This window comes from Nitrosospira sp. TNL200 (assembly GCF_055386305.1).
In genome coordinates this window covers 805,597-861,168 of record NZ_AP041003.1, presented here as the reverse complement: position 1 = coordinate 861,168, position 55,572 = coordinate 805,597, and the positions used below count along the sequence as shown (strand labels likewise).

Below are 55,572 nucleotides of genomic sequence, written 5' to 3'. Positions count from 1 at the left end.
AACATATTCCAAAGAAGAGAATGTTCTCAAGGTATCGCAGCCGCGTACGGACGTAAATATACAAGTGGATAAGTGGCCGATGCCGCCATTCATGGGCTTGACTTCATGGGCTGCTTTTACTGTCTCTGCCACGGATGGGCGGGTGGTGATGATGGGCGATACCGTGCTGTTCGAAGATGAAGTGAACCCGGTCATGAGCACTGCTTTTGAAGCGGGATTGGAAATCACCGCCTTGCATAACCATTTTTTCTATGACGAACCCAAGGTGTATTTCATGCACATCGGTGGCATGGGAAGCGCCGCGGAACTTGCAATAGGCGTCAGGAAGATTTATGACAAGATGGCTGAGATTCGCGCTGCACAGCCTATGCCCTCATCCCGGTTTCCCAAGGCTACCCCGCCGGAGAACAAGATTTCCGCTCAGCCTCTGGAACAAATCCTGAGCATGAAAGGAACCTCAAAGGATGGCATGTTCAAGGTCACGATTGGCCGTCCTGCCACCGTCCATGGCGTCTCGATCGGAAAGGAAATGGGTATAAATACATGGGCAGCGTTTGCGGGTACGGACAGCGGGGCAGTGGTCGATGGAGATTTCGCCATGCTTGCCGATGAAATGCAGGCTGTCTTGAGAACGATGCGGGCGGGCGGCATGAATATTGTGGCGATTCATCAACATATGGCGCATGACAACCCGCATTATTTTTTCATGCACTACTGGGGCAAGGGCGACGCGAAGGAGTTGGCAAAAACGATCAAAAAAGCATTGGATGCACAGAGGATGAACAATCCTCAGTGACACAATCGCAAGCTCAACCCCGGCGGGCGCCTTGCTCGCCAGCGGACTGCCGAGCACACATTTGATTGCTTGTTCAGCTTTGAAGATTGCGTTCCCACCCTGATTATCCTGCAGGAAAACCTGAGCAAATCCTGCTCAGCGCAACGTCTTCGGATAACGTGCCTGCAGCCGCGCTGCAATCACGCAAGGCATCCGAAAAACAAATATTGGCAGCACCCTTTATAGGGGTATACAATTTCGGCGTCATGAACATGCACCGCCATATCAATTCGATCATGCTCTTATTGCTCATCAGCATGATGACCAACGCCTTTGGCTGGGCGTTCAATGGCGAGGTATTTGCCCATGAGCTCGATCATGAGCATCATTTGCTTTCCCTGGATCCCACCGCCCATCTCGAAGCGCACCAGCGTGCCACCAGCAATGACGAGGGGCATATGGATGCCGCCACGCACCTTTGCCTCCATGCGGCGGGGCAGTATCAACCCTTTTTCTTCATTTCTCCTCCGCTCGTCCCGGCGGTGGTGGGTGCGGAATCGCCAATTGCATTTCTTTCTGTCATCGTCCCCGAGTCCATTCCGGATTCGCCTCTTCATCCCCCTAAAGCATCCTTGTGAATCGATCGGTGGGTTGCGCTGGAAGCATCTGGCAGCATCCGGATCGTCCTGTCCACCTGAGCTTCATCCAAGCTGCCTGAACTAGCGGGCTTCGTTCCTTGCGCCAACCTGCCGCGTTGTACTGACGTACAGCGCTATCCTTGCCTTGCTCTTTGCGCAATCGCAGCCGCCCGGCTGCAGATGGGATGACGCACCACCTTCGCGGAGGATTTTATGAGCTTTAGCGCATTGTTCACGGTATTGCGGCTTTCGGTGCCGATGGGATTACTTGCCCTCGCGCCCGGCTGCATGCCTTCGGCACTTGCGGAAAACAGTTTTTCGGGGGCGGTAACCGACACATATGGCAGCCACCCGGACTATTCAAGCCCGCCCCTGCTTCAGGAGCAGAAAGAGCTCACCTTGCGGGATGCAGCTCTCCTGGCGCTGCAACGCAATCCTGAACTAGCCGCCTTTGAAAAGGAAAAACGTGCGCTCAAGGGTGCGACCTTGCAGGCGGGTCTGCTGCCAAACCCCGAATTATCGATGAACGTTGAGAATATCGGAAATGTTCAACCGCTTACAGGCGATATTAACTCTCAGAAGTCGGTTGCGCAGGAAGTGGTCCAGCAAATGAGCACTATCCGTATCTATCAGTTGATCGAACTCGGCGGAAAACGTGCTGCGCGAGTCGCGGCGGCGTCTCTGGGCGAGGAACTGGCTGCCCGGGATTACGAAATCAGGCGCGTGGAGCTCATCGCCCGGGTGGCAAACGTTTTTACGGAGGTGCTTGCCGGACAGGAACAACTGCGCCTCGCCGAAGAAAGCCAGGACCTGGCGCAACGGGTAGTGAATTCCGTTGCAAAACGTGTCCAGGCAGGAAAAGTTCCTCCCATCGAGGAGACACGGGTCGGCGTGGCGCTTTCCACCACGAGGATTGCGCTGGTGCAGGCGCAACGCGAGCTGGAATCCGCGCGCAAGCGCCTGGCATTGCTATGGGGTAATGCTTCGCCCAAATTCGGCAGGGTATTGGGTGATCTTGAATCATCCGTTATCCTGCCGCGCTTCGAAGAACTGGTGGAACGCGCGCTCGCCAGCCCCATGGCGCTGCGCTCCATGAAGAACATAGAACAGCGTAAAGCGCTGCTGGATGTGGAGCAAACGAAGCGCATCCCTAACCTCACGGTTCAAGCGGGCGCCGTTCATCATGCTGCGCTCGGGGGCACTACCCCTGTCGCTGCCGTGATAGTGCCGCTGCCATTGTTCGACCGCAATCAGGGCAATATCCTGCAAGCCCGTCAGCGGGTAGACAAAGCCGTCGACGAGCAGGCAGCCACCGAGTTGCGGCTTAAAACAGAGCTTACCCAGGCTTACGAAGCGCTTTCGGCGGCGATGAATGAAATCTCCATGCTGCGCGATGAAATCCTGCCGGGCGCAACCAGCGCGTTTGAGGTCACTACCAGGGGTTACGAACTGGGACGGTTCGGATTTCTGGAAATGCTCGACACGCAACGCACCCTATTCCAGAACCGGGTCTTATACGTACGCGCCCTTGCCAACTACCAGCGCCTGGTCAATGAAATCGAGCGCCTGATCGCGGGACCGGTCGGCGGCGCCCCAGGCGCGACAGCATTTAATAACGGCAGCCCGGGTACGGTCTCGAGGAGCGATCATGAATAGGAAGCAAATCATCCCGATCGGCATCGTTATCGCTATCGGAGTCATATTGGGTGGATTGATCCTCGCGTGGGACAAGCCGGGGGAAACCCGTGAAAATCACGCGGAATCACAGGAATCGTCGCAGGCTCACCCGGATGAGCATGGCCTTCATGGTCATGAGAAAGAAGGGGCGGTCTCCGGGAAAAATACCGGGAATGAGCCCCGCAGGGGGCCGAAGGGAGGAAAACTTTTTACCGGGGATGGATTCGGGGTGGAAGTGACCATCTTCGAAAAAGGAGTGCCGCCAGAATTGCGTCTTTACCTTTACAAAGACGGCAGGCCGCTGCCTCCTTCGGCTGCCAGCGTAACCGTTACCCTGTCGCGGCTCGGCGCGCCGGCGCAAGTTTTTAATTTCGAGCCTCAGGCCGACTTCCTGCTTGGCGATCAGATCGTGGAAGAACCGCATTCATTCGATATGGCCATTGCGGCCGAGTATGGCGACAAGACTTACCGCTGGGGCCATAGCCAGGTCGAAGCGCGGGTCGCGATGCAGGACCAACTGATCGAGCGCGCAGGAATTGAACTGCGCACCGCGGGACCCGGCGTTATCAGGCCCACACTCAAGGTCCCAGGCGAAATCGTATTCGACGAGCATACCATCGTGCAAGTCGTGCCCCGCCTGCCAGGTATCGTCACCGCGGTGTATCGCCACCATGGTCAGCACGTAAAGAAAGGTGAGGTGCTTGCAGTCATCGAAAGCCAAGTGCTGGCTGACTTGCGCGCGCAATTCCTGACAGCGCGGAAACGGATAGTATTGGCGCGGATTACCTACGAGCGCGAGAAGCAATTATGGGAAGAGAAGATTTCGGCCAAACAGGATTATCTCGCGGCACAGCAAGCCCTGGCCGAAGCCGGGATCGCCTCGGATCTCGCGCTAGCCAAACTGCATACACTCGGCATACCATCCGAAGCGATCAACCAGAGGGCTAATCTTGCCCGATACGACATCCGGGCCCCTATTTCCGGACTCATCACTGCCAAAGCCATAGCCCAGGGCCAGACACTCAAGGAAGATGCGGCCATCTTCACCATAGCCGACGTATCGGAAGTGTGGGCGCAAATCACAGTTTACGCGAAAGACCTGGAAGTGGTCAGGACCGGGGAAACCGCCACCATCAGATCCACCGCAACCGGCGCCGAAGGTGAAGGCGTCATTTCCTATATCAGCGCGCTGATCGGCGTCCAGACCCGCACCGCCACCGCCCGGGTCGTGCTGGATAACAGGGAAGGCCATTGGCTTCCGGGCATGTTCGTCACGGCCGAGCTGATAACGGAAGAAATCGAAGTGCCAATCGCCGTCACCGCGGATGCCATCCAGACCCTGAACGACCACTCGGTGGTATTCGGCCGATACGGGGAACACTTCGAAGCGCGTCCGCTCAAATTGGGCCGCAGCGACGGACGGATGATCGAAGTGCTCGGTGGACTCGCGGCGGGGGAACAATATGCCGCAGGCAATAGTTTCGCCATCAAAGCCGAACTAGGTAAAGCCGGCGCTTCCCATGACCATTGAGCGGGACCGCCAGCCATCTTCAAACCATAGGAAAACTGGATAAACCATTGCGCCATGATTGAACGTATCCTACGTATATCCATACACCGAAGCGGTTTTGTCCTGGGTGCGGTGCTGGCTATGGCGGCGCTTGGCGTGTACAACTACCAGAAGCTGCCTATCGATGCCGTGCCGGACATTACCAATGTTCAGGTGCAGATCAACACCCAGGCGCCCGGCTACTCACCCGTCGAGGCGGAGCAACGCATCACTTTTCCCATAGAGACGGTCATGGCCGGACTCCCCCATCTCTACTATACCCGCTCCCTTTCGCGGTATGGACTGTCGCAGGTAACGATCATTTTCGATGATGATACCGACATTTATTTTGCGCGCGAACTGGTGAATCAGCGTATTCAGGAGGCCAGGGCCAACCTGCCCCCCGGAATCGTGCCCGTGATGGGCCCCATTTCCACTGGTCTGGGGGAAATTGTGATGTGGACTGTCGATGCGGACGAGGATGCGCTGAAACCGGACGGCACGGCGTATGCCACGACCGATTTGCGCGAAATCCAGGACTGGATCATCAGGCCGCAATTGCGCATGGTGAAAGGGGTCACCGAGGTCAATGCCATCGGCGGCTTCGTCAAGCAGTTTCACGTCGAACCCTATCCGGAAAAATTGCTCTCTTTCGGCCTGACACTGCAGGATGTCGTTCTTGCCCTGGAACGGAACAATCTCAATGTAGGCGCAGGCTATATCGAAAAAAGCGGAGAACAATACCTGGTGCGCGTTCCCGGCCAGGTGGCAACGCTGGATGAAATTGCCGACGTCATTCTGGGAAGCCGCCAGGGCGTGCCGATACGCATCCGGGACGTTGCCGATGTGATTATCGGCAAGGAACTGCGCAATGGGGCCGCAACCGAAAATGGCAAGGAAGTGGTGCTGGCCACCGCGCATATGCTCATTGGCGAGAATAGCCGCGTCGTCTCGCGCGCAATAATCCAGAAACTGGAGGATATCAACCGAAACCTGCCCCAGGGCGTAGTCGCGACGCCTGTTTACGATCGCACCGTCCTGGTGGACAGGTCCATACGAACGGTCTCCACCAACCTGCTCGAGGGCGCCATCCTGGTAATCGCGGTATTGTTCCTGTTCCTGGGAAATATGCGCGCGGCATTTATCGCCGCGCTCGTCATTCCGCTGTCGATGCTGTTCACTTTTACCGGGATGGTTGCAAACCATGTCAGTGCCAACCTGATGAGTCTAGGCGCGCTGGATTTCGGCATCATCGTGGATGGCGCCATCGTGATCATCGAAAACAGTGTCCGGCGATTGGCCCACGAACAGAAAAGGCTGGGCCGGACACTCACCGCCGCAGAACGCTTCCAGATGGTTTTCGACGCATCCCGGGAGGCGCGAAGGGTGCTCATCTACGGCGAACTCATCATCATGGTCGTCTACCTGCCGATCTTCGCACTTTCGGGAGTGGAAGGAAAAATGTTCCACCCCATGGCATTTACCGTCGTCATTGCCCTGCTGGGCGCAATGATACTCTCCGTCACCTTCGTTCCCGCGGCGATCGCCCTCTTTCTCTCCGGCAAGGTGGCGGAAAAGGAGAACATGGCGATGACATGGGCGAGGAAGGCCTATGCGCCCGCTTTCGATGCCGCCATGCGCAACCAGGCCCTGACGGTCACGCTCGCCATGGTGATCATGTCCCTGTCCGCCCTGCTGGCCACCCGGATGGGCAGCGAATTCGTGCCCAGCCTCAACGAGGGAGATATCGCGCTCCATGCCATTCGCATTGTCGGCACCAGCCTCACCACGTCCATCGAAATGCAGAACGAGGTGGAAAAAAAGATCAAGGCGTTTCCCGAGGTGGACAGGACCTTTTCCAAAATCGGCGTGGCGCAGATTGCAACCGACCCGATGCCCCCCAGTGTCTCGGATATCTTCGTCATCCTCAAGCCGGAATCGGAATGGCCGGGAACGCATCATACCAAGGCGGACCTGGTATCCGCGATGGAAAAGGCAGTGCGGCAGATACCGGGCAACAATTACGAGTTTACCCAGCCGATACAGATGCGCTTCAATGAGCTGCTTTCCGGCGTACGCGCGGATGTCGCGGTGAAAGTATTTGGCGACGACATGGACATCTTGCTCGCCGTGGGAGAGCAGATCGAAAAAGTGCTGGATATGGTACCAGGGGCGGCGGATGTGCGAACCGAGCAGATCAGCGGATTGCCCGTTTTGTCGGTTCGGATGGACCGCGCGAAAATGGCGCGGTATGGCCTGAACGCAATCGATGTCCAGGATGCCGTCACCATTGGGGTCGGAGGGAGAAGCACCGGCATCGTCTATGACGGCGATCGCCGCTTCGACCTGCAGGTACGCCTGCCGGAGCCCCTGCGCAGCGATATCGAGGTTCTCAAGCGCTTGCCGATCAAGCTGCCCGATTCCGCCGCGGGCGCGGCCTCCGGCTCTGCTGGCGCCTTCGGCTATATCATGCTGGGTGAAGTAGCCAACCTGGAAGTAGCCCAGGGCCCCAATCAGGTGAGCCGCGAAAATGGCAAGCGCAGGGTGGTGGTCACCGCCAACGTGCGCGGACGGGATCTCGGCTCCTTCGTGAGCGATGCGGAAACGCGAATCGCCGGAAAAGTGCAGATTCCTTCGGGATACTGGATAACGTGGGGAGGCCAATTCGAGCAGCTCATTTCGGCCGCCGAGCGTCTCCGCATCATCGTCCCCATCGCTTTCGGGCTGATTCTGGTGCTGCTCTACACCATGTTCGGAAATTTCCGGGATGGATTGCTCATGTTTACCGGTGTCCCGTTCGCCCTCAGCGGTGGGGTTTGGGCATTATGGCTGCGCGATATTCCCCTTTCCATTTCAGCAGGCGTAGGGTTCATCGCCCTGTCGGGTGTCGCGGTACTGAACGGTCTGGTCATGCTGGCCTTTATCCGCGATCTCCGGAAGAAGGGTCTTGCCCTCGACGACGCCATTCAAACCGGCACGCTCACACGGCTGCGGCCGGTGCTGATGACCGCACTCGTAGCGGCCATCGGCTTCATCCCCATGGCGCTCGCCACAAGCACCGGGGCAGAGGTGCAAAGGCCGCTGGCAACGGTAGTGATTGGAGGAATTCTATCGTCCACGGCTCTGACGCTGCTCGTCCTGCCGGTGCTGTACCGCCTGGCTCACGTCGGGGACGATTCCAGCAAAGAGACCGAGACCGGGCTTACCCGGTGATGGTCAGGATGAGATGCGCAGTTGCCTCACCGTCCTGCCGATCTTATGGCGCAGCAATGTGCGCAGCGTCGTTCCATCCGAGTATCCGACCCGGGCAGCAATCGCATCGACGCTCTCGCCACTCGTCCTCAGGAAATGTACGGCGCGTTCGATACGGATATCCTGGAAGTATGCGAGGGGGGTTTTCCCCATTATGCTCCGTATACGCCGGGAGAGCGTCCTCTCGCTTGTTCCCACAGCCTTGGCCGCGTCGCCGAGCGAAAAACCCTGCGCCAGGTTCAGGCGGGCCCATTGCTCAAACCGTTCTACCAATGGATCGACGTGAGCGAGATAGGCTGGAACAGAAAAAATAGATTGTGACGAGCGAGATTCCATCAGCAGGAAACGGGCTGCCAGGGCAGCAAGGGCCGGGCTGCTTTGCCGGATAAACCACAGGGCGAGGTCGATGTGCGCAAGCGCTGCCCCCGCGGTGACAAACCCTCCGGAATTGATCACTATGCGCGAGTCCTCAAGCGCAACCAGGGGAAAACGTTTCCGGAACAGCGGTGCAAGCCACCATGAAGTGGTAGCGCTTCGCCCGTCGAGAAGAGCGCTGTCGGCCAAAACAAACGTTCCGGTGCAGGCAGCGCCGAGCAGAACACCGCCATCAGCCCATAGGCGTAACAACTTCCCCGCATCGGCCACATCCGGGCGCTGAAGCGCTTCCTGCAGCGCATCGGGCGTTTTTGACCCAAGCGCAGGGATTATCACAACATCCGGATCTCCGCTGCGCGCTGCGGAAACGACGGGCACCGATAATCCCTGGCTGGTACGCACGACGCGGCGTACGCCGATAACGGTGACTTCGAAGCCCGCGGAAGAGAAATCCGCCGGGCCGGAACGCGCGAGGTCATTCGCCACGCTGAAGGTATCGAGCAGCGTGGACAGGCCGGTGTCGAAAAGACTCTCGAGAGCGAGCACGTGGATACGCATGGCGAGAATTATATCAAATTTGTCTGACTTGCCACTTCCCAAAACTTCGATCCATCTCTACAGTCGAGATCCGTAATCAATTCGTAGTCACATTGTCAACTTCACAGGAGAAATCATATGGTAAAAGTTGCGCTGTTCGTGCGGTTACAGGCAAAACCGGGAAGAGAAGCCGATGTGGAGAGTTTTCTCGAGAAAGGACTTGCTCTGGCCAACCAAGAAGCGACTACCCCGGTCTGGTTCGCCCTTCGGCTGGGACCTTCAACCTTTGGCATATTCGATGCGTTCGCTGATGAGTCTGGGAGATCCGCGCATCTTAGCGGTCCGATCGCTGCTGCATTGATGCAGAATGCCGCCGAATTGCTTGCCGAACCGCCACAGATCGAGCATGTGGATGTGATAGGCGCGAAACTTCCTCACTGAAACCAGGGAATCCGCTCAATTCCCGTCCCGTCAGGGTAATCGCCCTTCCCTGACATTGGGGAACATTGGGGAAAAGTGTGCCGCCATAATCTACGCACGGACAGGAACATGTCGGGCAGGCGGCACGCCAGCGATAAGGCGGGGCCATGGCAGGGGTGATCACCCTCCACTCCGTACACTCCGCGACCAGGTTATTCTTCCAGCCGTCCCTTCCCCAACTCCATTCCCGCATAATCCGGCACAAGCAAAGATCCTGCTTGCCAGAGCAGCGGAAGGTGTACGCCCGTAATGGAAACTTTATGCCTTTGCACCACTTTGGGTTAAAATGCCCGACTGATCATTACGCGTTGCGTCATGAAAAAACCTCGGGTCCCTCATCGCACCAAATCTCCCCGCCTTGTAAAGGAACTCTGCCGTCTGGCAGCGGGGCTTGCAGCCTCCGGTAGCCGGATTGAAGACACTTTCTGGGAGAATCGCCTGACAACGAAAATACATTCCCAGTTGCGCAGCGGCGATGACCAGAATCTCGAAGCGGCTCTCGACCAGCTCTACGATACCGATACGGCAGCTTATGGTGAATTCATTTATGCCATAGAAGCCGCGATCGAATGCAGCATATTGAGTCAGGAGGATCGTCACTACGACGTGCTGATGTTCGCGGCCCCGGTACTGAGCTGGTCGCGCTTTTCGATCCCTTCCGGAGCGGTGACCGAAGAGGTTCTCGCCAATGTTCGTGTACCGCTTCAGACGCACGTGCTGGCGGAGGAAGCCCGGTTTGTGCTGGCGGATTGCCTGTTCAGCCCCGATCAGCTTCCGCGCGGCTATCACTTTACCCATGAGCTGGCCAGCAGGCTGTGGACCGCTGCCGTGGCAGGGGAACGCGACGTCCATATCAATCCCGGGCAGCTTGCCGAAACGAGCCGCTTTTTGTCGGACACGCGCTTTCTTCTCGGAGCGATAGCCGTACCTCAGGGCAAGCCGATGTTCCGCTGGCAGGAAGCAGGCAATCCTTCCGGCGATAAGGGAGGAAACAAGCTGATGGGATTGGAGGCTTCCAGGGCAGATATATTGCGCGAATGGCAAACTCACGGCGCGGAAGCGCTCCGGCCGCTGTTTCAGGGTTGCGCGTTCGAACTGCTCATCCCGGACGGTTTTTTTTCCGCATGGCGGATGACCGATCGCCTTGCCCGATCCTATTCCATGCATGCAACCGTTGATTTCCTGCAATCCACCTTGAATATCACCCCGGACCGGCTGCGTGCGGTCATCGCGCCTTTTTATGACCAATGGCTGGAAGAATACCGCGTCAGCTTCATGCTCAAGGACCAGGACAACGTGCTCTACGGCATAGTCTGGTCACTGGTGGGCGATGAGGATGAAAGCAGCGATACCGTATCGCAGATCGAAACCACGTTGCGCGAGTGTGGCGTCGAGCTTACCACGCTGCTGGATAACCGCTTCCTTCTGGAATATTGCGAAGAGTGCGGCGCACCGCTGTTTCCGAATCCCGATGGCGAAGTGGTGCACGCGGAATTCCCCGAAGAAGGGGAAATGGTGCCGATACACCTGCACTGAGCTGCACCGGGCAAGCCCGGCCTGGAAGGCCGCCCTGTTCGTAAATTGCGCCCCGTTCCCTGTATGGCGGGGTTCGGTCAAGCCGGTTCACGTCTGTATGCAGCCATTCATGCTCTGGTCCGGGGTGGATGGCAACGGGCAATATCGGCAGCGATTCCGGTTGCCTGATGCCTGTCATTCAGTCAACATCGATGTCCTGTATATTAAGGAAGCGCTGAACAAATCCTCGCTGAGCGCGTTGCTGGTAAAATCGGGATGATCACAAGGCGTGCGACGCAGGTTGTAGCGGGGACTACGATGCCAGGGAGCGAAACGCAGTGGCTCCCCAGAGCGTGGCCCGAGGGGCCCCGCGAAAGTGGGGATCGGGCAGCGGAGGGGATGCTTCGACCGCACCACAGTTTTGTTGGGGTACAGGCATTCCGCTACGGGGTCGCATCTTCCTTTCGAACACTGCTCCGCCCTGCGCGGTCGCACCATTCGCGTCGTCGCCTTTCGCGCATCCCATCCCGCAAAGCCGCCGTCGCCAACGAGGGTTTATTCAGCGCTTCCTTAACAAGAAATAATAGCCATAATTGATCCTAGTAACCGGTCTGACAACATGCGACATTCATGAAGTTTCTTTTTGACCTTTTCCCCGTTATCCTGTTTTTCATCACTTTCAAGATCTATGGCATTTTCGCGGCTACTGCTGTGGCCATTGCCGCCACCTTTGGTCAGATCGGATGGGTATGGTACCGTCATCGCAAGGTGGACAAGATGCTGTGGGTGAGCCTTGTCATCATTGTCATTTTTGGCAGCGCCACGCTCATCCTCCAGGATGAAACATTCATCAAATGGAAGCCATCGGTACTGTATTGGCTTTTCGCCGCGGCCCTTCTCATAGCCCATGCGGTTTTCAAGAAAAATCTGATCCGCGCCATGATGCAGGAACAGATCGTGCTGCCCGAGCAGATATGGGGGCGCGTCAATGCCAGCTGGGCAATGTTTTTTGCTCTGATGGGGGCAGCCAATCTCTACGTGGCTTTCAATTATTCGACCGAGACATGGGTCAACTTCAAGCTGTTCGGTTTCATGGGGCTGATGCTGACATTTGTGGTGATTCAGGGGCTGATGCTTGCGAAATACATGGAAGATAAAGAGGACAAGGAAACATGATGCTCTATGCCATTAACGGAGAAGACGTTCCCGATAGCCTGGAAAAACGCAAGGTGGCGCGTTCCGCGCATCTGGAGCGCATCGATGCCCTGCAAAAGGAAGGACGCCTTGTTCTGGCCGGACCTTATCCAGCCATCGATAGCCCGGATCCGGGTCCTGCCGGGTTTTCCGGAAGCTTGATCGTGGCCGAATTCGAATCGCTCGAGGCGGCGCGAAGCTGGGCCGAGGCCGATCCGTATGTTGCCAGCGGCGCCTATGCCAAAGTCACGGTCAAGCCCTTCAAGAAGACATTGCCGCCCTAAGGAAGCGCTGAACAAATCTCCGCTGGCGCGGCGGTGGCTTTGCGGGATGGGATGCGCGAAAGGCGACGATGCGAATGGTGCGACCGCGCAGGGCGGAGCAGTGCCTTCCGAAAGGAAGATGCGACCGCGTAGCGGGATGCCTGCGCCCCAACAAAACTGTGGTGCGGTCGAAGCATCCCCGCCGCTGCCCGATCCCCGCTTTCGCGGGGCCCCTCGGGCGACGCTCCGGGGCGCTCCTTCGCTAGGAGCCTGACAAGGCAGACCGCTCGCAAAACCCCGCCCCATAAGGGTTACGGTAAAATCGGGTGCTCACTGCGTTGCGCTCCTTGGCATCGTAGTCCAAGCTACGACCTGCGTCGCGCGTCTGCCTTATGATCATCCCGATTTTACCAGCAACGCGCTCAGCGAGGATTTGTTCAGCGCTTCCCTAACCAAAGTAAACGCAAAATAAACCCGAAATAAATGCAAGGCATGGATACAGCCGGATTGATCCGGCAGAAGCTTCGCGAGCTTGAACCGGAGCAGATCGAAATCGCGGATGAAAGCGCCAGGCATGCGGGCCATGAAGGAGCCAAAGCGGGGGGCGGCCATTATTTCCTGACCATCGTCTCGCGCAAATTTTCGGGAAAATCCCCTTTGGCCCGGCACAGGCTCGTCTATTCGATTCTGGATGATATGATGCATAAGCGTATTCACGCGCTAAGCATAAAGGCGTATACTCCGGAAGAATTTAATTCGACATACTGACAAGGATATTTTATGCTTTTCATAAAAACACCTCGGCTGGCGGTGCTCGCTGCCTCTTGCCTGATTATCGCATCGCCTGCCCAGGCCCAGTCCCCAGCAAGCATGGCAAAGGTGAATGGCGTTTCAATTCCCCAGTCCAGGTTGGAATTTATCGTGAAGGCACGCGAGTCCCAAGGACAGGCGGATAGCCCGGAAACGAGAAAAGCCTTGCGTGAAGATCTCATAGCGGAGGAGATAATAGCGCAGGAAGCAACGAAAAAAGGATTGGACAAGGATCCCGATTTCATTACCCAGCTTGATATCGCGCGGCTCTCCGCCTTGGTCAGGGCATATCAGATAGACTTTGTGAAAACTCATCCTGTCAGCGATGAAGAATTGAAAAAGGAATATGAAGCGCTCAAAACCCAGATGGGCGACAAGGAATACAAGGCGCACCATATCCTGGTAGCGACGGAGGCGGAGGCCAAGGATATCATCGCCCGCATCAAGAAGGGCGGAAAGTTCGACAAGATTGCGCAGGAGAAATCCCTGGATTCGGGAAGCAAGAGCAAGGGAGGAGAACTTGAGTGGAGCCCTCCGGCCAGCTATGTCCAGCCTTTTGCTGAAGCGTTGACGAAGCTGCATAAAGGACAACTCACCGATCAGCCGGTCAAGACACCGTTCGGCTGGCATGTCATTCGACTCGACGATGTTCGCCCGCTCAAGATTCCGCCTTTTGAAGAAATCAAGCAGAATCTGGCCCAGCGTGTCCTGCAGCGTCAATTTGCCGCGTATGTCAATGACCTGCGCACCAAGGCAAGAGTAGAATAATACAGTCTCTCATAACGTCACTTTTTGCACTTTCGTTCCGGTGGAGGATCGGCGCCGCACCTGGCTGTTGCACCGATCCTCCAGCTCAGTACCATACAGGCCGGTATAGGCCTTATGCTCCCTTTGCGAATAATTCAGGTAACGATGGGCATTCGCGGAGCCAAGGCGCACAATAATTCATAGGCTACCGTTCCAGCGGCTCGCGCCACCTCATCCACAGGCATTTCCTTACCCCAGAGCGTCACCGGCATGCCGACCCTCGCGTTGCCGATTTCATTCAAATCGACATGCAGCATATCCATGGAAACTCGCCCGATGAGTCGCGTGCGCTTGCCGTCGACCAGGACTGGCGTCCCGGAGGGTGCGTGGCGGGGATATCCATCAGCATATCCTCCTGCAACAATACCTACCCGCATGGGCCGCTCAGCGCGGAAAATATGACCATAACCCACTCCTTCCCCTGCTTTCAGCGTCTGTATGGCGATGATTTTGCTGGTCACGGTCATCGCGGGGCATAAATCGAGCTGGGCGGCGGTCGCGTCATAAAGTGGTGAGGCGCCATAAAGCATGAGGCCAGGACGAACCCAATCCGCGTGAGTTTCAGGATAACGCAGGGTTGCAGCCGAGTTGGCCAGGGATCGTGGCAGATGCCACCCTTCAGCCAGCTTATTGAATGCAGTGAGCTGAATGCCGGTGCTCTCATCGGCGCCTGCCTCGTCGGCTCGCGCAAAATGCGTCATGAGGCAGATCTGGCCTATACCGGGATTTTCTTGAAGCGCTTTCAACGCGCCGGGAAACTGTTCGGACGTAAAGCCCAGCCGGTTCATGCCCGTATTCAGCTTCAGAAATACATCCATTTTATGCCGTGGCCTGTATTCGGCCAGCATTGCGAGCTGCTCGTGGTGGTGAATGACGGTGGTCAGGCGATGTGTTTCGATCCATCGCAGCTCGTCCATGGAAAAAAAACCCTCCAATAGTAAAATCACCTGTTGAAAGCCGGCTTCGCGCAGGCGTACCGCCGCATCCAGTTCGAGCAGAGCAAACCCATCCGCTTTCCGCAGCGCCTGGGCCACACGCAGTACGCCATGACCGTATCCATCGGCCTTGATCACCGCCAATGCCCGGGACCGGGGCGCATGGCGGCGAACCACGCTTAGATTATGTTCGAGTGCGGAAAGGTCGATGTGTGCCTGGATGGGACGCGACATAAAGGGAAGCAGCAAAAGAAGGAGTCAGATGGGGAACATTGAATTCAGGAGGTTTGGATTGGTAGCATCGATGGTTTCATGGTATAAAACTTCCTCTTTAAAATTCGGCATTTGAATGAATTATTTCACGTCGCGGGATAAGCAAACTTTTGGGAGGGCAATAGGTTGAAGCGCGGATTCTACACCATCATGGCGGCTCAGTTTTTCTCTTCGCTGGCGGACAATGCGCTGCTGGTCGTCGCCATTGCGCTTTTGCTGGATCTGCATGCTCCCGCCTATCTCACCCCGATGCTTAAATTCGTGTTCGTATTGTTCTACGTCATCCTTGCGCCTTTCGTCGGCGCCTTTGCGGACAGCATGGCAAAAGGGCGGGTGATGTTTGTCAGCAATACAATCAAGATCATCGGCTGCGGTCTTCTCTTCCTCGCTTCCCATCAGTATTTCGCGCTGGCGGCCTATGCGATCGTGGGGCTGGGGGCAGCCGCTTATTCACCAGCAAAATACGGTATCCTCACTGAATTGCTGCCTCCAGAAAAACTGGTCATCGCGAATGGCTGGATAGAAGGCCTGACCGTTGCATCCATCGTGCTCGGCACGGTACTGGGCGGTCTGCTGATCACGCCCGCGGTTTCCGCGGTATTTCTCGGGCTTGATTTCCCTTTTTTCGATACCGGCGTGGACACCATACCGGAAGCGGGCATTCTTTTCATAGCGGTTTTCTATGCCACGGCCGCGATCTTCAACCTGTACATCCCCGACACCGGCGTGGATCACCGTATCCTGAAGAAGAATCCGGTATTCCTGGTGCATGAGTTCAAGCACTGCATGAAACTCCTGTGGACGGACAAGCTGGGCCAGATTTCACTGGCGGTCACCACGCTGTTCTGGGGAGCGGGCGCGACCCTGCAATTTATCGTGCTGAAGTGGGCTGATGCGGCGCTCGGATACCCCCTGAACAAAGCAGCCCAACTGCAGGGCGTGGTAGCCGTTGGCATCGCGATTGGCGCGGTGATAGCCGCTCGCATGGTTTCATTGCGGCAATCCGTCAAGGTGATTCCACTGGGCATCGCCATGGGTATCGTGGTGATGGCCATGATACTCGCGCGCGACCTCTGGATCGCGATTGTGCTTCTCACGGTGATCGGCGGGCTAGCCGGTTTTTTTGTGGTCCCGATGAACGCGCTGCTGCAGCACCGCGGCCACATCCTCATGGGTGCGGGTCATTCCATCGCCGTGCAGAACTTCAACGAGAACCTGAGCATACTCACCATGCTCGGGATGTATGCCATTCTGGTGAGTTTCGAGGTACATGTGTACACCGTTATCGTCTTGTTTGGCCTGTTCGTCGCCGTGATCATGGCGCTGATACGCCAGTGGCATCTGCGCAACCAGAGCATTGAAGATTCGCTCCACCTGATCGGCGCGCATAAAGGACATTGACGCTGACACTAACGCCATTGCACAGGGCGAAAGACATCAAAGGATGACAGGACTATCGCTCAGTTCATTTGCCCTGTTTTCAGACGATACCGGAAAATATTCCCGCAACAGATTGCCTACCGCATGGATTCCGGCCATGATGCCCGCTTCAAACTCTCCCTCGCGAAATGCGGCCTCCATCTCACGGCAGATCGTCTCCCATTTCTCGTCGCCCACCCGCCTGTGCACGCCCCGATCGGCAATGATTTCCACATCACGGTCCGCGAGGAGCAAATAGATCAGGACACCGTTATTGTGCTCGGTGTCCCATACGCGCAGTTGCGAAAAAACTTCCAGCCCCCGCTCTCGCGCAGACTGGTCCCGAAGGAGAGGCAGGGTATTCAACGAGGCCTCCACCGCAAAGCGGATCTCGCCTTCATGGCCGGCTTCAGCTTGCTGGATGGCCTGTTTTATCGCGTCGAGGGAGCCATCGGTAAATATCCGGCTTACAGCAAGGCGGCCGGTAAAAAGATGCCGCGATAAGCGCGCGAAATCCATTACCATCTCCCCGACGCACCGCCGCCGCCAAAACCGCCACCCCCACCGCCGAATCCTCCCCCGCCTCCACCGAATCCTCCCCCGCCGCCCATTCCCCCGGGCCCAGGCCAACCACCTCTTCCGGTATAGATGCCTGGTCCCACGCGTCCAAACAGGCTCAGGAAAAAGGTGGCCGCCGCGAGCATCACCCCAAGAATGACCGAAGAAAACAGGAGCCAGCCGACCAGCCCCGCCCCCGCGCTCATCACACTTGCGCCGGCAACACGGCCAAGCAGGGATTGCAAAAGCTTCCCGAACACCAGGAATGCGATGAAAAGCGGAAAAATGAGATCCGGCGACATGCCCCTGCCCCCCGAGGCGCCGCCACCGTGCGCCGAGACTGGCGGCAATGACTCGCCCTGGATCACTCCCATAATGCTTGCTATGCCGGCCTCGATTCCTCCCGCGAAATCCTCCTGCCTGAACCGGGGAACAATGACCTGATCGACTATCCGCTTCGCCGTGGCATCGGGCAATATCCCCTCGAGGCCGTAACCGACTTCTATCCGCACCGCTCTATCGCGCTTGGCAACGAGCAGCAGGACTCCATCATCGACGCCTTTTCTTCCCAGCTTCCATGTATCGGTAACGCGAATCGAATATTGCTCTATGGTTTCCGGTTGAGTCGTAGGGACGATCAGGACGGCGATCTGGCTGCCCTTCCTGGCTTCAAAGCCGCCAAGTTCCTGTTCGAGCCGGGCGTTGTCGGCCGCGGACAGTGTGCTGGTCAGATCGGTGACATGGGATCGAAGCGGTGGAACAGCCACTTCCGCAGGGTACGCAATCGAGATCGAAGCGCTAAAAAGCAAAGCTGCCAGGGCGGCAACTGGAATGGTCTTTTTCCCGCTGTTCATCGTGAAATGAGTGAAGCGGCAACTACTTCTTCGCTGCTGGCGCGCCGAAATCCACTTTGGGCGCGACGGATATTTCCTTCTCGTTTTCGACCGTAAAACTGGGTTTCACCTTATAACCCATGACCATGGCGGTGAGGTTGCTTGGAAACGACCGTACCACGACATTGTACTCCTGGACAGCCTTGATATAGCGGTTGCGTGCCACGGTTATCCGATTCTCGGTGCCTTCTAGCTGTGCCTGCAACTCCCGGAAATTGGCATCCGACTTGAGTTGCGGGTAGTTTTCCGCCACGACCAGCAAGCGCGACAGCGCGCTGGACAGCTCCCCCTGCGCGCTCTGGAACTTGGCAAAGGCATCGGGATCGTTGATGAGCTCGGACGTAGCCTGGACGCTCCCCACCCTGGACCGCGCATTGGTCACGCCCAGCAACACGTCCTTCTCCTGCGCGGCAAATCCCTTGACCACATTCACCAGATTAGGAACGAGATCCGCGCGACGCTGATACTGATTCACGACCTCGCCCCAACTCGCCTTGATTTGCTCATCCGTGGACTGGAGCGTGTTGTAGCCGCAGCCGCTCAACGTGATAGCAAGTAGCAGAACCAGGGGCAGTGTCAGTTTACGCATGGCGTCTTCCTCGAAAGAACTGTTGAGGATTAGATGGGGATTCATTCACCAATTGCAAGGGAATTCCGAGAACCGAACCGGCTGACTAATCCCCTGGGGGTTCCATGACTCTGCGCGCAAAACACAGGTCCTCCCATGCCTTCGCCTTGGCGGGCAGCGTGCGCAGAAGATAGGCGGGGTGGTAAGTTACGATGACGGGAATGCCGCAATACCGGTGCAGCCTGCCGCGGAGGCTGCCCACTCCCGCCTCGGTACCCAGCAGGTTCTCCGCAGCCACTTTTCCCAATGCGATGATCAGCCTGGGCCTGATCAGTTCGATTTGCCGCGCCAGATATGGCTCGCATTGATGCGCTTCCTCGAGAGTCGGGTTTCTGTTGCCGGGGGGACGGCATTTCACGACATTTGCGATATATACATTCAGGCCGCGCTTCAGGCTGATTGCCGCCAGCATATTGTCCAGCAGTTTTCCCGCCTGCCCGACAAACGGTTCGCCCGCCGCATCCTCTTGTTCCCCCGGCCCCTCCCCTATGCAGAGCCAGTCGGCATTCCTGTCGCCTACCCCGAACACCGTGCGCCTGCGCGACTTGCATAAGGAACAAGCAATGCAGCCTTCCACGCTCCGCTCCAGATCATCCCAATGCATCCGCAGAATGCGCGAGCGTCTGTCATCTGGCAGACCACCCGGATTACCGGGGCTGCCTGAGCCACTGCCGGCGGCAAGAGCGTTCCCGGATGCCTCATCAAGCTCCACAGGCACAATCCGGACCGGTTCTGGCTCCGTTATCCTGGCATGCCACAGCGGCGACAACCCCAGTTCCCTGAGTATAGCGTTGCGCCTGCCCTGCTTCGAGTTATCTGCGGGTGTCAAAACACCAGTTCCATGACTAAAGAGTCTTCGCGCCCCCCCATTGCCGGATAATAGTCCTTGCGCCTGGCAATCTGCTTGAAACCAATCCGCTCATACAGCCGCGCCGCGACATGATTGGATTCGCGTACATCGAGGAACATCGACCGCGCGTGCTGCTCCCTGGCAACATGGATAAAATGCCGCAACAGCCTTTCACCCCAGCCTTTCCGCTGCGCCGCGGCGGCTATGCTGAGTGTGAGCAAATGGGCCTCTTCCGGACCAATGATCATCACGCCGTAGCCGAACAGGCGGCCATCCTGCTCCAGCACGAGGCAATGATAGCCGGAGTCGACCGAATCGCTGAAATTGCCGCGGGTCCATGGAAACAAAAAAACTTCCCGCTCGATGGCAACCACTTCGTCCAGGTCGGCGTGGCCCATGCGCCTGATTCGCGGCAACTCCTGCAATTGCGCGCTCATCTTTCATTCTCCTTCAACGCCACCTTGTTACGGATATAAATGGGCGCCGCTTCCGCTGGATCCATCCCCGCCCCATTCATGAAGCGTGGCACTCCAAGCCACGCGATTGCGCTTGCCTGGGGTCTGACACCGTGGATGACCTGGCTGACGCAGCCATTGTAGCGAAGGCGCAGCGCTTTTTCATGTACGGCAAAACCGCTGCCGCAGCCAGCCCAGCCCACCCCGGATAACAGGGGCGCATGGTGCGGGGAACACAGTACAGGCTGGCTTTCCGTCAACCATTGGCCGCCTGACTTTACATAGGCTGCGTGGTAGATCTCGCCCATTCGCGCGTCGATAGCCGCAACGACCCGGCCGCCGCCTGTTTCCTCGGCCATGGCCTCGAGGGTGCAAATGCCCGCTACCGGAAGGTCCGCGCCGAATGCCAGGCCCTGGGCCACGCCGCAGGCGATACGCAAACCGGTGAAAGAGCCTGGCCCGGCGCCGAATGCTATCCCCTGCAACTGTGCCAGCTTCACTCCGGCCTCCTGCAGGACCCGCTGGATCATCGGCAGCAGCAGTTCGGAATGACGCTGCTTTGCAAGGACTTCGTAGCTCAGCATCCGGTCATCCAGTAAAAGCGCAACCGAGCAATGCTCGGTGGAAGTATCGAAAGCGAGAATCCTCAAGGCTGTCGGAATAGGTAGCGAAAAAAAGATGGAAGGATACCGGCTACTTGAGCTACTGCTGCTCACCATCAGCTAAAAATAACACTATTGCTGAGAACTATTGATCAATTTGGAGTACCATCTTTAATGTAGGTGTCACATTATCATCATCTCAGGGAGGAGTCATGAGCATCACGTGGATTCTTGTAGCAAACGCAAGCGCGGCCTACCTGTATGTAAACTATGGACCAAAAAAGGGACTACAAAAACTCAAGGAATTCAAGCACTACGCCAGCAGGGAAAAAGTACAGGAACTTGTTTCCGACCGCCCCGGCCATAATAGAGGCCTTGGCAATGGCCGAGGCTCCTACATTCCTGCCACGGATCCAAAACAGCACCAAGCCCACAATTTTGCGCTGCAATTAGCCAGGGAACTGGAAAACGGCCGGGTAGCCAACAGCTATCAGCGCCTCATCCTGGTTGCTTCCGCTCCTTTCATCGGACTGATCAACAGCAGCCTGGGCGTCCACGTGAGAAATCTTGTCAGCGATACCTTCGAAAAGGATTACACCAAAGCGAGTGAAAAGAATCTTTCACGACACCTCGAAAGCTGCATTTTCCTCTGACAAGGTCGCCAATTTCAAGAAACCGGGAACTCCTGGAAACACCGCCGCATGAAAGTCCGGCCTATTCAGGGGTTCCAAGCAGCCAGCGGCCAACAGGACTATAGACAACGCCCTCTCTTGTCTGTTCCGACCTGACCAGCAGCCACTCCCGCACTTCCCAGACGACCGGTTCTATCTGCCGGTGCAGCGCCGGACAGACCGCATCACGCATCAATGTGATATGCGGTTTGTATGCCCGCGCTTCCATTGAATATCCGATGGCCTCGATCGCCTTCCCCAGTTGGCCCACCAGCTCTTTCAGCGCCGGAGGAATCTCATGCAGCGCGGCATAAGCAATGCGATTGCGCTTCCAATAGCCTGTCTCCTGGATGACCAGTTCAAAAGATGGCCTGCCTGTCCTCGCGATTCCTTCCGCTGCGTGGCACAACGCCTCGAGCCCGTCATGATCGACGTTTCCCACGAATACCAGGGTGAGATGAATGTTCTCCGCCTTCATTCTCCTGCCGGTACAACCGGAATTCCGCTGCAAACCGCTTGCCATTTCCAGCAACTGTTTCCTGACAGCGGCATCGGGCCATATCGCAAAAAAAACCCGGATGGTATCCTCCCCTGCATATCCAGCTTGCCCAAGGGCCTCCGTCGCCATATCTGAAGATCAGAATAGCCGTTCCCCCACCACCCGCCAGACTGGAGTCATGAACCGGATGTAATCAGGCATATTGCCTCCGCTTCGATACCTTCCCCTCTTCCCACGGGGCCAAGATGTTCCGCAGTCTTGGCCTTGACGTTGACATCAGCTGTCTTTATCCCGAGGTCCTGTGCGATATTGGCAACCATGGCGGGAATATAGGCAGCGAGTTTAGGCGCCTGCGCTATGACGGTTGCATCAACATTGACCACCTCGTAGCCATTTTTCCTGAGCAAGCCGCAAACGTTCTTCAGCAACACCCGGCTATCGATATTCTGGTAGCGGGAGTCTGTATCCGAGAAATGTCTTCCGATATCCCCCAGTGCTGCTGCGCCCAGGAGCGCATCGCATAGTGCATGCAGCAAAACATCGGCATCGGAATGCCCGAGCAGACCCTTTTCGTAGGGTATGGTCACGCCCCCGATGATGAGGTCGCGCCCCTCGATCAAGGGGTGCACATCAAAACCTTGCCCGATTCTCATTTTGATCATTTCTTCCTTCTTTCTCCCTGATCCTCGATCCTGCAAGCCGTTTCCGTGGACGAAATAGCCATTTTATGAAAGAAGCCCCAACTCCTTGTGCGTCTTTCCATGAAATTCCCGCGCAAGCATGGGCAGCGGCAACAGGCAGCGGGGCAAGCGCAAGCGATCAATCAGTATGGATTCCTCAACATCAGCTCCGCCAGCGCCAAGTCCTGAGGATAAGTAATCTTGAGATTGCGCGCATCGCCCAGAACCAGCTTGGGTTGATAACCCAGGGCCTCGATGGCTCCGGCATCATCGGTCATGGTCGCCCCCCCCGCCATGCTCAATGCCTCCACCAGAAGCTTGCAGCGAAACATTTGGGGGGTCTGGGCCTGCCACAAATTCTCGCGGGATTCGGTGCATGTCACACGCCCCGACCCGTTGTTTCGCTTTAACGTATCCGCGACAGGAATCGCGAGCAATCCTCCCACCTCGTCGTCGCACAATTCATCCAGCAGCCTGTCGAGTTGCGCCTGGGTCAGGCAAGGCCTTGCCGCATCGTGCACCAATACCCAGTCCTCATCGCCCACCAGGGCCTCATCGCGCGCAGCTTTCAAGCCATTGAGCACACTCTGTGCGCGCGTCGCACCACCGCATGGAAGGCATGCCAGCTTATCCGAAAACCCGGACCAGTCATGCCTCTGCCATTCCGGGTCGTGCGGAGCCAGCACGACAAAAACGCCGGAAAGCCGCGGCGAGTTGCAAAGGGTGTGAAGCGTATGAAAAATCATCGGCTTGCCGGCCAGCGGGAGATATTGCTTGGGGAGCTGGTCTTGCATGCGTGAGCCGGAGCCAGCAGCGGGGATCAGCGCATAAAAATTCGGCATGGCTCAGCAGTCATCCGGGAGGGCAGTCCGTTGAGCCTGAAATAACATCCCAGGCATTCCGAATCCAGGCCGCAAATGCGGGCAGTATGCAAATGGAAATCTACAAATTGCAGAAAGCCAGCTCAAAATCCACATCGTCTTCATATATCCTGGTTTTCTGCCTGAATCCGGAAATGACAAACCGGATGTTCAACGCATATTTGTTGGCGCTGATCTCCGGGACGCATGGCAAACCTTCATCCAGCTTCAGGCGCAGCATATGTGCCGCACGTCCCGGTCCCATTTTCTGGAACATACCGCCAGCAGCCTTGTAGCGACGAGGCTTACCGCTCTTTCTAAGGAGATCCAAAACGATGGCGAACGTTTCCTGCAACGGCAAAAGGGGCGCAAACCATTCTTCGAGATCACCCCGCCGAAGGGCAGGATCAGTGTGCAACCAGTAATGGTAGGACGGCAAATCGAATTCGCAGACTCCTCCAGGTATGCCGGCCCGCTGCCTTATGCTCATCAGCCATTCGTTCTCCCGCATATGCTCCCCGATTTTGCCCGCCATATTCAGCATATTCAGGGATGCTGTCTGTATATTACTCAGCACCTGATTCAATGTGCCTTCGGAAATATCGGGGCTTCTGCGCATCGTTTCCAGTGCATGCTTTTGGCGTTCCAGTTCCTGCAACAAATCGGATTTCATATCCGCGCGACTCGTTACATCGAGAATTTCAAACAGCGTGGTGAGGGCGGTGTGATGCTTGAATGCTTCCTCTCCTGCCGCAAAAAAAGACACTTTCTCGAAAAGATCCTCCAGCCGCAGCATGGTACGAATGCGCTCGTTCAAGGGATGTTCATAATAAATCACGATAGAAACTCGAGGCGAGACCGAAATAGGACAGGATAATGTGATATTGCCTTATGACGAAGATTTTAACAAACTAAATTACTCTCGAGGCAAACGGGCCGGAATAGATTTAAGGAAACGCTGAATAAATCTCCGCTGGCACGACGGTGGCTTTGCGGGTGGAATGCGCGAAAGGCGACGACGCGAATGGTGCGACCGCGCAGGGCGGAGCAGTGTCTTCCGAAAGGAAGATGCGACCCCGTAGCGGAATGCCTGTACCCCAACAAAACTGTGGTGCGGTCGAAGCATCCCCTCCGCTGCCCGATCCCCGCTCCGCAGGGCCCCTCGGGCGACGCTCTGGGGAGCCATGGCGTTGCGCTCCCTGGCATCGTAGTCCAAGCTACGACCTGCGTCGCGCGCCTTATGATCATCCCGATTTTACCAGCAACGCGCTCAGCGAGGATTTGTTCAACGCTTCCTTAATCCTGCAGCGCCAAGGCGAGATATTTTTCATGCAGGCAACGGACTTGCTCCTGCAGGCGGTTCATATCCCCATCGTTCCTGATGATGTCATCCGCGTGCCTCAGCCGTTCGCCACGGGAAAGCTGCACGCGCATGATGGCGCGCACCATTCGCTCGTCCAGGCCGGTACGATCGATAGCACGGGCTATCTGATCCTGCTCGTCGCAGTCAACCACCAGCACGCGCCGGATCAGCTCGCGGTAGCCATTTGTTTCAAGCAGCAAGGGCACGACCAGCATGCCGTAAGGCGCGGCAAAGTATCTGATCCTCCGCGCCGCTTCGCTTCGTACAAGAGGATGAAGAATAGCTTCGAGTTTTTTTCGGGCGGCGCCGTCAGAAAATGCCAGTGCCCGCATTTCGCTTCTCCGCAGCGCGCCATCGCTGGCAACGAACTCATCCCCGAAAATTTGCCGGATGGCAGTCATTGCCGCGCCGTGCTGGCCGGTAAGTTCGCGAGCAATGACATCGGCATCAATGATTTCAGCACCCAGCTGGGCAAAAAATTGTGCGACCGTTGTTTTGCCGCTCGCAATTCCCCCCGTCAGGCCTATGATGAGCGGCATTATCCAAGCATCCCAAAATAGGCACGATTGATCAGGTCTCCCCCAAAAAAAGCGACGAAGCTCCCGCCGGCCAGATAGGGGCCAAAGGGAACGGGAGTATCCCGTTCCTGTTTTTCAAGCAAAACCAGAATGATTCCAGCCATGGCGCCAGTCAACGAGGAAAACAGGATCACCAGCGGAAGCATTTCCCAACCAAGCCACGCACCGATCGCAGCCAGCAGCTTGAAATCCCCCCGGCCCAGTCCCTCTTTGCCAGAGATGAGCTTGTAACACCAATAAATCGCCCATAGCAGGAGATACCCCGCAACGGCTCCGATAACTGCGGAACGGATATCGGTAAAAACATTGTTCAGATTGACCAGCAAGCCAGCCCACAATAATGGCAACGTGATGCGGTCGGGAAGCAACTGAACATCGATATCGATGAACACCAGCGCTACCATGGCCCAGGCGAAAAACAATCCCGCGAAACCGGCAATGCCATATCCGAAATGCCATGCCACAAGTGCGCTGAGCATGCCCGACAGCAGCTCGATGGCGGGGTAACGCGGTGAAACGGCAGCGCGGCAATGCGAACACTTTCCCCGCAGCATGATATAGCTCGCTACCGGAATATTTTCCCATGCCGCAAGCGTGTGGCCGCAATGCGGACAGCGAGACCGGGGCGCAACGAGATTGTGTGGCGGTAACGCGGCAACGGCTTCATTTTCCAGCTTGGCGCGTTGCTGATCCCATTCCGCCTGGAGCATTTTCGGAAGACGGTGGATGACGACGTTCAAAAAACTGCCTACGGCGAGGCCGATGACCGTGCAAAAGAAAATAAAAAACGACGGGGAAGTTTGTAGCAGATCAATCAATGTCATCGATCGGATACCACCGCTGCAATATCTATTGCGGATCGACTGGGCCAAGCATGGGAAAGATCCGCACTACCTTGACCACCCGGTCCTGGGTCTGAACGATTTCCATGGGATAACCCGCGATCTTCAGGCTTGTGCCCGCTTCAGGGATATCCTGAAAATGTTCGAGCACCAGGCCATTGAGAGTTTTTGGTCCTCCAAGGGGAAGTTCGAGGCCAAGCTTGCGATTGAGGTCACGCAGGAGAGCGCTGCCCTCCACCATGACGCTTCCATCGCCCTGCTTCAGGAAGTTGCTCGACTGTGATGGCGAATGTGTGGTGAATTCTCCGATAATCTCTTCAATGATGTCCTCCAAGGCCACCAGCCCCATCCATTCGCCATACTCATCCACGATAAGCCCGACCCGCTCCCGGTTCTCCTGGAAAAGCTGCAATTGAGAAAACAATGGAGTGCCGGATGGAATGAAGTAAGGCTCGCGCATGATTTTCTCGAGTGTCGCCGTGGTGATTTCTCCACTTCTCATCTGGTTGAGCACCTTGCGCACGTGAATCACCCCTACCACATTGTCGAGCGTGCCCCTGTATACCGGCAACCGCGTATGATAGCAGGTGAGCAACTGATTCTGGATGCTGTCGTCATCAGCATCGAGGTCAATGGCCTCGATCCGGTTGCGGGGAACCATGACGTCATCCACCGTGATGGTTTCGAGATCGAATAAATTGAGCAGCACGCTTTGATGCTTTTTCCGGATGAAATGCCCCGCTTCCAGCACCAGGGTTTTGAGCTCTTCCAGACTCATTTTCTTGGTTGCCTCGTCGGCGCGCGGATTAAGGCGCAGGATGGCGAGCAAGGCCTGAACAAACAGATTGACGAACCATACAACGGGATAAAAGATCTTCAGCAACGGGGTCAATACATAACTCGACGCCAAAGCAATCCGCTCCGGATAAGCGGCAGCTATGACTTTCGGAGTTATCTCGCTGAATATCAGGATGGCAAAGGTCACGCTTATCGTTCCGATCAGGAGGGCCACGTCATTATGGCCGAAAAAAAGGGAAACGATTACCGCGACCAGCGTTGCCGCGGCGGCGTTCAAAAGGTTGTTTCCCAGCAGGATCACGCCCAGAAGCCTGTCCGTGTTCAATAGCAATTGAGTAGTCAGGTGGGCGCCACGGCTTCCCTGCTTCACAAGATGCTTCAGGCGATAACGATTGATCGCCATCATGCTCGTTTCGGAAAGGGAAAAAAATGCGGATAAGATCAACAGAACAGCCAGTGCCAGTAGCAGCACATACAGCGGCATGTCTTCCAAGAAAATACCCTTATGTAAATGTAAATAATGTGAACAGGCAAATGAGAAAAATTCGAAATCCGCGAGGCTACGCGGCCAGCGGGACGGTATAAGCCGCCCGGATCAAGCGGTAGAGTATCCGGCCTTGCTCTCGCGATGGACACCTTCGGTCATTTCACAGCGAAATGCTGGTGGCCCATCCTGATTCTTGCATAGCAGGTTTCAGCGCTGCAGTATCACTTCCAGCACAAATTTGCTGCCCAGATAAGCCAGCAAAAGGATGATAAATCCGGTGAGCGTCCAGCGGATGGCAATGCGCCCACGCCACCCGTAGAACTGCCGGCCGGCCAGCAACCCGGCGAAGACACACCATGAAACAATGCCAAATAGCGTCTTGTGGGTGAATTTCAGCGGCTGGCCGAACACCTCTTCTGAAAAAACTATCCCGCTGATGAGCGTCAGGGTCAGGAGTATGAATCCCACCCAGATGACGCGGAACAATAATTTTTCCATCGCCAGAAGCGGCGGAAGATTGGTCAGGACTGAAGGCATGGCCGGATGGTGCAGGCGACGCTCAACCACCGCCATCAACAAGGCGTGAAGCGCGGCAATGGTAAGGAGGCTGTACGCCAGCATGGCAATCGATATATGGGCTTTGAAGGCGGGAAATTCCGTGTTGGCCAGCGGGCGCAACGAAGGGAACACCAGCGGAAGCAGTACCGCCACGGCGGCCACGGGCGCAACCAGCGTCTGCAGGCTTTCCAGCCGGTAGAAGAAACCGGACAACCAGTAAATCGTGGCCGTGAGCCATACGATCGAGGAAACCGCGCTACCTACCCCGAAATTCAATCCTACACCGGAAAACACGGATTGATAAAGCGTATAGCCATGCAATACCAACGGCGCAAGAATGGCGTAACGCTCCCAGCCTGCAGTCGTGGTATCAGTACGCGGGAATCGCGTGGATGCCTTCCATCTGGTACGCCAGAAATGCCAACCAATCAGTCCGTACAGCAAAGAGGCAACGAGATAGGCTAGAATACCGGTCATTGAGGATTGCTGATAAAGCGGAATGTCTGGTTAGTCTACACCAATTTTTCTTGAGAGGCATTTTGCATGTTTGACAACCTTACCAGCCGGCTTTCAGGAGTAATCAAGACCCTCAGGGGCGAAGCCCGCCTGACCGAAACCAACATACAGGAAGCTTTGCGCGAGGTTCGCATGGCTCTGCTGGAAGCCGACGTCGCCCTGCCCGTGGTGAAGGAATTCATCGCCCGGGTCAAAGAAAAGGCTGTCGGCAAGGAGGTGGTGGGCAGCCTTACGCCGGGACAGGCGCTGGTTGGTGTGGTGCACCAGGAACTCATCGCACTTTTAGGTGGCAAAAAAACCGACCTCAATCTGGCAACCACTCCGCCCGCCGTGATACTTATGGCCGGCCTGCAGGGAGCGGGCAAGACCACCAGCAGCGGAAAGCTGGCCAAGTGGCTGATGGAGCAAAAAAAGAAGAAGGTGTTGCTGGTTTCCTGCGATATCTATCGTCCCGCTGCCATAAAACAGCTTGAAATGCTGGCCAAGCAAACCGGTGCCGGCTTTTTTCCGGCCATGCCGGGCCAGCAGCCAAAAGACATCGCGCTGGATGCCCTGAATTTCGCTCGACGGCATTTCCACGACGTCATGATCGTGGATACTGCCGGACGGCTGGCTATCGATGAGCCGATGATGGCGGAAATCGGTGAGCTGGAAGCGCTGTTGAAGCCTATCGAAACCCTGTTCGTAGTGGATGCCATGCAAGGGCAGGACGCCGTCAATACGGCCAGGGCATTTGCCGAAGCTCTGCCGCTGACGGGCGTGATCCTGACCAAGCTGGATGGAGATGCCCGCGGCGGCGCTGCCTTGTCGGTCCTCCATGTTACCGGCAAGCCGATCAAGTTTGCCGGGATGGGGGAAAAATTGAACGGCCTCGACGCCTTCCACCCCGATCGCATGGCCTCGCGTATTCTCGGCATGGGCGATGTGCTTGGTCTGATCGAAGAAGCCCAGCGCGGCGTGGACCAGCGTGAGGCCGAAAAGCTGGCAAAAAAGATGAAATCGGGCAAGAGCTTCGATCTGAACGATTTCAGGATGCAGTTTCAGCAGATGAAAAACATGGGGGGAATGAGTGCAATGCTGGACAAGCTCCCTGCTCAGTTGAGCCAGGCCGCCCAGAACGTGAAAATCGACGACAAGACCATTGGGCGCACCGAAGCGATCATCAACTCGATGACTCCCCAGGAAAGGAGCCGTCCGGATCTGCTGAAAGCCTCCCGAAAACGCCGGGTTGCTGCAGGGGCGGGGGTCACGGTGCAGGAAGTAAACCGCTTGCTGGCACAATTCGAGCAAGCGCAAAAAATGATGAAAATGATGAGTAAAGGGGGCGGAATGGCAAAAATGCTGCGCAGTATGAAGGGAATGTTGCCGGGAATGAGGTGAGTGCGCCATTCTCCGCAGACAGCAAGCTATTCTGCCGCAGGTAGCTTTTTCAATCCTGTAACCCGGCTTCCCGCTTGCACCTTCCGCTTTTTGAACCACCCCAGATTTACCTCGAGCGCGTATTTGGCGGCGCCGGCGGACCGATGGGGTGTCACAGTATTAGGCATCATATCGGAAATGTTGAGGATAATCCCATCCTCATCGAGGAATGCCACGCTTAGCGGAATGCTTGTATTCATCATCCACATGCTATGGCGTTCCGGCTCCGTGAATACGAACAGCATTCCATGATCTTCAGCCAGCGATCGACGATGCATCAGCCCGCTTTCGCGCGTGGCGTAGGTGTGCGCAACCTCGACGACAATACGGTTGCCGTCGACCTCGAGCTGGCGAACAGGCATATCCGCCCTGACGGGCGCAGATAGAAAAAAAACCAAAGCTATTATACAAAAACGCATTCTATGGCCGGGTGATGGAAGGAAAAGTTAAATAAAAAAACGGGCTTTTAAAATTAGCCGGCAAAGCGAAAAAAATCGTGGCGGGCCGCTTCACTGTTTACCGGTACTGCCGAAGCCATTTTCCCCTCTGTGGCTCAGGGTAAAATCCTGCACCACATTGAAATTGACCTGGACTACAGGCACAACCACCATTTGCGCAATGCGCTCCAGCGGATTCAACATAAACGGGGTATCGCCCCGATTCCAGCACGATACGAATATCTGCCCCTGATAATCGGAATCGATCAATCCAACCAGATTGCCCATCACAATGCCATGCTTATGGCCCAGCCCGGAACGCGGCAGCACCATCGCCGCAAGCCCAGGGTCGCCAAGATGTATCGCAATCCCGGTCGGTATGAGATCGGCCTTGCCCGGTAGGATGGTCATCGGCTCCGTAATGCAGGCGCGCAGATCGAGCCCAGCGGAACCCGGTGTGGCATAGGCCGGCAACTGGTTTTCCAGCCGTACGTCGAGAATCCTGATATCAACAATGGCCATGGGCCGCATCAATGCTCCTTCTTGATACAAGCACAGCAGTATGTCTGATCAAACGCCGCGCCTGCTCGATTTTAGACGCTTTCCCAAGGGAGTGCCTGCCATCGTCATCGTACAAGGTCAATTCGCTGTCATCGGCGCCGATAGCATCCTGGGCAAGATTCGCGGCGAGTAGCGGAAGCTTCTTCCTGTTCCGCTTTGCTTTTGCATTCCGGTCGAGATCCTCGGTTTCGGCGGCGAAGCCCACGCAGAAAGGCGGACGGGGCAGGCCAGCTACGTATTCCAGTATGTCCGGATTGGCGACAAGCTCCAGCGTCATTCCTTCGCCATTTTTTTTCAGTTTCTGCCTTTTGACGCTGACAGGCCGGTAGTCCGCCACCGCAGCCACACTGACAAAAATATCAGTATTTCCCAACTCATGCTCCACGGCTGCCAGCATATCGCGCGCGCTGGTTACTTTTACAAGCCGCGCTCCTACGGGCGATTCCAGTGAAACGGGGCCAGAAACCAGAACCACTTCAGCTCCCATTTCCAGCGCCGCTCGCGCAACAGCGTAGCCCATCTTCCCGGAACTCGAATTGGTGATTCCGCGAACCGCATCGATGGCCTCGTACGTAGGCCCGGCTGTAATGAGCATCCGTTTGCCTTGCAGTAGCCGCGGCTGAAAAAAGGCGCGAACCGCCTCCAGGAGTTCCTGTGGTTCGAGCATGCGGCCCATTCCCGTTTCGCCGCATGCCTGTGCACCGCTGGAAGGCCCAAGTATTGTCACTCCATCCCCCCTTAGCTGAGCGAGATTGCGTTGGGTAGCAGGATGCTCCCACATTTGCCGGTTCATGGCCGGCGCAATCAGCAAGGGGCAATCGCGTGCGAGACAGAGGGTTGAAAGCAGATCATTTGCAAGGCCATTCGCAAGCTTGGCAATGAAGTCAGCAGTGGCAGGAGCTACGAGGATCACTTCCGCGTTGCGGGAAAGCTCGATGTGAGCCATGCTATTGCTAAAATGGGGATCCCACGGATCAGTGAAAACGGGATTGCCCGTTAAAGCCTGCAGTGTCGCCGTACCCACGAAGTGCAGGCTGGATTCCGTCATTACCGTTTGAACGTTTACTCCATCGTTCATCAAAAGGCGCGCCAACTCCGCTGCCTTATACGCGGCTACGCCGCCAGTCAGCCCCAGCAATAGGCGCCTTGCCCGGGATAAGGACTTGTCACTCGTCATGATATGAAACGTTGCACACAGAAGCAGAAGTTTAACCTAAAATTCCATTCAACCTAAGTCCGGCGGTTGGGCAGGGTGGAATGTGCCGTTTTGGGGTGCAGGACAAGGCGCAACGACGCGCAATGGCCCATTCCATTCCAGGGAATTGCAACGCAGCCATGTGCCACAAAAATTGTGCAATTCGCCCCGTAGTGAACTCACCATGCAGGTGAACGTCGAGTACCGCGGGGAATCTTTGTGGATCATGGGTTTTAAACTATTAATCAGGCCCTTAAATAAGCTGGTTATGGTAATATTAAGGGATGGAAAAGATCGATGCACGGAAGTTGACAGTATCTGGTCGGGAAGTATTGAGGAGGATGGTTGTCCGGTTGCGCAAGCAGTCTGGAATGCCTGTGAAGGAATTGGCCGAGATAGCTGGCGTTCATTACCGGACGGTGGAAGACTGGCTTTTGCGAGCACGCCGAGAAGGCGAAGCCAGTTTTGGGGAGAAGGTGCGCGGGCGGCCTGTTGGGGCCTGCCGCAAACTGAAGATGGCCGATGAGGTCTGGTTACGCGAGCAGATCATTGGGCAGACGCCGCTGCAAATGCAATTGCCTTTTGCGCTGTGGACCCGACCTGCGATCAAGACGCTGATTCAGGAGAGATTTGGAGTGCAGATGCAGGACAGATTGGTGGGGAAATACCTGAAACGCTGGGGATTCACGCCGCAGCGCCCAGTCAAACGTGCCCTGGAGCAAGACCCGGCCAAGGTCGATATCTGGTTGAAACAGACCTATCCCAATCTCCTGGCGCGTGCCAGGGCACAAGGCGCGATCGTCCTCTGGGGCGATGAGACGGCGGTGAAGGAAGACGCCAACTGGGTTCGTGGTTACGCGCCACGAGGCCAGACGCCTGTTTTGAAGACACCGGCTCGCTGGCAGAAGCTCTCCATGATTTCGGCCATTTCGGCGCGTGGCGAAATGGCCTTCAGAATCATGGAAGGCACGATCAATACCGAGCGTTTCATTGAGTTTCTGGAGGCGTTGATTCAGGATGCCGCGAACAAGCACAAGATCTTCCTTGTCGTCGACAACTTGCGCGTACATCATGCCAGCAAAGTCAGGGAATGGCTTTGCGGGAAGGAAGCGCAGATCGAACTGGTCTTTCTGCCGCCTTACGCTCCGGAGTCGAACCCGGATGAATATCTCAACCGCGATTTCAAGACTGCGCTGCGCACCGGCCCGATCAGCCGCAACACCGATGAACTACTGGAGAAGGCCCTGTCTTTCATGAAGCGCATCGAAAGCTTGCCAAACCACGTCATGGCTTACTTCAGACATCCTGCCGCTGCTTATGCAGCCCATGGTATTTAAGGGCCGGGTTGATAAAAAAAGAGCGGTCGACTACCGGATTTAGGTTCAATTGCTGGGTGTGATAGTGACCAGTCCGATTCCTCATCTCGCCCATCTCGTCCATCTCGTCCGTAATGCCGGTGCGATCTTATAGCCATGGGAATCTCAGACTGGCCCGAATCCGAGCGCCCGCGCGAAAAGCTGCTAAAGAACGGGCCTCAAAATCTGTCCGATTCCGAGCTTCTGGCCATATTCCTCCGCACGGGCATATCAGGAAAGAGTGCGGTCGATCTGGCGCGAGAGCTGCTACAGCGTTTTGGAGGCCTCACCGGCATGCTTGCAGCGGATCTACGTGCCTTTTGCCAGGTTCCCGGGATGGGACCCGCCAAATACGCCCAGTTGCAGGCTGTATTGGAATTAGCCCGGCGGGCGCTGGAGGAAAAACTGAAAAATGGCGATATCCTGAATTCGCCAGAATCCGTCCGTGAGTACCTGCGCCTCAGCCTGCAAGGAAAACAGCATGAGGTATTCGTTGGTATTTTTCTCGACGCGCAAAACCGGATAATTGCGGCTGAAGAACTATTCAAGGGAACGTTGACCCAGGCCAGCGTATACCCGCGTGAAATAGTAAAAAGAGCGCTGCATCATAACGCGGCAGCCATGATCTTCGCGCATAACCATCCTTCCGGCCTGGCGGAGCCGAGCCAGGCGGATAAAGTCCTGACAGGATCGCTGAAACAGTCTCTTGCGCTGGTGGATGTCAAAGTCCTGGACCATTTCGTCGTTGGCGGCGATTCGGCTATGTCTTTCGCGGAAAGAGGAATGATCTAATCTAACGCAACTTGAGGAAAATATCCGGAATTGGGATATAATACGCGTTTTTTGGAATCCGGACGGTTCATCATGGCAAGAGTATGCGAAGTCACCGGCAAGAAACCTATGACAGGTCACCATGTTTCCCACGCAAACAACAAAACGGGGCGACGCTTCCTGCCTAATCTGCAGCGTCGCCGCTTCTGGGTGGAAAGCGAGCGCCGCTGGGTCAGCCTGCGCTTGTCAAATGTCGCTCTGCGGACCATAGACAAGAACGGCATAGATGCGGTTCTGGCCGAGATGCGCGCTCGCGGCAATGCTATTTGAGATCGATCACGGATAAGATAATCTGGACTTTGGAAGCAGGAGGCAATCGTGCGGGAAAAAATAAAGCTTGAATCTTCGGCCGGCACCGGTCATTTTTATACAACCACGAAAAACAAGCGAACAACTCCAGAAAAACTGGAGATTCTGAAATTCGATCCCGTGGTGCGCAAACACGTCAAATATAAAGAGACCAAGCTCAAGTAGCTGTTTTGCTTTTTTAAAACACCATTCCAATAAAAAACCCGCTATCAAGCGGGTTTTTTATTGGAATGGTCGGTCGCTTCTTTAAGCGTAACAGCGCAAGCGACGGGAAAAGTTCTGAAGGACTTCTATGCCGCTTTCCTCTGCGCGATGGCACCAGTCCTCCAATTGCCCGACCAGCTCATCCTTCGAGGTAGTGGACCTTTGCCATACGGTCATCAACTCCTCGCGCATCTTGTATACCTTGTCCAGGGTCGTTGTCTTGCTCAATACGAGATTCAGCTTGGCGCGTTCATCCTCTTGCAACGTCCTGGAATCGGCGAGAACCCAGCGCTTTACAGTGGATCTGTCCACTCCTACATGCGTCGCCGCTTCCCTCAAATGGTCGAATTCCTTGGCAAGCGTATGTTTCAGGGATTGTGCGTATTTTGCCAGTACCTCATAGCGGTGCGAGATGACGGCTTGGAGGGTATCCACATCGCACTTCGTCTTGCCGGTATCGAGACGTAATCTGGGCGCCACTTTTTTGACGTGGGCCAGCCCCATCCATTGGAGAATGCATATATACATCCAGCCGATATCGAATTCGTACCATTTATTGGATAGCCGGGCGGAAGTAGCGTAAGCATGATGATTATTATGCAATTCCTCTCCGCCGATGAGTATGCCCCAGGGAACGATATTGCGGCTCGCATCTTCAGCCTGAAAATTGCGATAACCCCAATAATGTCCGACTCCATTGACGATGCCCGCCGCCATGATCGGCGCCCATGCCATCTGTATCGCCCATATCGTAAGGCCTATCGGACCGAAAAGAACAACGTTGATGATCAGCATGAGCGCAATGCCCTTGGCGCTATACTTTGAGTAGACATTGCGTTCGAGCCAGTCATCCGGCGTCCCGTGGCCATACCGCTCCAGGGTTTCCAGGTTCTTGGCTTCTTTCCTGTAGAGTTCGGATCCTTCTTTAAGCACCTTATTTACGCCCAGCACCTGCGGGCTATGAGGATCGTCGACTGTCTCGCATTTCGCGTGGTGCTTACGGTGAATCGCTGTCCACTCCTTGGTGACCATTCCCGTGGTCATCCACAGCCAGAAGCGAAAAAAATGGCTGGGCAACGGATGGAGCTCAAGTGACCGGTGGGCCTGGTGGCGGTGCAGATAGATGGTGATGCTCGCAATGGTGATATGGGTAAGGCCGAGGATAACCAGTATGTAGCCCCACCACGGCAAATCGATAAGACCTAGGGTCATTTGGCTCCGATCCTTTGGGATGATTTTAGGGGGAAAAAGAGATACCGCAATTTAAAGGGAAATATTCCGATAGTCAAGAATTTGTCACGTAAATATGATGCATTCGCAAGCGTGCCTTCCAGGAGCGGAAAGAACCGGTGAAACCCATATGGAAGAGTGCGGAAAAACCCATGCTCAAGCATGGGATTACAAGCACTCGTTAATGGAATGATGGGAATCACCAAGCCTGGTCTATCCACGCTAGCTCATCGGATTCCTGAAAGACGAACAAGTTCCTCTTCAGTATCTTCATTATTTCTACTTCCCACCGCTGCCAGGTATTGGGCAAATAACTCGGCTGGATGGCCACCGGTAAATCCTGCCGCCTCCATAACCAGCAGGGCCGGCATGCCGTTTCAAAATAGATTGTGACAGCTTTCCTCAAAAAGTTTCGCATGGATTACCGCTATAATGAAAAAAACATTATCCCCGCTATGAACACTCACCTCGAACCCTGGCGGAAAGCGACCCGTAATGGATTCGTTTCGGGCACGGCAGCAAGCATTGCCTCGACCATTTCGCTTCTGGTTCTCGGCAGGATTGAATTGGGTGAAGCCGCGGCTCCCATCAACGGCCCCAGCCAATGGATCTGGGGAAGGCGTGCGCCTTTCGAGAATCACTTCAGTTTCCGATACACCGTTGCCGGTTATGCAATACATCACGCCGCATCGGTGTTCTGGGCAATTTTGTATGAAAGGCTCCGCCAGAATCCGCCACAGGAGATATGGGAGACAAGAGAGAATAAGTCCGTCCTGGCGCCGGCGGCGGCCATCACGACCATAGCCTATGTGGTCGACTTCAATCTGATACCCAAGCGGCTTACGCCCGGATTCGAAAAACGCCTGTCGAAACGAGGTCTCCTTATCGTTTACGGAAGTTTTGCGCTTGGGCTCGCCAGCGGAGCTTTGATTGGCCGCCGCCCTCCCTTCTAGCCTTCCCCTCTGGTCCACATCCGCTGTAATCCAATGCATTAGTACCGAACGTGTGGAACCGCACGGAATTCGCCCGCATATTCATCAATCATATTTATCGAGGTACTGCGTAAGGCCGGCAATTTTACATGCCATTTCTACCCGCATGGGTGGTCACCGAAGGCGGTGACTCATCTGGCGTTTCGGTGATCCCTGAAGTACGGCAGTGTCGGGCGATACTATCAGCGCAGACATGAGGACAAGCGATGAAAGACAGTGTTGAGGCCGTACCGGGCAACCCCGCGGCAAGTTTGTTACATGCGACGGTCGGCGAAGCGCTGAGGCAATTAACCTCAGCCCGACCCGTTTCCGACGAAGCAATTCACGAGGCGCGCAAAAACCTGAAAAAAGCGCGGGCAGCACTTCGTCTGTTGCGGGATGGAATGGGTGATACCGCCTATCGCAGGGAAAACGCAAAGCTTCGAGATGCGGGCCGCTGCGGGATGCGAAATCGCTGATGGAAGCCCTAGATTCTCTTCAGAAGCAGTACGCCGGCAAATTGACGGATGACACCCTCGCTCCGCTCCACAAAATATTGCATGCCAATCTGGCGAGGGCAAGACGTCATTTCCATCCCGGTCCTGCACGGGAATCGGCCGAATTGAATAATTGCGTCAAGCTGATCCAAAATTCCCTTGCTACTGCGAAACGGCTGAAGCTTCAATCGATCGAACCGGCACACATCGGCCCAGGGTTGCGGCAGATTTACCGGAAGGGGCGCAAGGCGCGCGCTGAAGCCATGTCTGACCCAACGACGGAAAAATTGCATGAGTGGCGCAAACAGGTCAAATACCTGTTCAATGCATCAGATGTGCTATCCTCCAAAGAGAGTAATGGCAATGGTATAAAAAAAATGCTCAAGCGGGCCGATCGCCTGGCGGATCTGCTGGGAGGCGATCACGAACTCGCCATGCTGGCCCATGAAATCGATCGAGAAGATCGGGCTTCGGCTTCAGCAGATGCCGCCATGACAAAAACCCTGCATCAGTTTATCGATCGCAGACGGGCAAAACTGCAAAAGCGTGCGTTCAAGTCAGAAACGAAACTTTATGACCAGAAGCCCAGGCAATTTGCCAAGCGAGTATGCGCTCGCATTTGCACGGCGTCTTGCTGATGCCGCGCGCCCCTTCGCGTTGCGGCATTTTCGAACTTCTCCGCACATCTTTTTCAAGGCTGATAATACGCCCGTAACCGTCGCCGATCAGGAAATCGAGGCGATGCTTCGCCGCAGCATACAGGAAGCATATCCCGGTCATGGCATTATCGGTGAGGAATATGGCGACAGCATGCCGGACACCGATTACACATGGGTTCTCGATCCTATCGATGGAACCAGGAGTTTTATCGTCGGGAACCCCCTCTTCGGCATGCTTATCGGTTTGCTCGAACATCGGCGTCCATTCATCGGGCTGATTGATTGTCCTGCAGTGAGAGAACGATGGTGGGGAGATGGGAAGCATGCAATTTACTACGATGGTCTGAAAGAGCATGCTGCCAGGGTCAGTCGCCATCGTTCCGTGGAACATGCACGTCTCTACCTCCCCCACTACATTTCACAGGCAGGTCATCCACGCTTCGAGGAAAAGGATTCGGCGGAACGGCAAGCCATTGCGGAATTGAGCAGTCGCGCGCTGGTTTCGCAGCCGGTCTGCGACTGTTATGCTTATGGCTTGCTGGCTTCTGGACACTGCGATCTCGTAATAGAGACCGGATTGGAGCCTTCCGATTATTTTCCTCTCATCCCGGTGGTGAAAGGAGCGGGAGGACAAATCAGCGACTGGGAAGGAAATCCCCTCGACCGTGATTCGGATGGCCGCATCGTTGCTGCGGCCAGCGAGGAACTGGCGAAGGCGGCCATTGAAATATTGAGCCCATGCTTGAAACTGCCGCGCGGTCTGGTGGCTTGATGACTCTCCCGGCTCACGTGCATCTGTTGCATGCACTTCCGGAAATGACAGGTTGCATCCGATTGGTGCGATTGCGCACGGAAAATGCGGATACCCCGGAGTAAATTGAATTGAATCATCCCTGAAGATCAGAAACAGGAGCACGCCATGAAACGTTCTCTAGCTGCAATCCTGCCGCTGCTTGCCGTTGCCATGATTTGGACCCTCCCCGGAGCAGGAACCGCTTATGCCCAAACCCAATCCGTTCCCCTGGTGGGCGGTCAAACTCCCTCCTCTGTTCCCGGCGGACCGATCATTGGTCAACCCCCCGCGGCTCAAGCAATCATTCCTCCCGGTTATTCCCCTCCGAGCGCGAGTATCAGGCCAACACAACAACCCGGTTATCCTTCTGGAGGCGTAAAGACCGGGAATGAGCTCATAAAGGAAAAACTGGATCGAACCAACAGGGAAGCCGCCGACCTGGATCGCGACGGGAGAATCAGTCCGGAAGAGGCATCAAGGCTGCCGCTGGGCACGTCTCTTCAGTAGGAGATTTGTTCACGCCGTCCCAGCCCGATCCGCTTGCTCAACCACCCCTTCGGCGCGGTGGCTCATGTCATTTTCGCGCACATTCCCGATTATGCTTCACATATATAGCAGCAGGAATGCGCGTGATACTGACCCGGCATGCCATGTGAGATAGCTGTTTTATTACAAAAAGGAGAGTGATTCATGAAATCGAATACATCGAACGACACGGATGCGAAGGCGGCGGCGGAGAACCTGGCCAGGCAGGCGGAGACTTCAGCGCGCAATGTGGGAGAGGCGGCAAGATCGGCCGGGCGGCGGGTGGGGTCGGTGGCCAGCGAGGAGCTTTCCAACCTGCGGGCCGACCTGGACGATCTGATTTTGCGCATCCCCAGCCTGTCGGATATCGATCTGGAGGAGGCCAAGGCAAAGCTGATGGACAAGATCGCCGCCACCAGGGAGGCGGCCCGGGATATGGCCGATGATGCCCGCCAGCAGTTCGACGAGGGGGTGGAGTGCTCCCGGCACTATGTCCAGGAACATCCCTTGCAGTCGGTGGGCTATGGCGCGGCCATCGGCTTTCTGGTCGGCCTGCTGATCACCCGGCGTTAATCCGGGCTATCGTCCGCCCCGATGTTCAGGACCGTGGAGAAAGCCAGGCTGCTTGGCGCGCTCGCCCTGGAGCGGGTGGACGAATACCTGGAGCTGGTGAAGATCTCGGCGGAGATCCAGGGGCGGTATCTGCGGCGGCGCCTGGTCCATTTGCTGGTGGTGGCATTGTTTGCGGTGCTGGCTCTCATCTTCCTGGGAGCCGCTCTCATCGCCACTTTCTGGGATACGCCCTATCGGTTGATGGCGGCCTGGGGGGTGGCCGCAGGCTATGCCCTGGTTGCTTTCCTGGCGTTCATGTCCGCTCCGGCGCAACCGGCTGAGGCTTCGACCCTCGATACGGTGCGCAATGAGTTGCAGGAGGATATCAAGCTGATGAAGGATGTGGTATGAGCACGCCCCTGGAAGAGGAAAAACGTGCGCTGCTCGCGCGCATGCAGGCAAGCCGCGAAGTCTATCGCTCGCGCTTTCCACCCCAGACGCAGCCAGAACAGTCCCATGACCCGGCCCCTTCCCCTCTCCACAGTGAACAACTCTTCCCCAGAAGCCATACCTTCAGGTTCGTGCAGCGCATCATCCATCGCATCGGGGGATGGCAACCATGACGATCGGAATGAGTTATCCGCGATGAAACAATCCGCCAATCCGGGCCAGGATATGGTAACGGGGAAGATGCGGTGCCGCTACTGAAGGAGAAACCCGATGCTTGCCCTTACCTGTCATGGAGGCCATGACGTCCGCGTCGATACGGTACCCGACCCGATATTCCAGGAGCCGGATGATGTCATCCTGAAAGTCACTGCTACCGCAATATGCGGCTCTGACCTGCATTTGTATCGAGGCAAGCTGCCCGGACTTGAAGATGGCGACATCCTCGGACATGAATTCATGGGCATCGTGGCGGATGCAGGACCGGAAGTCATACGGTTTCGAAAAAATACGCGAAAGGCGCTCGCCTGTTGAATCTGCCCATGACACTAGCCGTACGCCGATCTATCCTCCCCTATTCCCATGTTCCCCATGGTTCGATCAAAAATCTTTTCCACCCTCAAACTTTAGGAGCACGTGATGAGTAATGCCATTCTTTATACCATGCCGGGTACCTGTGCCCTGGCACCCAACATTGCCGTTGCCTGGCTGAATGCCCCTGTGACGATCAAAACGATGGAGCGGGGAGATCACAAAAAAGATCCGTATCTCTCCATCAATCCAAAAGGCAAGGTGCCAGCCCTGCAATTCGACGATGGCGACGTATTGACCGAAGTCGCGGCGATTCTGGCATATCTCGGCGCCAAGTACGGCAAGGAGGGCTATGCGCTCGACCAGAAGCTGGGGCGCAAGGAGGCTGAAGCGCTGAGTTATATGACTTCGGAAGTGCACGCAGCCTATGGCCCGCACTTTGCAGTGCAGGCATTCGCGGATAGTGATTCAGCCCAAAAAGAAATCAAGGTCAAAACGTATGAGAAGCTGGCGAAACATTACGAACGCCTGGAGAGCAATCTGGCAGCCGCCGGTGACTGGTACTTGAAGGATCGAAGTTTTGCCGATGCCTTTCTCTATGTACTCACGCGATGGATCGAACTGACGCCACTATCCATCGACAATTATCCGAATCTGAAGAAACATCGGGCGCGAATGGAAGCCGACGAAAGCGTCAAGCTCGCTTTGCAACGCCAGAACATGGAGCCACTGTCATCGCCGGGAAAATGAACCGGTATCCCGGCGCAGCTCCTGCATCCTGATCGCGCGGAGCCCAGGTAGGGTCGCGGAAAGATGTGGCGGCTTGCCCGGCAGCGCAGAGGACTTGAATGACCTCTCCTGCAATATCTTCAGTTTGATGCCGGATGTTCCTTGTCCCTCCGGGCTGCAACGGGTAAAGGCATCCGGCCACCACGTCCATCGCATCCACTGGCTATATCCATGCAGTCCGGCGATATCCCGTCACTCATTGCAGACGCGGTTCGCTCTTTGCGCGATCCACGGGTATGGGAATATACCCTGGTGAATTCCGCTCCCAGTAAGAAAATCTGCGCAGAGTAATACACCCAAACCAATACGACCACCAGCGACCCAGCCGCCCCAAATCCCGAGCTGATCGCGCTTTTACCGATATACAAGCCGATGAGCAGCTTCCCTGCCGCAAAAAGCAAGGCCGTTACCGTGGCCCCGGCCCAGACATCTTTCCAGGCAATCTTCACCCTCGGCATCAACTTGTAAAGCATGGCAAACATCGTGGTCATGAAGGCAAAGCTGAAAATAAAATTCACTGCCGTAGCCAGCACCTCGAAACCCGAAAAATAAGGTCCCCACCACTTGCCCAGAGCCGCCACTGCGGCGCTGAAGACAAGCGATACGATCAACAGGAAACCGATTCCCAATATCATGCCGAAGGATAATAATCGGCCTCGAAGAACTTTCCACCACGCCACTTCTTCCTTTGCGGGTACGCCCCAGATCCGATCAAATGCATTCTGCAATTCGCCAAACACCGTTGTTGCTCCCGCCAGCAGCAGAACCGTTCCGATAATCGTCCCAGCCGTGCTTTGCTCTGGCTGGCTTACACTTTCGAGCAGGTTTTGTACCGCCTTTGCCCCTTCGTCACCCATCAGACCACGCAGCTGGTCGAAAATCTCGCCGCGCACCGCTTGTTCCCCAAATACGAGTCCCGCCACGGAAATCACGATCAGCAACAAGGGGGCGATTGAAAACAGGGTGTAGTAGGCCAGGGCCGCACCCATGCTTGGAGCATAATCATCGAGCCACGATGAAAAGGCCGCTTTGACTAATGCCCAAATCCGCTTGGTACCCATTTGAATCCTATAATAGCCTGCTCATCTGCTTGTGGGTGTTACCATAGCGGATATATGCCGCAGGATATGTACGCCCCTGCACATTACTTCCTGAGCGAAGAAAGGTGGAATCGAAAAGCGATATTTGAAGCAGATCTGGAGCAAAGAGGGTACTGGCATGAAGTCTCGCAATCGAACATGCCCGACCGCGACAAAAACTGAATTTCGTATGAAGTACTGCTGGGAAGCCGGGATAAGAGGCGGTTGCCCACGCTGCAACGCCCCTCATTGCGGAAATTGATATGATAACGGCTAATAGCGACCGAAGGGATCGGGACCGGAACCCTCGTGAGGTCTGGATGGATCACGTTCTATGATGTTGGGTTCGCCTTCCTGCCCGGCATCGCGCTTTTCGTCTGAACGATCGGGCTTTTTCTTCATGTCTTTGTTCTTGTGAGGCTCACCCTCCTTTATGATGCCGTAGCGCTGGCCTGTGGGCGTTTTCCCTGATTTGTACCGCCCCTTGTCAGCTCCCCCGATCGGAGGGCTATCCATGGGATTATCCTGCGCATTGGCTGTGCCCAGCATGAACAGGAATAGCATCAAGCTCAGTAAGCTGAAAGCGGGCTCGATGACAATTCGCAACGAGCGCACGACTTCATTTCGGGATATTGAACTCGGGTGGCTGTGGTTCATGACGGTTCCTTCAAGATATCCAGCAACAGCGCTGTATCTGAAATATAACTGCCAATGCACGGTTCCTCGGTGCGCTACCACACGGGACTGGTTTGAAGCTGCCTAGCGTGGCGGGGGAGATCCCACTTGGGGCAGGCATCTGATTTCCCAGATAAGGCGTGAAGAAGTAACCACGCTGATCCGGTTCATGATGGGCAGTATTTCTTCCGACAAAAGCGTATAGTCCGACCCGCAAAGATTGCGTGCGTCGATGTCCAGCCCCGCTGCGGCCCGGTCTTTTGATCCCACTTCTCCATCATACAGACTCATTATGGAATACGTGCGCGACCCATCGCTCGCCGCTTCAGGTGCTTCGTCCGCCGGCATCAGGCCGCATCCTGCGAGAAAGGAAATTGCGCAAAAAGCCAATTTCATCAATTTAGTCCGCTCAATTTCCATTTTTTTGAATTTTCCTGCTTGAGTGGCAAAACATGGCATAAACCTCTTCTCTATTCAGTACAGCAAAGAATGCCGCCAATGGCAGCATGGAGAGATCCTCACTCATGGATTGGCGTAGTCCCGCCATGCAGCAACCGCAGCTTCAAAATCACTGATTGGAATTCTGGCGGCTTCCCCCACCTTCTCCCCATAGTCTTCCGCGATTTCGACGTGGTCGGGAAACAAGCGCAGCCAGTAAGCATTCCCGATCCGCTCCCATAAGAAAATTCGGCCCGATCTCACCTCTCTGGTTTTTTGCAGCAACTCCTCGGCTCCATAGCGGCTTTTTTGTATGTCGATGGCAAGGTAATCGGCTATCAGATCGTGCTTAGGGTTGCCGTACGTGCGCCCCTCCCATGAGAATTCGTTGTCTGTCATTGGCGTATGGGGAAAGCAGTATTGATCCTGTTGTTCTTTGGCGCGGCAAAACCGATCGCGAATACTTCGCTGTTCCCGCAGTAGCCCGCCAATCCGGCACCAACAACCCTTGCAGGCCGGTTTTTGCCACATCTGGCCCAGGCTGGCGAGGCAACAGGGCATGAAGCATCGGGATGCGCCGACGCATATGAAATCGAATGGAGTACTTGTTCCATCGAACAGGTGTCGGGAAACATCGAGGAAAACTTATATCTTGTGGGATCATTACCATGAGTCCATTTGCCGGTATAAATTCCCGCCGGATCGGGCGGATCCTGTACCTTGAACTCGCGTATCGTCGGGGGATTGGCCGCGGTAGGCCGGGAATGGAATCCTTTGGGGCGCCCGCCTGACCATTCTCCGCAAAAAACATGCCGTTGATTCAACTTCATTCCGTTGTCCAGAGCCACCCATTGAGGAAGTATCGCGCAATCCGCCGCAGCGGGGGCGTCGAGCGGGAATAAAAAAGGCGAAAGAAGTCCGGCAAGAAGCATGCTTGCAACCCCGGCGTTATACATGACCCTGCTCCTTTATGAAATTCAGGCGATATTGACGGTGTTCCACTCGTGCATGAGGTGAAGGGCACTTCATTTTATGAGGATGCTGCCCCGCTGCCACGGTCTGATATCGGGCTTGCCATCTTAGCCATCATTCGTTTTGATTTCATCGGGCCGGAACACCCAGCAACTCGAAGATCGACATATAAAAATCGATCACTTCTTCCGTACTGCGATCGAGCGCGCTAGCCGTTTCTTCTGCCATATGATTATTCCGGTGACAGAGAGCGTCGCCACCAGCAGCCCCATCGCGGAAATGAAAATGCGCCCGGGCAAGCCGAGGATACGGCCGGAATGCAAAGGAAACTGCGCCTGCATGAAAATATCTCCTGCGCTGCCGGTGCCTGGCACGCTCGCCCCCGCGGGTGCGCCATCCTTGCCGTGGAAGTAGAGGGATGAATTGCCCAGGCCCATGTCGCCATGCTCATGGCCTGGCTCAAAAAATGTCACGCCATATATCCCGATCTCGGGCTCGTAAAAGATACTCCCGGGCGGTTCGGCCCAACCCCGCCTTTCAGCTTCGGCAGCAGCGAGCTGGAGAATTCTGTCCCGGCTGACGACGGGCTCGATGGGCTGGTCGGGCGGATTGCGCGGCCCGGTGAATGGACTCGGCGTCAGCGTGGAAAATAGCGATACCAGCGGCCGCATCACCTGCTGGTTCAGGTTCATCGATATCGCAGTGGTGGCCAGGATTAGCAAAAAGCCCCATATCCATACCCCGCCGGACCGATGCAGGTCGAAGTTGAGCCTCGCTCCCCCACGCCGCCAGCGAATGATCAATGACTTATGCCATGCACTTCCCTTGGGAAAAGAGATCCATAACGCAATGAAACAATCGAGAGTCCAGACTATTGCGAGGATACCCATGAAGAGGATGCCGAGCTCAACACCAAACCCATCGGGAATATGCATGCTGTAGTGCAGCTTGTAGAGGAACGGGATCAAATTTTCGCGGCTGAGCGAAATCTCGCCCCACATGCGTTTTCCACGTATCCCGCCGCTTACGGGATCGAGCGCGATCTGGTTGAACCCTAGCTCGAATGCCTTGCCTGTGGCCGGATCGAGACGCGGACCGATACCGAGGCCGAGATTGTGCCCGGGCTCCACCACGAGCGGCACCCATGTCACCAATAACCGGGGATCGGCGGCTTCCAGCCTGTCGGCGGAAACCAGTGGCGGAAGAGATGCTCCTCCCTTCCCCTGCGCTTCGAACAATTGCGGATTGAGCCACTCGTCCAGTTCATGGTCCCAGGAAATGACGGCGCCGGTGAGGCCGGATATGAAAAGGAACACAGCCAGAAAAAGGCCGGCCCATCGGTGCATCACGACAAGTACGCCGCGCCCCAGCGATACTTTATCGGCATGTTGTTTTTCAAGCCGCTCGATTACACCGGACATCGGGAATACCTGTATCTGAGTGCCTCAAACCACATTGTCAAAGGCTACCGCCGGCGCAACCGGCGGCGGTAGCTCTTTCATCGTGGGCTGACCATTGAAAATGAGGCAACCGCTTTCCATGCGCAGCAAGCGGTCGGCAAGATGAAAATAGCGATCGTCGTGCGATATTACCAGTACCGCCTTTCCCATGGCGCGGAGTTCGGGAAGCACCTCGCGATAAAATATCTCCTTGAATACCGGATCCTGATCCGCCGCCCATTCGTCAAACACGAAGAAGGGGCGATTTTCCAGATAGGCTACCACCAGCGCGAGACGCTTGCGCTGCCCCTGCGATAATGCGAGCGTGGTAAAAGCGCCATCCTTGACCTTTACCTTGTTGTGCAAATGCAATTTCCCCAAAAGGCGGTTACCCTCCTTATCCAGGTCCGGGCGTCCTGTTTCCAGCAGGCGGTCAAAAAGATGAAAGTCCGAAAAAACCGTGGAAAATAGCTGCCGATAGTGGTCGCGATTAGTCTCGTCCACCGCCATCCCGTTCAAGAGTACCCGTCCTTTTTCCGGAGGATAAAGTCCGACCAGCAGCTTCGCCAGCGTGGTCTTGCCGCTGCCATTGCCACCGACCAGGAAAGTGATCTGCCCGGGCCGGAAGTCCAGGTCGATCGGACCCATGGTAAACAGTTCATCGCTCTGTTCATGATAATAACGATGCAGCACCCCTTGCAGGACAATGGATCGCAGAAGACAGGGAGGAAGGCTATCCACCTGTACTTCCGAAGCTGAAAGGGTGCGCGTGATTTCATCTATGCGGGCGGCGGATGCCTGGGCCATGTTCGCACGCGGAATGTTCAGCAGGAGCGCTTCGAGCGGTCCCACCATGTACACAAACACCAGTGCGAAGCCTGTCATGATCAGCGCCCGATCGGGCACATCCCCGACCAGAACGAACAGCACCATGCCTATGAAGGCGTAGATCAGGAAATTTCCCCAGCTTGCCGATCCGATGAACAGCGACATGCCGAAAGTCCGTTCGCGACGGACTATCTCTATCGATTTTCCCAGCACATCATCATAAAACGCTCGTCTTTTATCACGGTTGAGGCGCAATTCCTTTGCTCCATCGGTCAGCGAGCGAAAATAACCGAATAATCGATCCTGCTCTTCGGCAGCGGCATCCAGATGCCGGATGGCGCGCAAATGCGCCAGATGATAGCCCAGCGAGCCAAATCCGATGACAACGACGGCCAGCAGAAATACCTGCCACGAAAGCACAGCCATGTATATCAGGCAACCGGCGACAATCACCGCATTTGTCAGAATGATCGGAAAACTCACGAAAAATTCGGCAACGTGGGTGCAATGTTCGGCCAGCGCGGATTGAACACGGGCAGGGCCAATCAACTCGAGATGGCGGTAGTCCGCCGCCATTACCCGCTTTGTAATGAAAACACGCAATTCGGCGTGGGCCCGCTGCCCCAACCGCTCGAACAGGATATTCGCAATCATGTAGCTGAACATTACTGCGACTGCGGTTGCCGCAAATACCAACGCCATTTCAGTGCGATCGATGGGTTCAGCCGTAAGCGCGGAACTGATCTGGGTCAGCAGGAACACGCTACAGGCTCCATTTACCACGCTCGCTGCCGATGCCCCCGCTAATAGGGATTTGGACTGACTGATGAGATATTTGAGCAAGGCTGTCTCGCAAAAGATGACCGGGATGACTAAGAAGTTGACGAACGATCGCCATAAATATTTACGGGAAGGAAAATATCGGCGCCATGCATCCGTCTGACGCCGTTCCTCATCGATCCGCAGCGGCAACCCTTTCCCACCCGCTGCTATTACAGCTATTTTTATTTATATTCCAGTGGATCTGATTGAGACTCCTCCTCTCCAAAATATCGTTAAACAATAACGTTTCTCATTCGTCTTTACAAACTATAGGAGCATCCGCCTCGGACAGGGTATTTCAGGAAACGGTCGATGGGTATACAGCACGAGCAAATCCAGGAGCTATCAGCTCGTGCGACGACGTTGACGTCCCGGCCCGATGGAATCGCATATTCCGTGGCCTATCACGACGGCGCGCTTCTGCTGCAGCACATCGATGCCGAAAAACAGGCCTGCGGGCCGGCTTCCCTATGGAAGTTGCATCAATCGGAGCGATTGATGCTGGAATGGGCGGATTCCTGCTCAGGCATACCCGGCACGCCTGAGGTGCTCGCGGCACTCGAAGCAGCCTTTGCCCGGTATCCCGACCAGCATAAGCTGAATCTCCTTGCTCCGGTGGGGCAGGCCGACGATTTATTCCGATCCGGAGTCCTGCTGAAAGACCAGGATGGGCAACTGGTTGTCCGCGCCGAACTTTTGTGGCAGCAACCCCGAATCTGGCTCACGCATCCCTCCTCCCATGCTTTCCCGGCATCCTACATCCTCAGCCATGGCCGCCGCCACCCATTGCGCCCCCCTAAGCCGATCGGCACCGTCTATCAACGGCATATTCCCTGGCTCGGCCGCACCCTCTCGTTTCGGGCCGTAAACATCGAATACGATCTGCACCGTTTCAGCCGCTGGATGAACGATCCAGTTGTGGCGCACGCGTGGGGAGAACAAGGCGATCTTGCCAGGCACCGGGCGTATCTGGACGGTATCTGTGCGGATCAGCACGTTACCGGCCTGGTAAGTTGTCTTGACGATGAGGCATTCGGCTACTTCGAGGTGTATTGGGCAAAAGAAGATCGTGTAGCCCCGTTCTACGAAGCGGAGGATTTCGATCGCGGCTGGCATGTCCTGATCGGGGAACCGCGCTTCCGCGGCAAGCCCTTTGTTACCGCATGGCTGCCATCCATTTCCCATTATCTCTTTCTCGACGATTGCAGGACCCGCCACATCGTCATCGAGCCCCGCTCGGATAATCACAAAATGATCCGCAACCTTGCCAGATGCGGTTACGCAAATCTCAAGGAATTCGATTTTCCCCACAAACGCGCCATGCTCGGCATGCTGCTGCGCGAACGATTTTTTGAAGAAAGACTCTGGGTGCCGCGGACTGACGCGACGACGCCACCCAGGACGGCATCGCCCGCAATTACCCTATTTTCAACTTGATTCTCGAGGACATCGTTATGCGCATTCATGATGTGATCGGTATCGGATTCGGCCCGTCAAACATTGCTCTTGCCATCACCCTCGAGGAAAAGAAACAGGAAGGGCACAACCTGGACTTCTTTTTCATCGAAAAGCAACCGGGGTTTGCCTGGCATGCGGACATGATGCTGGACAACACGCATATGCAGATCTCTTTCCTGAAGGATCTGGCCACGATGCGGAACCCGTCAAGCCACTTCACGTTCATCAACTACCTGCACCAGAAAAAACGGTTGCAGGACTTCATCAACCTGAAAACCTTTTTCCCCAGCCGCCACGAGTTCAATGATTACCTCGCCTGGGCCGCTTCGCATTTCGACAACCGGTGCGCGTATGGTGAAGAAGTCTTCGAAATCCTGCCGGAGGAAAAAGATGATGAAATCATACTGCTGCGCGTGCGCTCGCGCGATTCCAACGGGATCGTGCATGAGCGCTTCGCCCGTAACCTCATCCTCGGCATCGGGGGCAAACCCAGTATTCCGGAATATTTCCAGCCGTTAAGGCACGACGCCAGGGTATTCCATTCGAACAGTTACCTTCGGGAGATCTCGCGGCACCAGACTGCAAAAAGAATCGCGGTGGTGGGCGCAGGCCAGAGCGCCGCGGAAATTTTCATGGACCTGCACAGTCGCCCCAATGCGCCGCATGTCGATCTCATCATGCGCGCGCGCGCCATCAAGCCCTCGGACGACAGTCCGTTCGTCAATGAAATTTTCAACACCGATTTCATCGATTTCGTCTTCAGCCGTCTGGATGAGGATCGCGCCACGCTGCTCGATGAATTCTGGCACACGAATTACGCAGCCCCCGATCTCGTTCTGATAGAACAGATCTTCAATGTGTTCTATCAGCAGAGAGTGACCGGCGGCACGCGGCACCGCTTTCTGCGCCGGCACGAAGTCGCCGGCGTCCAGGCACAGCCGGAAGGGATCCAGCTCATTCTACGGGACCTCAATGCCGGCCGCGATCACGTCTCAACCTATGACGCCGTAATACTCGCGACCGGCTACCGGCGCGACCATCACAAAACGATGCTGAGTGCGCTTGCCCCTTACCTGCGCGACTTTGCCGTCGACCGGCAATACCGGTTGCAGAGCACGCCAGGCTTTTGTCCCGCGATATTCCTGCAAGGCGCATGCGAGTCGAGCCACGGCTTGAGCGATACGCTGCTTTCGGTCACGGCCGTTCGCACCTACGAAATCGGGGAAGCATTGCTAAGCACGGGCAATACCGGAAATCGATCCATTTCCAGAACGGCCGCCAACCCCATTCGTGCCGTCGCAAACCGCTGAGTTTTTAGGTCAATCCGGTGACAGTAGCCGTATCCCACAGTTTTTTAACCATGAGCAACCATAACTATGAAAGCCTACACAAAAACCAACAAGGGGCTGAAGCAACGGAAGCGCGCAGTATTGGCGCGCGCGCTGCAATGCGTATTCCTCACTTTGTCCGTTACTGCTTATGCCCAGGCGCAACAAGCTGGATCTGAGCCAGCCAAACCGGAAAAGAAAGAAGGGACCACCGCCCCGACAGAGGCAGGCACCCCAAATGACAAAGCCCCGCTTACCAGGAATGTAGAGGCAGCGATCCTGCCGACGGTAGTGATCAAGGATACGACAGCCACTGCCCCATATGTCGCCAAGAACACCACGACCGCGACGAAGACGGATACGCCGATCATAGAAATACCCCAATCGATCTCGGTCATTACCCGCCGCGAACTCGATGCGCGTGGCGTGCAGTTTTTCACGGAGGCATTGCGCTATGTACCAGGGGTCGTCGTCGACACGTTCGGTTTCAATGGGCAAGGCTTCGAGTATCTGGGCATGCGCGGCTTCAACGTCCAGACCACCGCAAACTTCCGGGATAATTTGAACCAGGCGGCAACAGGGATTTTTTTTGGCGCTTTTATTACTGATCCTTATGCGCTTGAGCGAATAGACGTGCTGCGTGGCCCCAGTTCGGTCATGTTCGGCCGGGGCGACGCGGGCGGGATCGTGAACCGCGTCACGAAACTCCCCACCGCCGCGCCGATTCGCGAAGTCGAGCTCCAGTATGGCAGTTTCGGCCGCAAGCGGGTTGCCGCGGACTTCGGCCTTTCCAATGATGATGGCACGCTGATGTTCCGCCTCGTCACATCCGCCCTCGACACCGGCACGCAGGTCAGTTTTCCCAATACAAATGGAGCCAGCGCCGAAATCAAGCGATTCTATATCGCCCCGTCGCTGACATGGCGTCCGAGCGAGAAGACATCGATTACCCTCTTTGGCGATATCCTGAATAACCGCGCCGGTGCCGGGGCATTTTATCCGGCAGCCCCAACGGGGGACTCATTTGGAAGTTTTAGCAACACTCCTACCAATGCAGTGCAGGGGGATCCCGGGTTTAGCCGGTACTCCACAAACCAGGCTTCGTTCAGCTATAAACTTGAACATCACTTCAATCAAACCTGGACCATACGGCAGAATTTTCGTTATCAAAGCCAGAGCGGCAATTTCAGGGATTTAACCGCGATCGGATACCTTCCCGACGATACCAGCGGCATTCTGCAGCGCTCGGCGCTTTCGACCACGGAAAAAATTGATCAGACTGTTCTGGATACGCATCTGCAAGGCAGATTAAGCACCGGGCCGGTAAATCATACGGTGCTGGTTGGAATCGACTGGAATCGAATGAATTCCACAGCCCTGAAATTTGTAGGCGACGCGCCGAGCCTGAATGTGCTCAATCCTGCATATTTCCAACCAGTAGCGACGCCCACCAGTCTGGATACCGATGCGAAGCAAAGACTCGACCAGGTCGGCTTCTATGTGCAAGACCAGATCAAGTATCAAAAATGGGTTCTCACCCTGAGCGGACGTCATGACAGGATATCCAACAATACCATAGCCACAATTACCGCCCTCGATCCATCACCTATCCCTTTCCAGAATAGGGATTCCGCATATACCGGCAGGGCAGGCTTGACCTATCTCTTCTCGAATGGCATCTCACCCTATGCGAGCTACTCGCAATCGTTCCTGCCGCAAGCTGGGCTAGCCGACGGTGCGCCATTCAATCCTACCCGTGCTTCGCAGTACGAGGTGGGGATCAAATACCAGCCGGTAGGCAGTAGAAACTTATTTACCGTAGCGTTGTTCGACCTGACGAAAACCAATGTCCTTACCCCCAATCCGAATGTATCTTCCTTTGCCAATCAATTCATACAAGTAGGTGAAATTCGTTCTCGCGGTGCAGAACTGGAAGCAAGGGCGGAAATCTACCGCGGGTTGAATTTCATCGGTGCTTTCACTTATAACGACGTCAAGATCCTTGATGGTTCTGATGGTACTGTAGGCAAGATGCCGATCCGGGTCCCCAATACGACCACCTCCGGCTGGTTGGACTATAACCTGGGTGCGCTGAATATAGACTGGCTGAGGGGATTTGGCATTGGCGGCGGGGTTCGCTACGTGGGAAGGGTTTTCAATGACGAAGAGAATACAAGCACCACAAGATCATTTACGCTGTTCGATGCCATGCTGAGGTATGACCTAGGCCCCTGGCGTTTTTCCATCGTTGCCAATAATCTATTCAACCAAAAATACTATTCCGCAACAGGCGGCGGAAATTTCTTCCGGGGGACGGAACGAACTGTTTATGGCACTTTAAAACTCCAATTTTAATCGTTTATTTGCGTCATAGCCGAGATAGATACCATGCCGCTTGACCCCGATCTTGCCGCATTTCTTGAGCTGGTCGAAGCCGGCATAAGCAATGGCGCGCGCCGGTTGCATGAGTTGCCTGCGTCCCAGGCGCGCGCGGAATACGACAAATCCACGCTCTGGCTGGATTCCGGGGGTGTGGCTGTCGCCCGCACCAGCCCCATTGCGATACCGGGCCGGGAAGGCCATCTCATCGATGCGCGGCTATATATGCCCGCTATTCCTTCCTGTGAAGGAGGATTGGTACCCGCATTGCTGTATTTCCACGGAGGCGGGTACTGCGTCGGGGGGTTGGACTCGCACGACTCGCTCTGCCGGGCGCTAGCTATGCTCACGCCCTGTAGCGTGCTGAGCATTGCCTACCGGCTTGCGCCCGAGCATAAGTTTCCTGCTGCGGTTCACGATGCCCAGGATGCCTACCAATGGTTGCTTTCAAATGGTCCGGCCTACGGAATCAATACCGGGCGCATCGCGGTCGGGGGTGACAGCGCAGGGGGGACACTGGCAACGGGATTGACCATCGCCGCGCGCGACAACCAATGGCCGCAGCCGTTATTGCAAGCGCTGATCTACCCTTGCACCGCCGCCTGGCAGGACACTGGCTCGCATCGCCGCCTGGCCCGGGGCCACCTGCTCGAAGCCGTGACGCTGCAATGGATGCTCGACAATTACCTGCGGGATGAAGCGGACCGGACCGACTGGCGTTTCGCACCGCTGGAGGCGATAGATTTGAGCAATCTTCCTCCCGCATTCATCGCCCTAGCGGAATACGATCCGCTGGTGGATGAAGGAACGGAATACGCGAGAAAACTCGAAGCTGCGGGAGTTCCTGTCGATCTCAAGATCTATGAGGGCATGACACATGATTTTGCCCGCCTTGGAAACATCGTGAACCAGGCCGAAACGGTGCGAAAAGATATGGCGCAGGCACTCGCGCATGCATTCCAATAAGGTTTCTTCCTTCTCTCCATAGAAATTGCAGTATGCAAATCCAGCTACGCATGAAGTAATTTTTAATACAATCCAACTAGCGAATGGATTGCAAATGCGTAGCTGGCGCTCGACGAATAGTCCCAGGGCTTTACTCAACTACCCTGATATCGCATAGCGAGGTCTGAATGGCCGCAAGTGTGGACTCCACTTCACGCAACAGCATTTCATCGCGCACGATCGCGAAATGATCCGCATCGACCTCGGTAAAGGGTAATTCGTCCTGTCCCAACTGCGAAACAAGCGCCTGCCTGTCTGACACAGGCCGTCCCGCTACCCACCAGCTCGCCGGCCGGCACCGCAAGGCGGTCAATGCTGAAGACTGCAGCGATAGCGCTTTCAAGCGGCGGGCTACGGTAAAAGTATGCGCCAGCTCTTCCACTCCCATTGCAGCATAGCCTTCTTGTTCGCCGTCTTCACGTTCCCGCATTCGTTCCTGAAGCAAGCTTTCCAGCAAGCCGGCGACTATCGGTCCCGATTCTCTCGGAAGGCATGCCGGAGAATTATCCATCATCCTTCTATCGAGTTTCGCATCGGGAACAATCACCGAGATGAAATCGGAAAAATCACGCTTCCAGTCATCCGGTTCAGGCGAATCGGTACCGGGGATATAAGAGTCGATCAGCCCGAGGAAAGCCACGGTTTGCGCATCCGCCTCCAGCAACGCTGCAACCATGGCTGCCAGAGTGCCACCCAGGGACCAGCCCAGCAGGTGATAGGGTCCTTCAGGCTGAACGCGGCGGATCATCCGGCAATAATCTGTAGCCATTTGCTCGAGCGATACATCGCAATGCGCCGGGTCCGCCAGCATGCGGCAAGGAAGCCCATACACAGTCCTTTTGCCTTGAAGCAGACGCGCCAGAGGCTGGTAGTCGAAGACCGTACCCAGTCCCGCATGCAGGCAAAATAGGGGCGCTGCTGCTTCGCAGGGCCGATTCAGCGCGAGCAGCGGCTGCCGCATGCGCTGCGGAGCCTGCGTTTCCAGCCCGAGCAAGCCTGCGATAGTGGGATGCTGCATCAAGTCACGCAATTTGAAGTTGAATTTGCCGTTGGGCAGGTTCCGCATTCGCGCCATGACTTTCAGGCTGGACAGGGAATCACCGCCCAATGCAAAAAAGTTGTCGGTTTCTCCCACGCGCTCTACGCCGAGTACCTCCTGCCAGATCTTTGCCAGCATCATGGCCTCTTCAGTCGAAGGCGCACGGTAAACCGGGGCTGCAGCCGTACCGGGTTTGGGCAATGCGTTGCGGTCCAGCTTGCCGCTTGGCAGGCGCGGAAGCGTTGCCAGTACCACGATATGCGTGGGAAGCATGTAGTCCGGCAGGCGATTCGCAAGTTCCCGCTTGAGCCGTTCTGCAAAGTTTGCGGGCTTGATATCGCCCATCGGCACCACGTAGGCAATCAATTGCAACCCACCTGCGCTTTCATGCACCACTACTGCCGCGTCGGCGATTCCGGTTGCTTCCCGCAGGCAGGCCTCGATTTCGCCCAATTCGATACGAAAACC

At 55.8% G+C, this 55,572-nt stretch carries 60 protein-coding genes and 1 pseudogene (2 of these 61 cut by a window edge); 32 read left to right on the top strand and 29 right to left on the bottom strand.

The genetic code is table 11. The annotated features are described in order from the left end of the window. The 5 genes from ACZ5CE_RS03875 to ACZ5CE_RS03855 all read left to right on the top strand — a co-directional run. Positions 1-796 carry the 3' portion of a DUF1259 domain-containing protein gene (locus ACZ5CE_RS03875; RefSeq protein ID WP_464576419.1) on the top strand. It extends 134 nt beyond the left edge of the window, so the window shows 796 of its 930 coding nt (coding positions 135-930); its start codon lies beyond the left edge, outside the window; its stop codon occupies positions 794-796. A 158-nt stretch (positions 797-954) separates the two neighbouring features. Next, positions 955-1,413, top strand: coding sequence for a hypothetical protein (locus ACZ5CE_RS03870; protein WP_464576417.1), 459 nt, complete (start codon positions 955-957; stop codon positions 1,411-1,413). Positions 1,414-1,626: 213 nt separating this feature from the next. Then, positions 1,627-3,069 (top strand): TolC family protein, encoded by a 1,443-nt coding sequence (locus tag ACZ5CE_RS03865; RefSeq protein WP_464576415.1) that lies wholly within the window; start codon positions 1,627-1,629, stop codon positions 3,067-3,069. Beyond that, positions 3,062-4,621: an efflux RND transporter periplasmic adaptor subunit gene (locus tag ACZ5CE_RS03860; protein WP_464576414.1), complete on the top strand. Its 1,560-nt coding sequence runs from the start codon at positions 3,062-3,064 to the stop codon at positions 4,619-4,621. The genes ACZ5CE_RS03865 and ACZ5CE_RS03860 overlap by 8 nt, the downstream gene beginning before the upstream one ends. Positions 4,622-4,675: 54 nt before the next feature. Continuing rightward, entirely contained in the window at positions 4,676-7,852 is a 3,177-nt protein-coding gene (locus ACZ5CE_RS03855; RefSeq protein ID WP_464576413.1) for an efflux RND transporter permease subunit, read from the top strand. Between the two features lie 3 nt (positions 7,853-7,855). On the opposite strand, the gene ACZ5CE_RS03850 is transcribed toward ACZ5CE_RS03855, so the two are convergent. Then, positions 7,856-8,824, bottom strand: coding sequence for a GlxA family transcriptional regulator (locus ACZ5CE_RS03850; RefSeq protein WP_464576412.1), 969 nt, complete (start codon positions 8,822-8,824; stop codon positions 7,856-7,858). 117 nt (positions 8,825-8,941) lie between these two features. On the opposite strand from ACZ5CE_RS03850, the gene ACZ5CE_RS03845 reads away from it, so the two are divergent. The 7 genes from ACZ5CE_RS03845 to ACZ5CE_RS03815 all read left to right on the top strand — a co-directional run bounded on the left by ACZ5CE_RS03845 (position 8,942) and on the right by ACZ5CE_RS03815 (position 13,833). Next, entirely contained in the window at positions 8,942-9,244 is a 303-nt protein-coding gene (locus ACZ5CE_RS03845) for a putative quinol monooxygenase (RefSeq protein WP_464576411.1), read from the top strand. 354 nt (positions 9,245-9,598) lie between these two features. Further along, positions 9,599-10,819 carry a DUF2863 family protein gene (locus ACZ5CE_RS03840; RefSeq protein ID WP_464576410.1) on the top strand — a complete coding sequence of 407 codons (1,221 nt, stop codon included), beginning with the start codon at positions 9,599-9,601 and terminating at the stop codon, positions 10,817-10,819. 109 nt (positions 10,820-10,928) lie between these two features. Continuing rightward, entirely contained in the window at positions 10,929-11,078 is a 150-nt protein-coding gene (locus tag ACZ5CE_RS03835; protein ID WP_464576409.1) for a hypothetical protein, read from the top strand. Between the two features lie 350 nt (positions 11,079-11,428). Further along, positions 11,429-11,974: a septation protein A gene (locus ACZ5CE_RS03830; RefSeq protein ID WP_464576408.1), complete on the top strand. Its 546-nt coding sequence runs from the start codon at positions 11,429-11,431 to the stop codon at positions 11,972-11,974. After that, complete coding sequence (locus ACZ5CE_RS03825) at positions 11,974-12,276, top strand: YciI family protein (RefSeq protein WP_464577416.1); 303 nt, start codon at positions 11,974-11,976, stop codon at positions 12,274-12,276. The genes ACZ5CE_RS03830 and ACZ5CE_RS03825 overlap by 1 nt, the downstream gene beginning before the upstream one ends. A 471-nt stretch (positions 12,277-12,747) precedes the next feature. Then, on the top strand, positions 12,748-13,023 hold the full coding sequence (locus ACZ5CE_RS03820) for a BolA family protein (protein ID WP_464577414.1): 276 nt from the start codon (positions 12,748-12,750) through the stop codon (positions 13,021-13,023). A gap of 12 nt (positions 13,024-13,035) precedes the next feature. Then, a complete protein-coding gene (locus ACZ5CE_RS03815) occupies positions 13,036-13,833 on the top strand; it encodes a peptidylprolyl isomerase (RefSeq protein WP_464576407.1) in 798 nt (265 codons plus the stop codon). A gap of 134 nt (positions 13,834-13,967) precedes the next feature. Here ACZ5CE_RS03815 and alr read toward each other — a convergent pair whose 3' ends face one another. Then, positions 13,968-15,041 carry an alanine racemase gene (alr, locus tag ACZ5CE_RS03810; protein ID WP_464576406.1) on the bottom strand — a complete coding sequence of 358 codons (1,074 nt, stop codon included), beginning with the start codon at positions 15,039-15,041 and terminating at the stop codon, positions 13,968-13,970. A 165-nt stretch (positions 15,042-15,206) separates the two neighbouring features. Here alr and lplT point away from each other — a divergent pair, with 165 nt between their 5' ends. Continuing rightward, the gene (gene lplT, locus ACZ5CE_RS03805; protein WP_464576405.1) at positions 15,207-16,481 is read left to right on the top strand and encodes a lysophospholipid transporter LplT; all 1,275 of its coding nucleotides are present in this window, start codon (positions 15,207-15,209) and stop codon (positions 16,479-16,481) included. A 36-nt stretch (positions 16,482-16,517) separates the two neighbouring features. Here lplT and ACZ5CE_RS03800 read toward each other — a convergent pair whose 3' ends face one another. From ACZ5CE_RS03800 to tsaB, 6 genes are all read right to left on the bottom strand, one after another. Beyond that, on the bottom strand, positions 16,518-17,018 hold the full coding sequence (locus ACZ5CE_RS03800; RefSeq protein ID WP_464576404.1) for a TPM domain-containing protein: 501 nt from the start codon (positions 17,016-17,018) through the stop codon (positions 16,518-16,520). After that, positions 17,018-17,911: a TPM domain-containing protein gene (locus ACZ5CE_RS03795; RefSeq protein ID WP_464576403.1), complete on the bottom strand. Its 894-nt coding sequence runs from the start codon at positions 17,909-17,911 to the stop codon at positions 17,018-17,020. Before ACZ5CE_RS03795 ends, ACZ5CE_RS03800 begins: the two co-directional genes overlap by 1 nt. Before the next feature lie 22 nt (positions 17,912-17,933). Next, entirely contained in the window at positions 17,934-18,539 is a 606-nt protein-coding gene (locus tag ACZ5CE_RS03790; RefSeq protein WP_464576402.1) for a LemA family protein, read from the bottom strand. Between the two features lie 85 nt (positions 18,540-18,624). Next, positions 18,625-19,407, bottom strand: a complete 783-nt coding sequence (locus ACZ5CE_RS03785; protein ID WP_464576401.1) for a uracil-DNA glycosylase — start codon at positions 19,405-19,407, stop codon at positions 18,625-18,627. Next, positions 19,404-19,865 (bottom strand): ribosomal protein S18-alanine N-acetyltransferase, encoded by a 462-nt coding sequence (gene rimI / locus ACZ5CE_RS03780; RefSeq protein ID WP_464576400.1) that lies wholly within the window; start codon positions 19,863-19,865, stop codon positions 19,404-19,406. The genes ACZ5CE_RS03785 and rimI overlap by 4 nt, the downstream gene beginning before the upstream one ends. Then, positions 19,862-20,533, bottom strand: coding sequence for a tRNA (adenosine(37)-N6)-threonylcarbamoyltransferase complex dimerization subunit type 1 TsaB (gene tsaB / locus ACZ5CE_RS03775; RefSeq protein ID WP_464576399.1), 672 nt, complete (start codon positions 20,531-20,533; stop codon positions 19,862-19,864). Before tsaB ends, rimI begins: the two co-directional genes overlap by 4 nt. Before the next feature lie 164 nt (positions 20,534-20,697). Here tsaB and ACZ5CE_RS03770 point away from each other — a divergent pair, with 164 nt between their 5' ends. Further along, complete coding sequence (locus ACZ5CE_RS03770; protein WP_464576398.1) at positions 20,698-21,138, top strand: host attachment protein; 441 nt, start codon at positions 20,698-20,700, stop codon at positions 21,136-21,138. A 61-nt stretch (positions 21,139-21,199) separates the two neighbouring features. On the opposite strand, the gene thpR is transcribed toward ACZ5CE_RS03770, so the two are convergent. The 8 genes from thpR to ACZ5CE_RS03730 all read right to left on the bottom strand — a co-directional run bounded on the left by thpR (position 21,200) and on the right by ACZ5CE_RS03730 (position 28,298). Continuing rightward, on the bottom strand, positions 21,200-21,784 hold the full coding sequence (thpR, locus tag ACZ5CE_RS03765) for an RNA 2',3'-cyclic phosphodiesterase (protein ID WP_464576397.1): 585 nt from the start codon (positions 21,782-21,784) through the stop codon (positions 21,200-21,202). A 47-nt stretch (positions 21,785-21,831) separates the two neighbouring features. Beyond that, the gene (gene ispF, locus ACZ5CE_RS03760; protein ID WP_464576396.1) at positions 21,832-22,317 is read right to left on the bottom strand and encodes a 2-C-methyl-D-erythritol 2,4-cyclodiphosphate synthase; all 486 of its coding nucleotides are present in this window, start codon (positions 22,315-22,317) and stop codon (positions 21,832-21,834) included. Between the two features lie 161 nt (positions 22,318-22,478). Next, positions 22,479-23,177 (bottom strand): 2-C-methyl-D-erythritol 4-phosphate cytidylyltransferase, encoded by a 699-nt coding sequence (gene ispD, locus ACZ5CE_RS03755; RefSeq protein ID WP_464576395.1) that lies wholly within the window; start codon positions 23,175-23,177, stop codon positions 22,479-22,481. Positions 23,178-23,277: 100 nt separating this feature from the next. Next, positions 23,278-24,033 (bottom strand): cell division protein ZapD, encoded by a 756-nt coding sequence (gene zapD, locus ACZ5CE_RS03750; protein WP_464576394.1) that lies wholly within the window; start codon positions 24,031-24,033, stop codon positions 23,278-23,280. A 458-nt stretch (positions 24,034-24,491) separates the two neighbouring features. Next, entirely contained in the window at positions 24,492-25,097 is a 606-nt protein-coding gene (gene coaE / locus ACZ5CE_RS03745) for a dephospho-CoA kinase (RefSeq protein WP_464576393.1), read from the bottom strand. After that, positions 25,097-25,960 (bottom strand): prepilin peptidase, encoded by an 864-nt coding sequence (locus ACZ5CE_RS03740; protein ID WP_464576392.1) that lies wholly within the window; start codon positions 25,958-25,960, stop codon positions 25,097-25,099. The genes coaE and ACZ5CE_RS03740 overlap by 1 nt, the downstream gene beginning before the upstream one ends. A 25-nt stretch (positions 25,961-25,985) precedes the next feature. Beyond that, positions 25,986-27,260, bottom strand: coding sequence for an HlyC/CorC family transporter (locus ACZ5CE_RS03735; protein ID WP_464577413.1), 1,275 nt, complete (start codon positions 27,258-27,260; stop codon positions 25,986-25,988). A 210-nt stretch (positions 27,261-27,470) separates the two neighbouring features. Then, a complete protein-coding gene (locus ACZ5CE_RS03730) occupies positions 27,471-28,298 on the bottom strand; it encodes a cytochrome C assembly family protein (RefSeq protein ID WP_464576391.1) in 828 nt (275 codons plus the stop codon). 66 nt (positions 28,299-28,364) lie between these two features. Between ACZ5CE_RS03730 and ffh the strand changes: the two genes are divergently transcribed. Further along, positions 28,365-29,717, top strand: coding sequence for a signal recognition particle protein (gene ffh, locus ACZ5CE_RS03725; RefSeq protein ID WP_464576390.1), 1,353 nt, complete (start codon positions 28,365-28,367; stop codon positions 29,715-29,717). Between the two features lie 26 nt (positions 29,718-29,743). Here the strand turns inward: ffh and ACZ5CE_RS03720 are convergent, their stop codons facing one another. The 3 genes from ACZ5CE_RS03720 to coaBC all read right to left on the bottom strand — a co-directional run bounded on the left by ACZ5CE_RS03720 (position 29,744) and on the right by coaBC (position 31,931). Beyond that, positions 29,744-30,118 (bottom strand): DUF192 domain-containing protein, encoded by a 375-nt coding sequence (locus ACZ5CE_RS03720; protein WP_464576389.1) that lies wholly within the window; start codon positions 30,116-30,118, stop codon positions 29,744-29,746. A 147-nt stretch (positions 30,119-30,265) separates the two neighbouring features. Next, entirely contained in the window at positions 30,266-30,715 is a 450-nt protein-coding gene (gene dut, locus ACZ5CE_RS03715; protein WP_464576388.1) for a dUTP diphosphatase, read from the bottom strand. Beyond that, positions 30,702-31,931, bottom strand: a complete 1,230-nt coding sequence (coaBC, locus tag ACZ5CE_RS03710) for a bifunctional phosphopantothenoylcysteine decarboxylase/phosphopantothenate--cysteine ligase CoaBC (RefSeq protein ID WP_464576387.1) — start codon at positions 31,929-31,931, stop codon at positions 30,702-30,704. Before coaBC ends, dut begins: the two co-directional genes overlap by 14 nt. A 302-nt stretch (positions 31,932-32,233) precedes the next feature. Here coaBC and ACZ5CE_RS03705 point away from each other — a divergent pair, with 302 nt between their 5' ends. From ACZ5CE_RS03705 to rpmG, 4 genes are all read left to right on the top strand, one after another. Next, positions 32,234-33,286, top strand: coding sequence for an IS630 family transposase (locus ACZ5CE_RS03705; protein ID WP_464576386.1), 1,053 nt, complete (start codon positions 32,234-32,236; stop codon positions 33,284-33,286). A gap of 135 nt (positions 33,287-33,421) precedes the next feature. Then, positions 33,422-34,096, top strand: a complete 675-nt coding sequence (radC, locus tag ACZ5CE_RS03700; protein ID WP_464576385.1) for a RadC family protein — start codon at positions 33,422-33,424, stop codon at positions 34,094-34,096. A 72-nt stretch (positions 34,097-34,168) separates the two neighbouring features. Continuing rightward, positions 34,169-34,405: a 50S ribosomal protein L28 gene (gene rpmB / locus ACZ5CE_RS03695; protein WP_464576384.1), complete on the top strand. Its 237-nt coding sequence runs from the start codon at positions 34,169-34,171 to the stop codon at positions 34,403-34,405. Between the two features lie 48 nt (positions 34,406-34,453). After that, the gene (rpmG, locus tag ACZ5CE_RS03690) at positions 34,454-34,609 is read left to right on the top strand and encodes a 50S ribosomal protein L33 (protein WP_464576383.1); all 156 of its coding nucleotides are present in this window, start codon (positions 34,454-34,456) and stop codon (positions 34,607-34,609) included. A gap of 81 nt (positions 34,610-34,690) precedes the next feature. Here rpmG and ACZ5CE_RS03685 read toward each other — a convergent pair whose 3' ends face one another. Together ACZ5CE_RS03685 and ACZ5CE_RS03680 are read right to left on the bottom strand one after the other, a co-directional pair. Continuing rightward, a complete protein-coding gene (locus ACZ5CE_RS03685) occupies positions 34,691-35,860 on the bottom strand; it encodes a DesA family fatty acid desaturase (protein WP_464576382.1) in 1,170 nt (389 codons plus the stop codon). Between the two features lie 245 nt (positions 35,861-36,105). Then, complete coding sequence (locus ACZ5CE_RS03680) at positions 36,106-36,249, bottom strand: hypothetical protein (RefSeq protein WP_464576381.1); 144 nt, start codon at positions 36,247-36,249, stop codon at positions 36,106-36,108. Positions 36,250-36,333: 84 nt separating this feature from the next. Here ACZ5CE_RS03680 and ACZ5CE_RS03675 point away from each other — a divergent pair, with 84 nt between their 5' ends. The 9 genes and pseudogenes from ACZ5CE_RS03675 (at position 36,334) to ACZ5CE_RS03635 (ending at position 41,603) form a co-directional block, all read left to right on the top strand. Continuing rightward, the gene (locus ACZ5CE_RS03675) at positions 36,334-36,831 is read left to right on the top strand and encodes a hypothetical protein (protein ID WP_464576380.1); all 498 of its coding nucleotides are present in this window, start codon (positions 36,334-36,336) and stop codon (positions 36,829-36,831) included. A 245-nt stretch (positions 36,832-37,076) separates the two neighbouring features. Continuing rightward, positions 37,077-37,984, top strand: a pseudogene (locus ACZ5CE_RS03670) (CHAD domain-containing protein). After that, entirely contained in the window at positions 37,920-38,777 is an 858-nt protein-coding gene (locus ACZ5CE_RS03665; RefSeq protein WP_464576379.1) for an inositol monophosphatase family protein, read from the top strand. Before ACZ5CE_RS03670 ends, ACZ5CE_RS03665 begins: the two are co-directional and overlap by 65 nt. Positions 38,778-38,924: 147 nt before the next feature. Continuing rightward, complete coding sequence (locus ACZ5CE_RS03660) at positions 38,925-39,305, top strand: hypothetical protein (protein WP_464576378.1); 381 nt, start codon at positions 38,925-38,927, stop codon at positions 39,303-39,305. Between the two features lie 183 nt (positions 39,306-39,488). Then, complete coding sequence (locus ACZ5CE_RS03655) at positions 39,489-39,896, top strand: ElaB/YgaM/YqjD family protein (protein WP_464575200.1); 408 nt, start codon at positions 39,489-39,491, stop codon at positions 39,894-39,896. Positions 39,897-39,917: 21 nt separating this feature from the next. Next, entirely contained in the window at positions 39,918-40,286 is a 369-nt protein-coding gene (locus ACZ5CE_RS03650) for a phage holin family protein (protein WP_464575202.1), read from the top strand. Further along, positions 40,283-40,498 (top strand): hypothetical protein, encoded by a 216-nt coding sequence (locus ACZ5CE_RS03645; RefSeq protein WP_464576377.1) that lies wholly within the window; start codon positions 40,283-40,285, stop codon positions 40,496-40,498. The genes ACZ5CE_RS03650 and ACZ5CE_RS03645 overlap by 4 nt, the downstream gene beginning before the upstream one ends. Positions 40,499-40,595: 97 nt before the next feature. Then, positions 40,596-40,856 (top strand): alcohol dehydrogenase catalytic domain-containing protein, encoded by a 261-nt coding sequence (locus ACZ5CE_RS03640; RefSeq protein WP_464576376.1) that lies wholly within the window; start codon positions 40,596-40,598, stop codon positions 40,854-40,856. 105 nt (positions 40,857-40,961) lie between these two features. Continuing rightward, positions 40,962-41,603: a glutathione S-transferase family protein gene (locus ACZ5CE_RS03635; protein WP_464576375.1), complete on the top strand. Its 642-nt coding sequence runs from the start codon at positions 40,962-40,964 to the stop codon at positions 41,601-41,603. A 119-nt stretch (positions 41,604-41,722) separates the two neighbouring features. Here ACZ5CE_RS03635 and ACZ5CE_RS03630 read toward each other — a convergent pair whose 3' ends face one another. From ACZ5CE_RS03630 to ACZ5CE_RS03600, 7 genes are all read right to left on the bottom strand, one after another. Continuing rightward, positions 41,723-42,703 carry a YihY/virulence factor BrkB family protein gene (locus ACZ5CE_RS03630; protein ID WP_464576374.1) on the bottom strand — a complete coding sequence of 327 codons (981 nt, stop codon included), beginning with the start codon at positions 42,701-42,703 and terminating at the stop codon, positions 41,723-41,725. Between the two features lie 291 nt (positions 42,704-42,994). After that, positions 42,995-43,378: a hypothetical protein gene (locus ACZ5CE_RS03625; protein WP_464576373.1), complete on the bottom strand. Its 384-nt coding sequence runs from the start codon at positions 43,376-43,378 to the stop codon at positions 42,995-42,997. A 102-nt stretch (positions 43,379-43,480) separates the two neighbouring features. After that, positions 43,481-43,744, bottom strand: a complete 264-nt coding sequence (locus tag ACZ5CE_RS03620) for a hypothetical protein (RefSeq protein WP_464576372.1) — start codon at positions 43,742-43,744, stop codon at positions 43,481-43,483. 174 nt (positions 43,745-43,918) lie between these two features. Beyond that, positions 43,919-44,233, bottom strand: coding sequence for a hypothetical protein (locus tag ACZ5CE_RS03615; RefSeq protein ID WP_464576371.1), 315 nt, complete (start codon positions 44,231-44,233; stop codon positions 43,919-43,921). After that, a complete protein-coding gene (locus ACZ5CE_RS03610; protein ID WP_464576370.1) occupies positions 44,230-44,790 on the bottom strand; it encodes an EndoU domain-containing protein in 561 nt (186 codons plus the stop codon). The genes ACZ5CE_RS03615 and ACZ5CE_RS03610 overlap by 4 nt, the downstream gene beginning before the upstream one ends. 195 nt (positions 44,791-44,985) lie before the next feature. Continuing rightward, positions 44,986-46,227 (bottom strand): PepSY-associated TM helix domain-containing protein, encoded by a 1,242-nt coding sequence (locus ACZ5CE_RS03605; RefSeq protein WP_464576369.1) that lies wholly within the window; start codon positions 46,225-46,227, stop codon positions 44,986-44,988. A gap of 24 nt (positions 46,228-46,251) precedes the next feature. Then, positions 46,252-47,916 (bottom strand): cyclic peptide export ABC transporter, encoded by a 1,665-nt coding sequence (locus ACZ5CE_RS03600; protein WP_464576368.1) that lies wholly within the window; start codon positions 47,914-47,916, stop codon positions 46,252-46,254. Positions 47,917-48,207: 291 nt separating this feature from the next. On the opposite strand from ACZ5CE_RS03600, the gene ACZ5CE_RS03595 reads away from it, so the two are divergent. From ACZ5CE_RS03595 to ACZ5CE_RS03580, 4 genes are all read left to right on the top strand, one after another. Continuing rightward, positions 48,208-49,332 (top strand): GNAT family N-acetyltransferase, encoded by a 1,125-nt coding sequence (locus ACZ5CE_RS03595; RefSeq protein WP_464576367.1) that lies wholly within the window; start codon positions 48,208-48,210, stop codon positions 49,330-49,332. 17 nt (positions 49,333-49,349) lie between these two features. Then, positions 49,350-50,663, top strand: a complete 1,314-nt coding sequence (locus tag ACZ5CE_RS03590) for a lysine N(6)-hydroxylase/L-ornithine N(5)-oxygenase family protein (RefSeq protein ID WP_464576366.1) — start codon at positions 49,350-49,352, stop codon at positions 50,661-50,663. Between the two features lie 66 nt (positions 50,664-50,729). Then, positions 50,730-53,036 carry a TonB-dependent siderophore receptor gene (locus ACZ5CE_RS03585; RefSeq protein ID WP_464576365.1) on the top strand — a complete coding sequence of 769 codons (2,307 nt, stop codon included), beginning with the start codon at positions 50,730-50,732 and terminating at the stop codon, positions 53,034-53,036. 33 nt (positions 53,037-53,069) lie between these two features. Then, positions 53,070-54,026, top strand: a complete 957-nt coding sequence (locus ACZ5CE_RS03580; protein ID WP_464576364.1) for an alpha/beta hydrolase — start codon at positions 53,070-53,072, stop codon at positions 54,024-54,026. 130 nt (positions 54,027-54,156) lie between these two features. Here the strand turns inward: ACZ5CE_RS03580 and ACZ5CE_RS03575 are convergent, their stop codons facing one another. Further along, on the bottom strand, positions 54,157-55,572 hold the final stretch of the coding sequence (locus ACZ5CE_RS03575; protein WP_464576363.1) for an amino acid adenylation domain-containing protein. 10,575 nt of this gene lie beyond the right edge of the window; 1,416 of the gene's 11,991 nt are visible here — the last part of the coding sequence; the start codon falls outside the window, past its right edge; the stop codon is at positions 54,157-54,159.

Excerpts from the sequence above, each read along its gene's own strand:
- rimI (WP_464576400.1), bottom strand. The coding sequence starts at position 19,865 with ATGAGCGCGCAATTGCAGGAGTTGCCGCGAATCAGGCGCATGGGCCAC.
- ACZ5CE_RS03705 (WP_464576386.1), top strand. The coding sequence starts at position 32,234 with ATGGAAAAGATCGATGCACGGAAGTTGACAGTATCTGGTCGGGAAGTA.
- ACZ5CE_RS03595 (WP_464576367.1), top strand. The coding sequence starts at position 48,208 with ATGGGTATACAGCACGAGCAAATCCAGGAGCTATCAGCTCGTGCGACG.
- ACZ5CE_RS03860 (WP_464576414.1), top strand. The coding sequence starts at position 3,062 with ATGAATAGGAAGCAAATCATCCCGATCGGCATCGTTATCGCTATCGGA.
- ACZ5CE_RS03770 (WP_464576398.1), top strand. The coding sequence starts at position 20,698 with ATGAGCATCACGTGGATTCTTGTAGCAAACGCAAGCGCGGCCTACCTG.
- ACZ5CE_RS03620 (WP_464576372.1), bottom strand. The coding sequence starts at position 43,744 with ATGCCGGCGGACGAAGCACCTGAAGCGGCGAGCGATGGGTCGCGCACG.
- ACZ5CE_RS03795 (WP_464576403.1), bottom strand. The coding sequence starts at position 17,911 with ATGAACAGCGGGAAAAAGACCATTCCAGTTGCCGCCCTGGCAGCTTTG.
- ACZ5CE_RS03585 (WP_464576365.1), top strand. The coding sequence starts at position 50,730 with ATGAAAGCCTACACAAAAACCAACAAGGGGCTGAAGCAACGGAAGCGC.
- ACZ5CE_RS03840 (WP_464576410.1), top strand. The coding sequence starts at position 9,599 with ATGAAAAAACCTCGGGTCCCTCATCGCACCAAATCTCCCCGCCTTGTA.
- ACZ5CE_RS03835 (WP_464576409.1), top strand. The coding sequence starts at position 10,929 with ATGCTCTGGTCCGGGGTGGATGGCAACGGGCAATATCGGCAGCGATTC.
- ACZ5CE_RS03800 (WP_464576404.1), bottom strand. The coding sequence starts at position 17,018 with ATGGATTTCGCGCGCTTATCGCGGCATCTTTTTACCGGCCGCCTTGCT.
- ACZ5CE_RS03615 (WP_464576371.1), bottom strand. The coding sequence starts at position 44,233 with ATGACAGACAACGAATTCTCATGGGAGGGGCGCACGTACGGCAACCCT.
- ACZ5CE_RS03865 (WP_464576415.1), top strand. The coding sequence starts at position 1,627 with ATGAGCTTTAGCGCATTGTTCACGGTATTGCGGCTTTCGGTGCCGATG.
- dut (WP_464576388.1), bottom strand. The coding sequence starts at position 30,715 with ATGGCCATTGTTGATATCAGGATTCTCGACGTACGGCTGGAAAACCAG.
- ACZ5CE_RS03660 (WP_464576378.1), top strand. The coding sequence starts at position 38,925 with ATGAAACGTTCTCTAGCTGCAATCCTGCCGCTGCTTGCCGTTGCCATG.
- ACZ5CE_RS03655 (WP_464575200.1), top strand. The coding sequence starts at position 39,489 with ATGAAATCGAATACATCGAACGACACGGATGCGAAGGCGGCGGCGGAG.
- ACZ5CE_RS03825 (WP_464577416.1), top strand. The coding sequence starts at position 11,974 with ATGCTCTATGCCATTAACGGAGAAGACGTTCCCGATAGCCTGGAAAAA.
- ACZ5CE_RS03740 (WP_464576392.1), bottom strand. The coding sequence starts at position 25,960 with ATGACATTGATTGATCTGCTACAAACTTCCCCGTCGTTTTTTATTTTC.
- ACZ5CE_RS03630 (WP_464576374.1), bottom strand. The coding sequence starts at position 42,703 with ATGGGTACCAAGCGGATTTGGGCATTAGTCAAAGCGGCCTTTTCATCG.
- coaE (WP_464576393.1), bottom strand. The coding sequence starts at position 25,097 with ATGCCGCTCATCATAGGCCTGACGGGGGGAATTGCGAGCGGCAAAACA.
- ACZ5CE_RS03605 (WP_464576369.1), bottom strand. The coding sequence starts at position 46,227 with ATGTCCGGTGTAATCGAGCGGCTTGAAAAACAACATGCCGATAAAGTA.
- ACZ5CE_RS03720 (WP_464576389.1), bottom strand. The coding sequence starts at position 30,118 with ATGCCTGTTCGCCAGCTCGAGGTCGACGGCAACCGTATTGTCGTCGAG.
- thpR (WP_464576397.1), bottom strand. The coding sequence starts at position 21,784 with ATGGCGACGGAGGCCCTTGGGCAAGCTGGATATGCAGGGGAGGATACC.
- ACZ5CE_RS03645 (WP_464576377.1), top strand. The coding sequence starts at position 40,283 with ATGAGCACGCCCCTGGAAGAGGAAAAACGTGCGCTGCTCGCGCGCATG.
- ACZ5CE_RS03625 (WP_464576373.1), bottom strand. The coding sequence starts at position 43,378 with ATGAACCACAGCCACCCGAGTTCAATATCCCGAAATGAAGTCGTGCGC.
- ffh (WP_464576390.1), top strand. The coding sequence starts at position 28,365 with ATGTTTGACAACCTTACCAGCCGGCTTTCAGGAGTAATCAAGACCCTC.
- ACZ5CE_RS03730 (WP_464576391.1), bottom strand. The coding sequence starts at position 28,298 with ATGACCGGTATTCTAGCCTATCTCGTTGCCTCTTTGCTGTACGGACTG.
- ACZ5CE_RS03675 (WP_464576380.1), top strand. The coding sequence starts at position 36,334 with ATGAACACTCACCTCGAACCCTGGCGGAAAGCGACCCGTAATGGATTC.
- ACZ5CE_RS03850 (WP_464576412.1), bottom strand. The coding sequence starts at position 8,824 with ATGCGTATCCACGTGCTCGCTCTCGAGAGTCTTTTCGACACCGGCCTG.
- ACZ5CE_RS03820 (WP_464577414.1), top strand. The coding sequence starts at position 12,748 with ATGGATACAGCCGGATTGATCCGGCAGAAGCTTCGCGAGCTTGAACCG.
- ACZ5CE_RS03680 (WP_464576381.1), bottom strand. The coding sequence starts at position 36,249 with ATGCCGGCCCTGCTGGTTATGGAGGCGGCAGGATTTACCGGTGGCCAT.
- ACZ5CE_RS03685 (WP_464576382.1), bottom strand. The coding sequence starts at position 35,860 with ATGACCCTAGGTCTTATCGATTTGCCGTGGTGGGGCTACATACTGGTT.
- alr (WP_464576406.1), bottom strand. The coding sequence starts at position 15,041 with ATGTCGCGTCCCATCCAGGCACACATCGACCTTTCCGCACTCGAACAT.
- ispD (WP_464576395.1), bottom strand. The coding sequence starts at position 23,177 with ATGCCGAATTTTTATGCGCTGATCCCCGCTGCTGGCTCCGGCTCACGC.
- ACZ5CE_RS03580 (WP_464576364.1), top strand. The coding sequence starts at position 53,070 with ATGCCGCTTGACCCCGATCTTGCCGCATTTCTTGAGCTGGTCGAAGCC.
- ACZ5CE_RS03635 (WP_464576375.1), top strand. The coding sequence starts at position 40,962 with ATGAGTAATGCCATTCTTTATACCATGCCGGGTACCTGTGCCCTGGCA.
- ACZ5CE_RS03590 (WP_464576366.1), top strand. The coding sequence starts at position 49,350 with ATGCGCATTCATGATGTGATCGGTATCGGATTCGGCCCGTCAAACATT.
- ACZ5CE_RS03815 (WP_464576407.1), top strand. The coding sequence starts at position 13,036 with ATGCTTTTCATAAAAACACCTCGGCTGGCGGTGCTCGCTGCCTCTTGC.
- ACZ5CE_RS03650 (WP_464575202.1), top strand. The coding sequence starts at position 39,918 with ATGTTCAGGACCGTGGAGAAAGCCAGGCTGCTTGGCGCGCTCGCCCTG.
- ACZ5CE_RS03845 (WP_464576411.1), top strand. The coding sequence starts at position 8,942 with ATGGTAAAAGTTGCGCTGTTCGTGCGGTTACAGGCAAAACCGGGAAGA.
- ACZ5CE_RS03830 (WP_464576408.1), top strand. The coding sequence starts at position 11,429 with ATGAAGTTTCTTTTTGACCTTTTCCCCGTTATCCTGTTTTTCATCACT.
- rpmB (WP_464576384.1), top strand. The coding sequence starts at position 34,169 with ATGGCAAGAGTATGCGAAGTCACCGGCAAGAAACCTATGACAGGTCAC.
- ACZ5CE_RS03855 (WP_464576413.1), top strand. The coding sequence starts at position 4,676 with ATGATTGAACGTATCCTACGTATATCCATACACCGAAGCGGTTTTGTC.
- radC (WP_464576385.1), top strand. The coding sequence starts at position 33,422 with ATGGGAATCTCAGACTGGCCCGAATCCGAGCGCCCGCGCGAAAAGCTG.
- ispF (WP_464576396.1), bottom strand. The coding sequence starts at position 22,317 with ATGATCAAAATGAGAATCGGGCAAGGTTTTGATGTGCACCCCTTGATC.
- ACZ5CE_RS03640 (WP_464576376.1), top strand. The coding sequence starts at position 40,596 with ATGCTTGCCCTTACCTGTCATGGAGGCCATGACGTCCGCGTCGATACG.
- ACZ5CE_RS03610 (WP_464576370.1), bottom strand. The coding sequence starts at position 44,790 with ATGTATAACGCCGGGGTTGCAAGCATGCTTCTTGCCGGACTTCTTTCG.
- ACZ5CE_RS03790 (WP_464576402.1), bottom strand. The coding sequence starts at position 18,539 with ATGCGTAAACTGACACTGCCCCTGGTTCTGCTACTTGCTATCACGTTG.
- ACZ5CE_RS03735 (WP_464577413.1), bottom strand. The coding sequence starts at position 27,260 with ATGCCGCTGTATGTGCTGCTACTGGCACTGGCTGTTCTGTTGATCTTA.
- coaBC (WP_464576387.1), bottom strand. The coding sequence starts at position 31,931 with ATGACGAGTGACAAGTCCTTATCCCGGGCAAGGCGCCTATTGCTGGGG.
- ACZ5CE_RS03665 (WP_464576379.1), top strand. The coding sequence starts at position 37,920 with ATGACCAGAAGCCCAGGCAATTTGCCAAGCGAGTATGCGCTCGCATTT.